Raw genomic sequence first — 57,671 nt, 5'->3', positions numbered from 1 at the left:
TTTTTTCGGGTGCTTACCAGGGCGATCTTCGTCTTCAATTGTTGTTCCAGATAATCAATATCAAGAGAAATCCCTTTGTAACGCATTCTGTCCGACATATTGATCACCAGAATTGCCGGAATTTCAAGATCTTTTATTTGGGTAAAGAGTAATAGGTTTCTTTTTAAATTTTCCACATCGCTTATCACCACAGCAACATCAGGAAAATCTTTATCATTTTTATTAAGAAGTAGCTCAATCACCACGTTTTCATCGAGCGATGAGGCATTCAAACTATAGGTTCCCGGTAAATCAAGAATGTGCGCTTTAACACCACGTGGGAGCTTACAGATCCCCTCTTTTTTTTCAACGGTAATACCCGGATAATTACCAACTTTTTGATTTAATCCCGTTAAGGCATTAAAAACAGAGGTTTTTCCGGTGTTCGGGTTTCCTATTAAAGCAACATTGATTTGTTTACCCATGCGACTCTTTTTCAATAATAATATGAATAGCAGTCTCTTTTCTAATGGCAAGGTATGATCCGTTAATATTCAGATACATAGGATCCTTGAACGGCGCCATCTGAACTAGCTCCACAGAGTTTCCCGGAAGACAGCCCATTTCTAACAATTTTAGAGGAATAAGAGCAGACGAAACATCAACAATTACTGCTGTTTCTCCTCGCTTAAGATATGCTAATTTGTCTCGCACGCTTATTTAGATTGATTTTAAAGAAGCAAAAGTAAGTTAAAAATTTAGGGTAAAAAAATCATTGCAATAAAACTACAGGATGTATTCTTTTTTCAGGTGTTTGATGTCTTCGATAAGTTGATCTACTTCCTCTGGATTTGTACCATCATAAAATCCCCGAATCTGTCTTTTTTTATCTACGAGAATAAAGTTTTCGGTATGGATCATATCATATTTTCCTGCAAACGGATTGTCCTTCACCGCAAGGTAACTTTTACGCGCCAGATCGTAGATCTCTTTTTTGTCACCTGTAACCAGATTCCATTTCGAATCGATCACACCTTTCTCTTCGGCGTAACGCTTTAATTGGGCAACCGAATCAATATCCGGCGTCACCGTATAAGATAATAACATGACTTGTGGGTCCTTCAAAATCGCTTTTTGAATGCGCACCATCTGATCGGTCATTTTAGGACAAATGCTGGGGCAGGTTGTAAAAAAGAAATCGGCCACATAGATTTTGTTCTTATAATCCTCCTGAGTGATGGTTATTCCGTTCTGATTAGTTAGTGAAAAATCGGCAATTTTATGGTATTTTTTTTGATATTGTTTGGTTGAATCCACGAGTTCGGCACTAACGTTTGAAGGCTGATATACCGGCAGGGGCTGGTAGGTGTTCAGGGTGCTGTAAATGATATACATGATAATGATGGATAGTATACCGAGAGCAATAAAAAACTTGATATATCCTTTAAAAAAAGATCGCATGGTACGTTTAGCATTTACAATTATGCAAAAATACAAGGAATAAGATACATTTTGCAGTTATAAGACGCTTAAATTCATGTTAAAACTACGACCAACTTTAGGGATGAGGTTTAAAGTTTGTTTAAAAAGCTTACTTTTGTGCGATTAAAAAATACCACGAAAATTATCTATGGATTTTGTTATAAAAATATCTCAATTTTTAATGAGCTTGTCCCTCCTGATCGTTTTACATGAACTAGGGCACTTTATACCGGCGAAATTATTTAAAACCCGCGTTGAAAAATTCTATTTGTTTTTTGATGTAAAATTCTCTTTGTTTAAAAAGAAAGTTGGTGAAACTGTATATGGAATTGGTTGGTTGCCTTTAGGCGGCTATGTGAAAATCTCGGGAATGATCGATGAGAGTATGGATACTGAGCAGATGCAGGCCGAGCCTCAGCCTTGGGAGTTTCGATCAAAACCGGCCTGGCAGCGTTTGATCATCATGCTGGGTGGGGTAACCGTAAACTTTATTCTATCGGTGCTCATTTATATTGGCATGAGCTACTACTACGGTGAGAAATACTTACCCATTGAAAATATTCCTGACGGCTTATTTATTGAAAACGTTACGGCCAACGAAGCAGGATTAAAAACCGGAGACCTTATTGTGGCGGTCGATGGCGAGAAGATAAACCGATATTCTGAGATCCCTGAAAAAGTACTCTTCGGTAAAAATATTACTATTAAGCGCCAGGGAAGAGATTCTATTATCAACATGCCTGAAGATTTTTTAGCCCAGATGATAGATGGGAATCAAAGAGGGTTTATTAATTTACGTCTACCCTTCGTTATTGCTAAAGTTCCGGATACCTCATTCAATAAAAACAGTGGCCTTCGAAAAGGTGATGTTATTGTTCGCTTAGGGAATATTGAAACGAAATACATCGATCAGGTTTTACCCGCATTAGACGTGCTGAAAGGACAGGAGGTTACTGCAAGCGTATTGCGAGAGGGTTCCAACATTTCCGTGCCATTAAAAATATCTGACGATGCAAAACTGGGTATCGTTTATGGCTCCATTACCGAAGATAATTTAGAACAGCTTGGATATTATCAATTTGAAACTAAGAAGTATGGTTTTTTTGAAGCGTTCCCGGTAGGCATCAAGAAAACAGGTGATCGCATTTCATCATATATCACGCAGTTCAAAGCTATTTTCACACCAAGTACTGGTGCGTATAAAGGTGTTGGAGGGTTTTATGCTATTTTCAATATTTTTCCGGCCACCTGGAGTTGGGAGGTGTTTTGGGGAATTACAGCCTTTTTATCCATTATGTTAGGAGTTTTAAATCTATTGCCAATTCCGGCATTAGATGGTGGTCATGTGATGTTTTTACTTTATGAAATGATATCGGGAAGAAAACCGGGTGATAAGTTTATGGAGTATGCTCAAATGGTAGGTTTCTTTATTTTGATTGCTTTGGTTTTATTCGCCAATGGCAATGATATTTACAAGGCTATTTTTGGCTAGGTTTTTTTTAAAAATTATATTTGTAGTAATTAAAAATATATATATATTTGCGCTCGCTTAAGCGAAAAATAACACTCCTCCTTAGCTCAGTTGGTTAGAGCATTTGACTGTTAATCAAAGGGTCCTTGGTTCGAGCCCAAGAGGGGGAGCAAAAAACAAAAGCCTTTACAGAAATGTAGAGGCTTTTTTGGTTAACTATTTGAACGTATTGAAAAATTAGCTATGCCACTTCAAAACGAGGTGCTATTTGCTTTAAGATTTATAATTTGACAGACTATATTTACAATTTTGCTTATATTTAGGAATCAAACATTAAATTATTTATTATGGCAAAATTTGAAATTTACAAAGACAACTCAGGAGAATTTAGATTTAGACTTAAAGCGAGTAATGGGCAAAACATCTTATCTAGTGAGGGATACGCTGCGAAAACGGGTTGTACAAATGGTATCGAATCTGTAAAGAAAAATGCCCCGGATGATTCTAGATATGAGCGTTTGGAATCTAAAAGTGGTAAACCCTACTTTAATTTGAAGGCAGGTAATAATCAGGTTATTGGAACCAGTCAAATGTACTCCTCTAATAGTGGATTGGAAAATGGTATTGAATCTGTAAAAACTAATGCGCCTTCAGCTTCCGTAGAAGATTTGACATAAAAATTATTTTAAAGCTTAACCGGGTTTAAAGAATTGTTTTTTTTGATTTAAAATAACCCCTTCTACCAAAAAGAGCTTAAAAACAATGACCCTTAAAATCAAAGATTGATGCAAACCTCATCAATTCTTCACTGAATTGGTTCGACAAAACGATATTAGAGGGAGCAAAAATTAAAAGCCTTTACAAAAATGTAGAGGCTTTTTTTGTCCTTTATGTCTATAGCTTTATTTATATTTTTTTAAAAGGTCTATAACAGATAAAATGTAATAATATTTAGATAATTATCTCTATTTCAAATTTTGTTTTTGAATAAGCTTTTTTAATAACGTTTTCTTATTCATTTATAGAACTTTCCTTTAAAATTGAATATTAATATATTTAGTTTGGAATTATTTCTCTAACGTATAAATAGCTTTTAAAAATTTAGTACATTAGTGATACATTACTATGAAATTTTTATAGTTTAATACTCCCCTAAGATTACTTAATTTTCTTTATTAAATATAAATTTCTGTTTTCACATGAATTTTCGGACCATTGCTATCAATTACATAATGAAAATAGGCAATGCCATAATTAGTCAATACGATGGGGGGCTTAATCGACCTGTCATTTTAGACGTAAAAAGAACTTTTCCTGAGCTCTCTATAGTAGAAGAAAACTTCTATTCTATTAAAGCCGAATATGAAAATGTTAATGAACATTTTGAAATCCCAGCTTACCATGAAGTGGAACAAAGAGTATACGCAATTTCTGGTAGCATTGAACAAAATTTAAAATGGAAGGTGTTTCTATTATATTATTCTGGAGAAACACCAGATCTTGCTAAAGAATTATGCCCCAAAACTTGTGCTTTGTTAGAGGGAATTCCTAATATCTATAAAGTTTTTTTCTCGGTGTTGGAGCCTGGAAAATCTATACCAGCACATCGTGGACCATATAGAGGTTATCTAAGATACCATTTAGGAATAAAAGTGCCAAAAGGATCACCTCCAAGCATTAGATTGAAGGATCAAATGTATCATTGGAAAGAGAAAGAAAGTTTATTGTTTGATGACACATGGGAACATGAAGTGATAAACAAGTCGAAGGAAGAAAGGGTGGTGTTAATTATCGACCTTTTACGTCCATTGCCTTTCCTGCCAAATCAGCTTAATAGGTTCATCGCTAATTTTCTATTAAAAACTGTACGTATAAAAAAAGTGCTTAAAGATGTCACAAAGCTAAATCGAAGTAGAAAAAAAACTAAGTGATATATTTGATTTTAGTGAATTTGAAAATAGGCTAATCAGTATGATTTTAGAGTGAAGTTAAATACCCATCTTTTAAATAATATGACGCTTAGATATAACTTCAGTGGCTTAATGCTTAACTTCTGTTTGTATTTTAGTGTAGGCTTATTAAAATACTCACTTATACTATAGTACTTATCAATACCCTTACCTTTTAAATATTGATAGCTTTGATAGCGTAAATAAGGCGCTAAGTTTTTACCCCTAAAATCTTCGAATGTGTAGGTGTTATGTACGTAGCCCTCAAAAGGTTTTAATTCAAATTTCCTACCTCGAATAGAAAAACTTTCATGTTTTATAAAAGAATAAACTGAAATTTTATCACCCTTCTTAATGCCTAAACAAGTATCTCCATTTTTGAGATCACTCATTAAATCTTTATGGGAAATTCCTATAACATTATTTTTGATATAGGTTATTTCCTCCTCTCCGAAAACAGATAATTTGTATTTGGATTCATCATCCCTAATTCGAGGGGGTTCTATATCGATGGAACCTATTTCCCAAAAATACGGCATAAAATCCAATCCAATTTTCGCCAATGTGTTACGTATTCCATGCCAAAAAAGCCCGTTCTTAATAATATTAGAAATCCAGGTAATTTTATAGAATATTGTTTTTTTACCTGCTTCCATTTAAAGTTAATTTTATTATTTCTAAAATTATTGCCAATGGGATGTGTTCCCGGGTGTATACACGTGTATCATAAGTATTTTTAAATTCAAACATATTCAATATTTACGGCAGGGATATTTGGCAGAAGCATTTAAAATCAAATATAAGGAAATAGCTTACATAAATGTTTGAGGGAATAGAAAAGCTCTAAAAAACCTGTCAATGTTCTCAAATAGTTGGACTTCAATAAGATAATTTCCTTGGTTCGAGTCCAAGATGGGGCAAAAAACAAAAGCCTTTACAGAAATGTAGAGGCTTATTTGTTTGAAAAAAATTAAATAATATCCCATTAATGATCAATAAAATTAGCCTTAAAATCGTAAAAGGATATTAGGATTTCCGTTAATCAAGAAAAAAACTCTCCATCCAAAATTTAGGATGGAGAGCTTATAATTAATCCCTCGGATAATTAATAGCGTAGCCAAAATAAATTAATAGCAATAACCTTCATTACGGGTTCCCATAATTATTTAGAAAATTAGGCTTGGAAATTAGAATATAGATGAATGAAGAAATTACCAGCCTTTTGGCTGTCCCTGGAAGGTCTGAAAAAAATTACTGTGTTAAACATTCCCTTTATATGCTAACAAATACAGACTAAATAAGTCCCATATCCTTTGTAATCGCAACTAAATGAATAACATTGTTAGCATTGAATTGAATTTTTAACCGATTAAGTCTTTTTTCAATAGTGCTTAAACTATTTGGTGACATTTTTTTTGATTTTAAGTAAGCACTAATATCCTCTTGCGATTTACCTTCGGAAAGATTTTGTAGAAGATAAATATCAAAATTATCAATATTTAAAATTGTTTTTTTACTTATTGCCGGGGTGACAGGTTCAGATAAATATAATTTGTTTTCAAATGTAATCTTTAACGCTTTTGAAAGATCTTCCAACCCTTTTCTCCCTTTACAAACGTAGCCATTAATCTTGTATTCATTTATAAGGGTCCTTACCTTTTGAACCCTATCTTCTATGGAATATACAATTATCTTTAAATTTATATTTTCCTTCCTCAATATTTTGATTAAATCTTCCCCGGAGGGATACTTTTGGGTTCTATAATCTTCTTTGAAGGACAAATCTGTAATTAACAAATCAAAAGGATCGCCGTCTAGAATTCCTTTTTTTATTTGAAGATATGCATCATCACAATAATTTACTTCATATAAATTTCTTAAACCTAAAGACCTCGCAACTGTCTTAATTCCAAGACTAATACTACCCAGGTCGTCGGCTACTAAGACTTTCTTGTACATACTTATAAGGTTATTTTTACTTTAAAACCTTCTCCAGGCTTAGACTCAAAATTAATTATTCCATTTACCGAATGAATACGGGTTTCCACATTTCGAAGACCACTACCAATATTTAAATTGCAACCAACACCATTGTCCGTATAGTAAATATTTATTCTTTTTTGTTTATATTCAAATGAAAATATAACAAGTGTTGCTCGACTATGCCTCTTCATATTAGTCATTAGCTCTTGAAAAACTCTATATAACGCAGCTTTTTTCAAATCAGAAATAGAAGTCCAAACAATTGAACTTAAATTTTTTGTAATAACCTGAATCTCTTTATTATCATAATTTTGAAACAGATTTACCAACACGGTCCCAAAATCCTCTTCAAAATTCACCGCTTCATTTTCTTTAGATATATCTCTAGTTTTATTGTAGATAATCTCTAAATCATCCAATAAGCCTTGTTGGTATTCATATTCACTTTGAAATTTAGACATAACCCTATAAACATCATTCGCCACCTCATCATGTATTTTTTTTGATATACGTTTTTCAGTGTCATATACTTGCAGGAGTCTATCCCTTCTGTTTTTAGCTTTTAAAAAGAAATACACAAATACGCTTACCATTAAAAGAAAAAACCCTAAAAAAAAGTAAAAGAACTTAAACTGCTTTTGTTTCTCAGTTTGAAGTTGACTTTCTTTCAACTTTCTTTCGCTCTCAGCAATATTATATTTTATTGCAGCAAATTTATTTTCTTTTAACCTTTGTTCCTTTTCTAAAAAATTAGTGAGGCTAACGAATTTATTAAACGCAGGATTATTTTCTAATGAAAGTTCCAGTTGTAAAGTCTCTCGCTGATAGACTTTACTATTTATCTTATTTGATATGCTTTTAGTCTTCTCAATGTAATTAGAAGCTAGTATTTTATCACCTTTTTTTAAATGATATAAAGCATGATGTCTGTAACTTGAAAACAACCCAGTTAAATCATTTAACTCTTCTCTAATACTTAATGCTAACTTCATGTTGCCTAAACCTTTCTTCTCATCTCCCGCATAGGTTTGGTAAAACCCAAGATTATCAATGTAGTTTGCTTTTATGTTAGAGTTTTCTAAAGTTAAAGCTTCTGAATAATAAGGATTTAAAATCTCTACAGCTTTATGAAAAAGATTCTGATCTGCATTTATATTAGCGATATTCGTGATAATAGCTATCTTGCTTTTTAGATCATCATCCTGTAAAGTCAAAGCTTTATTATAAAATAATAAAGAATTATTGTAATCATCTATCTTTCGATACAACAAGCCTAATTGATTATATAAACGCATTAATGGTTTTTTGACCTTTGAAGAATCTATTTCACTTAAAAAAGTAAGGGCTTTTATCGCAGAAGCTTCGCTGTCATTATATAGGCCTAATTTAAATTGCCCAAATGAAATTAACTCCAAATAATACGCTACTTGAATAGAATCATTTCTTGCCTGAGCCTTTCTAGATTGATTTTCAAAAAACTTGAAAGCATCTAATGTTTCAGAAACATTTTTTATTTCTTTTACTGAATTATAATAGAAAAGCGTACTGTCTGGTAGATTTTGGGATACTATTTTATTGTTTTCTAGGACAAGAATATTCACTAATAAACTACAAAAAAAAAGGAATGAAGTTCTTGATTTTTTCATTCCTCTAAAATAGTAACTATTTTTTATTATTAACCTCCTTAAGGAGGCAGTGGTATTGGACTTTCATCAACACAGCAAATTTGTTCCTAAAGGTTGTCACTCGGATTAGCAAAAAAATAAGTCTTTACAAAAATTTAGAGGCTTTTTTTGGTTATTTAAGCTATTATTACCAAATAATAATTTTTAATCAATAAGTAGTTCAACAAGATTAGGGTCGAATAAAAAGGCTTGATATTTATCGAATCCAATCAAAACCGAAACAGATTCAATTTCGAAGTAATATTTCTCTTTTATTGTAATTGTTACTTCGCCTTTTTCGTTTGACTTCCCGTAACTCAGGGTTCCTGATGCACAACCACCGTATCCGCCGCAACTTAATGGTCCATTTAACGCTACTCTCGCATCGTATATTGGTTCCCTGGTTTGTTTGTCTAAAACAATAAAAAATATTTCTATTGTGGGATTAGTTTCAGGTGGGTCAACCTTACTACAACTCGATACAAGTATTAATAATAGAATAAATAGAGATTTAGGAGCTCCGTTTAATTTTCGTATTATTTTCATTTTGAAATAAGTTTTATTAAAAATTGATATTTTCAAAGGAATAAAACTTAATTATTACCTGTGTCCGAGAAATTCCATGAGGTATAATATTGGATAAATTGGAGTGATGTAGTGGTGTTTTAAATTTACAGGGATATCTGGGTGTTCGTGTATTTTCTTTAATTGGGAAAAGCTTTGATGCCATTGAAATGAAAATTATAAAAGCCTTTACAGAAATGTAGAGGCTTTTTTTATCTCACGATTCAACATAATTGTTTAATTTAAAACATTATTTAATTCACCTTTATAAATTCCAATGGAATCCAAAATTAATCCGTATGAAAAAAATACTAACGCTATTTATATGCCTTACACTTTTTGGGGCATGTAAAAATGAGTCCAAATCAGGAGAGGCAATAAATAATAATAACAATTTGGCAATAGCGAATCAATTTATTGATGCTTTCTACTCATTTGATCAAGATTCCTTAAAATCAATTCTATCGCAAGCAAATAGATCACGTCAAGGGATTATATTTTATCAAAAATGGGCCGAATGTGGCAACTACGGCGTCTTGGACCGGGCGGATTGCATTGTAAAAAATGATACACTTGTGGTTTGCCCGGTAACAGTAAGAGATGATTTAATCCAAGCACTTCAGCTTGATCTTCATGTGACCGATACTTTTCATTTGGGAATTATCGATGGACATATAAAATCGGTAGAAACATCTTCTAATGATCCAGAACTCTTTTACGAAGCGAGGAAATGGGTAAGAGAAAATTTGGCAGAATTGGTAGAAGAGCCGTGCAATCGTGAAAAAGAAGATGGGCCTACTCCATGCGAATGTGTCAAAGCAACCGTTCAGGGGTTTGCTGAATTTATAGCAACAAAAAACTAGACAAAAGAGAAACTCTCTAATCCTCTAAGTCTTGTCTAAAAACAGATTTGGCTTGCTGAACTTTTTCAAATTTAAATTCAGAAATGATCTCTGCTTTGGGGTAATTCTGTGCTAGGCTTTCAACCTCTTCGGGAGTAATTTTTGTGTTTCTTACATAAACTCTTAAACTGCCGTTCGAAGAAAGTATATTCTGCACGGATTCATTCGTTATGCTTGTTTCGCTTAAATTGGCAGCCTCAAGATGTTCATGCTTGATTAAAAACGGAGTCAAACTTTCTGACAGCTTATTTTTATTAATATCTATCCGTGTTAGATGTTCCATGGGAGCAATGCTGTTAAGAAGTTCGTCTGAAAGGTTACAATCCGACAATTGCAATACCGTAATTTGATTGGAGGCCTTATTTAATAGTTCAATTTGTTCCTTATTGATTGAATCGTTTTTAAATGTCACATCCAATAAAAAGTTAGTCTCGCTTAAATAATTTACCCTGAATCCTGACTTACGGAGTTGGACCATAATCCCGTCATCTAAACTATCAACCTTTACCTTTTCATAATAAGGTTTTGGACTGAAATCTAACCCGTAATCACGATTGATAAGTGTTATTAACTCCTTATTCATTACCTCAGGGTTAAAGGTTGCTAAACTATCTGCTCCATTCTCAATCCAATGTTTTAGGATTTGGATATTGGTGTAACTTAATCCCAGCCCGCGTGGAGGCATTCTTTTTTCATGATTTGAGGGTAGGCTTACTCTTGTAAATAATTCACTATTGCTAATATTTCCTGCGGTTATTGGGTAGTTGTAATCAGCTTCATTAAACAAATCATTATAGCGCTCCAAAATTAAGCCCCCTTTGTAATTCTCTTTATTGTGACAAGCGATACAATTAGCTTTAAACAGTGGTTGTATTATGTGCGCATAAATTTGAACAGAATCCGAATTCATCTCATTGATGGTTTTTAATCCGATATAGTCTTCACTCTTCAGAAATTCAGGCCCATATTCCACCAAGTATGAAGAACCATGAGTAAGGGTTCCTCCTAAATGGCCTGTTAAACCAATTAAAAGTATGGTAATTGTAGAAAATAAAAATTTAAATTTAGCTTTAACTTCTGGTGCTTTAACCTGATAAATAATAACCACCAACATGATCCCCAGTGTAGCAATTCCTAAATACATGTGGTTGTTAAGGGGTTTTATACCATAATCATCGCTCAATGATAACAGCCATCCGGTTAAGGCAGCAATTAAACCAGCTCCAAGGCCTATACTATAAGTTAATATGATGAATTTCCGGGAATTAACAACATTGCGGTATCTCAGTTGAAATAATATTTCAAAAAAATAGCCTAAAATAAAAATGCCAATTGGTAAATGGACAATTAACGGATGGAAACGACCAACAAATAGCTCCCAATCCATTAGCTTAATATTCCTTTTACTAAATTCCCATGAACATCCGTTAATCGAAATCTACGGCCCTGATATTTATAGGTTAGTTTTTCGTGATTTAATCCCATAAGGTGCAATATTGTAGCATTAAGATCATGAACATGGACTTTGTTTTCAAGAATATGATACCCAAACTCATCAGTGGCTCCAAAAGTTAGACCTTTTTTCACTCCGGCTCCAGCCAGTAGCATGGTATAAGCATCGGGATGATGGTCTCTACCAAAATTATCTTTTGTTAATTGACCTTGGGAAAAGCTAGTTCTGCCAAACTCTCCACCCCATATAACCAAGGTATCTTCCAAAAGGCCACGCTGCTTTAGATCCATGATTAAAGCCGCTGAAGCTTGATCGACATCCTTACAGTTTTTTGGAATCTGTTTGGGCAAATTGCTGTGGTGATCCCAGCCACCATGGTATAATTGTACAAAACGTACACCACGTTCAGCCAATCGCCGTGCCAGTAAACAATTGCTGGCAAAAGTTCCGGGCTTTTTACTGTCTTCACCATATAGTTCGTAAATATGATCAGGTTCTCCCTCGGTATTCATGACTTCAGGAACGGAAGTCTGCATACGAAATGCCATTTCATATTGTGACATTTTTGCCTTAATACTTTCATCTTCCCAAGTTAAATAGTTTTGATCCTGCAATTTTTGGAGATGATCAAGTTGTTCTCGTCGTATGGATTCCGTAACACCTGGAGGGTTATTTAAAAACAATACAGGGCTTTTACCACTCCTAAACTGAACACCTTGATGTTCGGTCGGTAAAAAACCGCTTGAAAGTAATCTTGATGAACCCCCTTCATTGCCTTTAGTCATTAAAGCGATGTAATTTGGGAGGTTTTCATTTTCGGAACCGAGGCCATAACTAATCCAAGCCCCTATAGTCGGTCTTCCCGGAATTTCAGAACCTGTATGGGTAAACATTTGAGCTGGTTCGTGCTGTACCGATTCTGTATACATAGAGTTAATCATACATAACTCATCCGTAATTTGTGCCATATAAGGCATGAGGTCACTCATCCACATCCCGCTCTGCCCACGCTGTTTAAATTCATATAGAGGGCGAACGATAGGCTTGGTGGCTTGTGCGGCAACAGACGCTGTTACACGATCTCCCATAACACTATTTGGCAACTCTACACCATGCATTTTTGTTAGAATTGGTTTGTAATCAAAAAGATCCAATTGCGATGGTGCCCCTATCATATTTAGAAAAATAATTCGTTTCGCTTTAGGAGCAAAATGAGATCCTAAAGGCGAATTTAAAGAAGCTCCAAATGCACTTATAGGATTAATAAGAGAAGCCAAAGATATAGCGCCAAGGCCTAAAGTGGACTTACGGAGAAAATCCATCCGACTAATTGGATTGTGGTGATTATGGTCGTCCATATTTGTTATCGTTTCATATAAGTTTCGTCAAAATTGAATATTGTACTTACTACGAGAGCCATAGCAGCCGTTTTTTCTTTGGAAAGCACTTTATCGAAAGGCGTCTCTCCGACGGACAAAATGGAATCTGCCATGGTTGGTTCTTTTTTAAATTGCTCAAGAGACTGCTGGTATTGTTCATTAAGTACAATTAATTGGTCTTTATTAGGTTTAATACCTGTGGAACACCTAAATGCCAATTCAATTTGCTGATTTACATTTTCTGGAAATTGTTTTTGAACTTTTTCCGATAACACCCTGTATGCTTCAACAAACTGTGGATCGTTTAAAAGAGTAAGTGCTTGCAAAGGCGTACTTGTTGTGCTTCTTCTTATAGTACATATTTCTCTTGAAGTTGCATCAAAATTGATCATTGAAGGGTTTGGAGCAAACCGTCTGGAAAAGGTGTATAAACTCCGGCGGTATAAATTCTTTCCTTTGTCTGGTTCATATTTTCCAAGTTTCTTTGAAGCCATGCCTAATTCTTCCCATAGCCCTTCTGGTTGATATGGTTTAACACTAGGGCCTCCTACATCTTGAACAAGTAGGCCACTAGCTTTCAATGTATTATCCCGGATCATTTCAGCAGGCCAACGATACGAAGGGCTTCTCGCTAAATATTTATTTTCCGGATCCATTGCTCTTAAGTCTTCAGGACAATACGACGTTTGCCTGTAAGTATGCGACATAACCATTTGCTTAATGGTATGCCTTAAATCCCAGCCATGTTCCGTAAAATCAACAGCAAGCCAATCTAGTAAATCTGGATGGCTTGGTCGTTCACCCTGACTTCCAAAGTTTTCAGCTGTTTTGACCAATCCCTGACCAAATATCATTTGCCAATACCGGTTAACTGCTACTCGAGGAACAATAGGATTCTTTTCGTCGAAAAGCCATTTGGCAAGTCCCAATCTGTTTTTAGGCAAATCATTACTATATGGAAGTACTTTATTAATCCCACCAGGCTCGACAACCTCTCCATGTTGATTATAAAGACCTTTTTCCAAGACATAAGTCTTTCGGGGCACACTCATATCTTCCATGATCATCAGTTCGTTTGCACTGTCGAGAATCTTACTGATTTTCATTCTCGTTTCACGGATCTTATTTCTTTTTGAATCTAAACTTTTATCTTTTAAGAACCAGTACTCCTTCTTGATTTCTTCAGAATCCTTATTTATTTCGGCCTCTCCTAAAGCGGCTATTTCCCATTTAGATAATTGACGGTCATAGATTTTTATTTCATCAATAGCACCTTGAAACAATCCTAGATCCTCAGTCCATAATCTATTGCTTTTACCAACTACTAAAGGAAGGGAATCGCGCTTCATATCTAGAGTAATTGGAATAATCGACCTTTTTAATTGATCAAAATGGGTTTTTGTTTTTACTTTTTTTCCATTTACAAAAATAGAGATGCCTTTTGCAGATTTGCTACCGTCATAAGTTAATCCTATATGCTGCCATTGATTAGCAGAAATTGTCGTTAAAGAACTTACAGAAATAACCTCATCGGGCAAACGGTGGATAAATCGCACTTTAACATGGTTGGTAGAATCCAATGCCAGTTCCCAACCACGGTGGAATTGTAATATGGTGCCTGAGTTGCCAATAATGGTTTGTGACGACCCTACCGAATCTTTTTCGGTTTTTATCCAAGTGCTAACACTAAAGGGGTCGTAATGTTCAAACTCACCTATTTTGCGAAGTGATATGTTATCATATTCTTCATTAAAATATGCGGCCTTACCATATTTTCCATCGGTAAGTGTAATTTTTAAATTGGCTTCTGCTTCCTTGTTGTTGTCAAGCAATTGCAATTCCTTAAACTCTTTATTTTTTACCTCCTCCTTTTTTTCCTTGTCTTTATTTTTATCGTCCTTGTCTTCTTCCTTTTTCTTTTTCTTGATTTCTTTTTTGTAAAATTTTAGGGTATTGAACGGATAATATCCAATAGGATCTGAAACCGAAACTTTTGGCAGTGGCTTGTTATAACTTGAAGAAGCTATTTTTTCTAGATTTCCAAGTTCTTTTTCTTCAACCTCAAGCAATTCCATATAAGTGTTGATCTGGGATTTCTCTTTGTCACTTAGAAGAACAAGTGTCGGTGCTCGGTCAGAATCTACTGGTGCCAAACCATATTCCATGGTGTTGTTGAAAAAAGCGGACATTTGATAAAATTCCTTTTGCGTAATGGGATCAAATTTATGATCATGGCATTTAGCACATTCAACTGTGAGCCCAAGAAGTGCTGTTCCTGCAACTCCAGCTCTTTCGTTGACATATTCAACTCGGAACTCTTCCGGGATGGAACCCCCAGAACCTTCTAAAGGATTCATTCTTACAAAAGCAGTTGCTATTTTGGACTGTTCGTCAGCGTTAGGAATAAGATCACCAGCAAGCTGATGAGTAACAAACTTATCATATGGCATGTTATTTTTAAAGGCCTTAATCACCCAATCTCTAAATGGCCATGAAGTACGGTAGCCATCAAATGAAATACCATGTGAGTCGGAATAACGTGATACATCCATCCATTCTTGGGTCAGGCGTTCGGCACAGGCATCACTTTTCAATAAACGATCCACTACCTTTTCGTAAGCGTCTTCAGAATTATCATTTAAAAAGGTATCAATATCTTCAACGGTTGGTGGTAAACCGGTAAGGTCCATAGTCACTCTCCTAATAAGGTGCTCTTTATCTGTTTGGGGAGATGGTTTTAGACCGAGTTGCAATAAATTATTTTGAATGTAACTATCTATTTCATTGTAACGTGTCCATTCATTGTTAAGCTCAGGAACTTTAGGATTTAATAGGGCGAGAAATGACCAATGCTCTTTCCATTCAGCGTCTTGCTCTATCCATTTGGCAATCATGGCAATTTCACGGTCAGATAACTTGAGTTCTGAATCTGGTGGGGGCATCATGACATTAGGATCATTACTAAGCAGGCGATGTATGGCTTCGCTTTTACTCAAATTGTTCTTAACAAAAGCGCGATTTCCAGAAGCCAATTTTTTAAACGCCTCCTCTTCTATATCAAGTCTTAACCCCGCCTTTCTAGTATTGTCATCGGGACCGTGACATGTATAACACCGATCCGATAGAATAGGCTTGATATGAAAATTATAGTCTACAATTTCTGGCAAAGACTCATAAGCACTTGTAATTTCCTTGGGCAAAATACCGGAACACCCTAATGTTAATAATAGAATAAATAAGGGAAAAGATAACTTTGATCCTCGAGATTGAGAAAATAATTTGAAATCCAAATGTTTGATAGTTAGTTCTTTGAAAGATAGTTTTTTTTTTACAATTTTTAAATTAATCAGGATTTTAATTTAGTAGTAAGGTTTTTTGCCTTCATAAAATAGATCTATTAATCAAGGTAATATGGCCAGTAGACAATTATTAGTTTATTGATGATTGATTTTTATAATATTTGGTTCGAGCCTTTGAGAGGAGGCAAAAATTAAAAGCCTCTACAGAAATGTAGAGGCTTTTTGTATTGTTTTGCTTTTTACTGAATTCAAATAATGAATTCATCAAAATCATCCATTTAATTTAAAAGCAGTTTCTCAGAGAATATATTGCCCGTAGTGTCTTTCACCAAGATGAAATAAAGGCCTGTGTTATGATTTCTAAGATTTATTTCTGTTTCATTGGTATCCAAATTCCAGACACTCTGTATCAATTGACCAGTCGTATTATAAATTTTATAAGATGCCATAGAGGCTGATGATCTTAACCTAATATATCCAGTGGATGGATTAGGGAATAAGACGATTGTGGATGTTGAAACCTCATCTATTGATAATGAATTGGCATAGTAAATATCCAAGTTGCTATCTGCTGCGAGGCTAGCTTCAGGAACAGATGGTGTTGCGCTTTGATTATTATAATAAACCCCAACATCTGTTAAAGTAGTTTGATTGGCGTCTGTGTAATAATCTGCAACTCCCGAATTGGGCTGATACCAACAGTATCTTTCAACGTAATCCAGGGTTTCTAAATATGGCAAGGCCAACTGCATAAACGCATAATTAGTAGCTGTACTTCTATTAGGATTGGCATTAAATTCAGTGATCCAAATTGGTAAACCATATAAATCATAAACGCGTTGCAGATAATTTTTAAATCGATTAAATACATTTTCAGGATTTGCATTTGGTGAGCTTGCAGGGTTTGATCCCCAGTCATACCAGTGTACTCCAATAACGTCAATTCTTATGTCCTGTGCATTGGCTTTGTCGTGAAACTCTTTAAGCCAGCCAAAAGGAGCGTTTTCCGTGCAACTGGGCGATACCAGCCGTAAACCTGTTTTCATTAAATTTTTATAGGTGCTTACGGCTACATCTGTATCACAAAGGTTATTATATTGTCCGGACTGTTTATCGCATTGGTCTGATTCATTAAAGGCCAGTACATGAGTAACCTTATACTTTGATTTGTAATTAGTAATATCAGCGTCATCATTTGCACCGCCATATCCCCAGGACATTGGGGCGTATTCCCTTGGTAAATTTGAATTATTCCCATTGCCCCAATTGTAATACCAGCTATGGTCTATACCATCGTAAACGCCACCCACTCCTTTTTTGGTGACCCAATTCCAGGGCACAACTCTAATAAAAGAAATATCATTTGCGAGATACGAAGGCAGTTCATTAATAATAAGATCTTCTTCTGAGGCTATATAATTTTTACTCTTGCCTGTGCCGTCTTCCAGTATGGCGAAGGTAGCCATATAGCCCTTTTTCAAAACGAATGACTCTATATTATCATTCATATTGTTTGGAATTCCAGTTCCGTTATGTACGACATCCGTTGTTATACCAGACGAAGTTCCACCTAAAAAGGTGTTGTTATAAACTGAAAGGGCATTTGCTGTTAATTGGTTGCCTCGAATAATAGTGCCATTGGAATAATAATTATCTAACCTGAGATTGGATTGGTATACTGCGGCTGAACTATTAATAGCAAATTGACTAAGATGATCATTTAATATTTCTGAAGGCTTTTTACTCAATGTTCTGATCCAACCAACATCAGAAGTGAAGTTTACAGACACATTATTTTGAAGCGGACTAGTGTCACTTAGAGTCAAATAGGCGTCGCCGTTAATAACTAGACTGCCTGAGGAAATTGCATTGGCCTTTAAAGAGGAATTGGTTATAGAAAGGGTTCCTGTCCCTAAATTTATTACTCCGGTTGCAACGATCTCAGTAAGTCCGGCATCACTAATTTGTAAATTTATATTTATGGCTTGGTTCGGATCTATGGTTCCTGCAGAAGGTGGAAGATTCGTGCTAGAATTTTGCCAGTTTTCTTCATCAAAGAAATCACTGTTGGACGCATTTCCAGTCCATGCTAAATCCTGTGAATTAACACTTAAAGTGCTTACTAAAATCAGGAAGGTTAAAAGTTCATTTCTCATAAGAATGTTGATAAAGTTGGTTTTAAGGCTGGTGGTAAATGTAGAATATTATCCATTTTAATTAAGGGGATAATCCGCCCAAATACAGGTAATTAAGAAGTCATAGTATACCCAAGATTTGAAGTTATGGAAAAAGGGAAGAAGCTTTTTATGTTGCAAATTTTCTTTTAAATTTTCAATATATTTATAGATCAACTAAAAAATTCGTTGTGAAAGTATTTACCGCCATCTTGTTAATGATGACTCCCATCCTAAGTCTATCTCAAAATTCAGATTAAGAAATACACTCCTTCAAAGATGAGGGAACCAAAGCACCTAACACCTATTATATTTGTGAGGCATGGTTAAGTTCCTTGGTTCATGCAGATGGAGATAGAGATATTAATTACAACATTACAAAAGCAACTTTTAAAGCTAATTCTACTTTAGATTGGCATAAACACTACGCCTCAAGTTCTGATCGTTGTTGAAGGTAAGGGGTATTATCAGTAAAGAGGGAAGGAACCTATCATAATGAAAGCAGGGGATGTTATTACTTGTGATAAGGAAACAGAACATTGGCACGCATCGTTCAAAGAAAACGATGTGACTTACTTAGCATTATATGGAGGAACCGAACCAACAACCTGGACGGAAGTTCTCTCTTTGGAATGTTATGACAGCGTGGCTGAAAAGTTGAATGTAAAGTAAAAATTTGAATTTCAATTAAGTAAAACTTAAAACCAAGATTTTAACATATAGAAATGAATAGAATTAGGTAAAAAACATCTTTTTTATTTTAAAGATGATATCTACAGATTGTAGAATTTCTAAATAAGCGCCAAAAACATAAAAATAAATTACGTCAAAAGCTTAATTTGTTATCAATTCAATAAAAAATTGACAATAAAGATATTGAAAACCAAAAATTTTAACAATTAACACAGGTATTTGTCAAATATATTGTAACCTAAACATTTGTTAATAATTATTCTCTAAATTTAGTTTATTTTTACTTCTTCTCCCCTACGAATTTCTAATACTGTTGAAAAGATATACGCTTTTAAAAGCATAGTTCTTTTTAATTAATTTTTTAAACGAGGTACAGTCAAGTAATTGATTTTACCACCATTATTAATTAATCTATAACTCCCTCGTTATGAATAATAATTATGCTTTTACAAAGTGCGTTGTGCTTATACTGTTCGGTGTATGCTTTTCATTAAACACATTCGCCCAGAAGAGCAAGGATATAGAACCCGTTCTTTATTGTGTTAAAGATATAGGGAATGGCCTGTATCAGGCTACCTTCAGTTATGATAACCCTACAAATAAAGAGGTTGTTCTGGATGAATCATTAAGTATTATAAAAACTAACAACGGCAAAAAAGTTGCTAAAGGTCTCAATAAATTTAAGCCCGGAACAAACGAAAAAGTGTTCACCAAAGAATTTGGAGCTCACGACATAGTAGAATGGACCATTATCAGTAATGGGAACACCCATACTGTTTATGCGAATGCTAATTCCGCAAAGTGCAGCCCAGAAGATGGATTTATATTTCCGGTGGTTGGAAATAACGGTAAATCGTTTAATTTAATTGGTCAGGAATTATCGGCCTTGTGTGATAATGTTGCCGGCGATATACCTTCTTCAGTTATTTTTCAGGTTAATTCAGGAAAGGTTTTAATTGAAATCGTTCCCAAAGCGAATAAAATGCAAGAGGTTCTTAATCTATTGCGTGGTGCGCCTTTTAATATTCCTGATGCTGATTTTTTATTTGATATTACAAAATACGCCAATTTGGCGTCCATTGATGTGTATTTTAACACCTTTGATTTATGCGCTTTAAACAGTTACGATAACATTATAAATTTTGCCAGACCAGTTTATCCCGCATACAATAATGCTGGAGGCGTGATGACTCAGGGAGACGGCGCACAAAAGTCGGATGCCGTTCGAGAGTCATTTAGGTTAATTGATAGTGAAGGTAATATTCTCCCCGTAGACGGAACCGGTGTTAAAATAGGGGTGCTATCAGATAGTTACGATATGGCGCTTGGAGCACCGGCTTATGCGGCCATTGATGTTGCTAATGGCGAATTACCTGGTAATGTTGAGGTATTAAAGGATAATGAATACAAAGCAACCGATGAAGGCCGCGCTATGTTGCAACTCATCCATGATGTGGCGCCGGGTACCTCTCTGGCATTTCATTCGGCAACAGCTTCTCCCAGAGAATTTGAGCTGGGGTTTAAAGCCCTTGCACTTGCCGGTTGCGATATTATTGTTGATGATATAACATTTATTACCGAGCCCTTCTTTGGTGAAGGACGCATATCCGAAGAAATAAATACGTTTTCAGGTACGCCGGGAAATTTTCATTATACATCAGCAGGAAATATTGCCAATAAAGGATTTCAAGCTATTTTTAATTCATCTTCCACGACGCCTTTAACTAATTTTATTCCTTCAGGTAGCCCAACCAGAGCCCATGTTTTTGGAGTGAATGCTGATGGCAGTGAAGATTATTTTCAAAAAATAAGTGTTGTTCCGGGAACCTATTTAATTGCCTTGCAATGGAAGGAGGATGCTGCTTCTCAAGAAAATGAACTTGGAGCAAACAACGATCTGGATATTTATGTGGTTGATAACGCAGGCCGTTTACTGGTTGGAAACAATCGGGTTAATTTTAATGGAGATCCTACAGAGATCATTGTATTTAAATCTACTGGAACGGGAGATGCCAATATTATAATTACCAGTGCGAACGGAGCATCAAATATCCCTTTCAGATACATTGCCTTTAAAACCAATGCTGATGATGGTGCGCCTAACGGACTTCTATTTTCGGAGTATTTTGGTAATGGTGCTCCAACGGTAAGTGGGCATGCTATGACGAATGTATCGGTTACAGTTGGTGCCGTTGATTACCGTTATGCTGATAATCCTATAGCGGAGTCTTTCTCTAGTTATGGTGGCCTTTTGAAGGACGGTACTTTCCTCGATATTGATATGTATGCGCCAGATGGCGGAAACACAGCATCTACAACCGTGGGCCAATTAGCTACTTGTGATACTTGTGATAAAGATGATAAACTTAATTTTTATGGAACCTCAGCCGCTGCGCCTCATGCAGCAGCAGCCATGGCATTATTAAAACCGGCGTTACCCTATTGGTATCCTGATGGATCTGGTGGCTCAACGTTTACAACTCTTGAAGCACTCAATACATTCAAGAATTCTGGTACTACATTTACTACCAGAGATGGTTCCTTAGGTCAATTCCTAAATGCTTTAAATGCATTTAAGAGTCTGGCTGCACAAACTGCAAAAATAACCTCATTGACTGTTTTAAATGGAAACCCAGGTGCCGAACCCATAACACTTTCTATTATCGGAGATTATTTCCCAACCAAAGATACCGACCCATATCCCTCAAAACTTTATTTTGACGGACAGGAAATTATTGATTTTGAAGTGGTATCCGATTCTCAAATAATTGCAACTATTCCTGCGTTTACTGGAAATCCAGATCTGCAGATTTATACCGAAGCAAAGCCAGGAACCCAGGGTAATGGAGGATTTTCAGATCCGGTTAAAATATTACCTGATGGCACAATAGCCATCAATATAGTTCCAGATAATTCCGTTTACGAGTATGGGCAGGATATAAGCTTAACCTATCAGGTAGATGGGTTACCCCCGGAGGTTGTAGACCCCACGCTTTCCTATCCCGAAATAATGGCTTCTTTAGGTTTTCCAAGTGTAAAATTAAGTTCCGGGGCAGACGCAAAACTTGCTGAAGGCGGTTACCCTATTGTCTTTGATTATGTGATTAAACCGTCATTTGAAACCGAGTTATCGCAAGAACTTGCCAATACATATAAGGTCAACTTCATATCAGGATATATAAATCCTGATCCGGACATTGGAAAGGTAGGTTACTTGACAGTTACTAAAAAGGATCTGGACATCACTATCCCAACGGATTTGATCTATACTTATGGAGATCCTATTGATTTTTTATTTAATTATGATTTTGATGGTACCGGAATTTCAAATATCGATGCCTTCAAGAGTTTAATTCAACAAACGCACGCCAGTGATTTTAAAGATGGTATCCCAAATAAATTTGAAGCTCTCGTAAGTAAATTCGAGGCTCTCGTGAGTAACTACGATATGAGCTTTTTAAACGGAGGTAGCTGGACTGCTACGGGGCGTACTATTCAAAATAAATTTGAGGCTCTTGTCAGTGGTATGAATGTGATTAATTTGTATAATGAGAATTTTATAAATTACATTTCGGCACGAGAAGCATTTGATAATGGAACTACCAATAAATTTGAAGCTCTGGTAAGCAAATTTGAAGCGCTGGTAAGTGCCGAGGACCTGTTTGCCGGGGATGTATTAATTGGAATTGAAAATAAATTTGAAGCTCTTGTTAGTAAATTTGAAGCCTTGGTTAGTGCAGATAATACCGACAGACCATATGAGCAATATGCCCAGGTATTTTCTATAGTTGATGCAGAAGATGCTCCACCTGAAGATGGCTCTGATCCCGATCGATCTATATCTGAAATCTATGCCTTAAATATGATCACAGGAATTGATGTAACACATCCCGAAGAGGACAGCCATTATATATATCCCGGAGCCTTTCTGAACGAAATGTCGGCGAACTTCAATATAATTTATAGCGCCGGTCTGATGCGCATAAATCCAAGAGATTTAAATGTTAAAACCAGAAATTTAACAGTAGCCTATGGCGAACCTGTTACAGAGGCGATCTTGTTAGACCGAACTACTTTTGAGGGATGGGCATTTGAAGGGGATGCTCAGGAATCTGTGGAAACAGTCTTTCCTGATGGGGTTCCATTTTATTTTGTTAAGGATGGCATTGAATATGAATTGTCTGACTTAAAAGCATTAGGAGACTACACCATGAAGATCAGAGATCCTCATAACTATGCAATAAGCAGCACACATGATACGAATTATGGCACTTTAAGCATTACAAAGGCCACACTAAATCTGACTATTTCTCCGGATGACCTTATTGTAAGTCAGGGTACTATCCCGGAATTAATATTTGATTTTGAAGGTTTTGTATATGACGAAAATGAATCTACTGTATTCCCTGAAGGCATTCCATATTACTTAGTTGATGAATATGGTACAACATATAACAACACCAATGTCCCCGGAGCCTATTATGTGGAGTTGGATGACACAGAAAATTATATAATTGTTTATAATGAAACCCATTTATTTGTGAATCCTGCTGATGAAAATGCAAGAAGAGTGCGATCTTATTCCGATTGTGTACGCTATGATCCCTCTGCGACAAATGGCATGCCCTATACTTCGGTATTCAGGTATGAGAATGATAACGATTTTCCGGTATATGTGAATGTAGGCCCGGAAAATTTTTTAACAGGAACAGCTTTTAGTGGTCAATTGCCAACGGTATTCATGCCGGGAAGTGGGACCTTCGAAATTAAATTTGACGGAAACCAATTAATTTGGAGTTTAACCACGTTCGAAGGAACTCATAAAAGCTCTGTATCCTCCTCTTCAACCAGTGAAAGTGGTACCTGCGATGCCAAGCTTGATGGTGCTTATACCCTATATCCAAATCCGGTATTAACAACCTTGTATGTAAAACAGAATACACTGGAAACTGGTGCTCGTGTTCAGGTTTTCGATATGTATGGATATTTGAAAATTGATGCCGGAGGTTTTCCCTCACCATTAGCTACCGTAGAAATAGACATGATGCAAATGGCATCAGGATTTTATGTGGTTCGAATTACAAGTGATTCTGATATAAGAACCTACAGCATAATAAAAGAGTGATCGATTTATGAATTTCACCCTAAGACAATATTTTATTTTTATTCTGATATTCGTAAACGCCCAGTTAGGGTTTACTCAATCCCAATCGATTGATAGTTTAAAAGCGATTGCTTCAAAAGGGGTAAAGGATACGGTAACAGTAAATGCTCTTAATGCTTTGAGCAATTCCGTTTTAATAACTGAGGGTATTCCCAACTCGTTAATTTATGCTCAAAAAGCGTTTGATCTTGCCAAGGGTTTAAATTACAAAAAGGGAGAGGCCTATGCTTTAAAGAATATTGGTTTGGGAAATTATTACCAAAGCAATTATTTAAAAGTTCTCGATTTTTGGACAGAATCCTTACGCGTATTTGAGTCTATCAAGGATACTACCGGTATCGCTAACCTATCAAATAACCTTGGTGCGGTTTATTATAGTCAGGGTTTTAATGCTAAAGCATTAGGGTATTACTTAAGGGCCTTAAGCATAGCAGAAAAAAAAGAGGATTATCCTAATATTGCCCAAACAGTACTCAATATTGGGGGGGTTTACGCCGAAATGAATAATTTTGAAAAAGCTTTAGAATATTATAAAAAATTTGTAGAATTTAAATCAAGGGTAAATAACCCAAAATTAGAACTCGGTTATTTGTTAGGTGTTGGTGAAGTTTATTTTAAACAGGCTCAGTTTGATCAAGCATTGAATTATTACCAGGCAGCTCTGAATATTAATACCATTAAAACAGCCCGACCTGGAAACCTGATTAAACTAAGTAAGGTCTTTTTAAAGAAGGGGGAGAAACAGAAGGCTATAAAATATTTGAATGAGGCCTATGAGTTGGCCCGATTCAACGATCAAAAACTACTTGAGGTTCAAGCACTCGAGGGTCTGGGCGAAATTTATAAGAACAGTAACTTTAGTGCCTCAATAAATGCATTTAAAGAAGCTGAAGAATTAGCCAAGGAGATTGAAGCTAATGACGAATTAGTAAATATATATAACGGGATGTCCTCGGCATATGCCTTGCAGAAGGACTTTAAAAATGCTTTCAGCTATAAACAACTTTACACTTCCAAAAAAGATTCCCTTTTCAATTCAAAAACCGTTGATAAAATACGCGGATTACAATTTGATTATGATCTGGAAAAAAAAGAGAACAAAATCCAACTTTTAGAAAAGGAGTCACAAATTCAATCTTTAACGGAAAAGAAGCAACAGTACATTATCTATGCTTCAGGCTTTGCTATTTTCCTGATTATTATTCTGGCAATTGGCTTGTATAGACGCTATTACTATGTGCGAAAGACTAATTACATTATTGAAGAACAAAAGAATATTTCTGATAGTTTATTACACAATATTTTACCTGAAGAAACAGCTACAGAGCTAAAACAAAATGGAAAGGTTCAAGCCAAAAAATTTGATTCTGTTACTGTGATGTTTACTGATTTTATAGGGTTTACAAAATATTCTGCCCAATTAACTCCGGAAGAACTTGTAAACAGTGTAGGGTATTATTTTTCAGAATTCGACCAGATTATGCAAAAGTACGGTCTTGAAAAGATCAAAACTATTGGGGATGCCTATATGTGTGCCGGTGGGCTTCCTTTTCCGAATAACGACCATCCTTTTAAAATGATTTTGGCAGCTTTTGAAATCACTAAATTTATAGAGGATTCTTTCCAAAATAAAGAGCTCACAGGCTTTGATATCCGTATAGGTATTAATACGGGTCCCATAGTTGCCGGAGTGGTGGGGATTCATAAGTTTGCCTATGATATTTGGGGCGATACGGTTAATGTCGCTTCTCGGATGGAAACACAATCGGCTGCAAGACAGATAAATATTTCCGAAAACACCTATCAATTAGTTAAAGATGTTTTTTACTGTAAATACAGGGGAGAAATTGAAGTTAAAAACAGAGGTATGATGAAAATGTATTTTGTTGAAGGCATTAAGGATCAAACTTTTTTAGATCAACTGGAATATGTCAATAAGCTCTAAATTTTTTTATCGTACATTTATGTTAAATAAATCTTAAAGGATGGAAGAAAAGAATGAATCCAATGAGCTTATAAATGATCCAAATAATTATTGGGAACAATTGGAACGTTTAGAAAAATTGATTAGAGCTTCCGAAATAAAAGCTGGTATTATTTTTTCTTTCCATAGTTTAGTTTTGGGTCTTATCTTTGATCGTTTCGATCGTTTTGAGCCCATTTTAACCTCTAGTTACATAGCTATTATTCTTTCTGTTTTATGGTTCATTAGCGTTTTAATTTCAATCTTTTACTGCTTTATATGCTTTAAACCCCAAATTGAGATGAAATATGATAAGAACGTTTTCTTTTTTGGAGATGCGGCAAATGCCTTTGGAGGTATTAAAGAATACACTAAAAAATTAATAGATGTTTGTACTGATGAGAAAAAATTATTTCAACAATTAGCAGAACAAATTCATGTTGAATGCGTTATTATTGACGCCAAATTCAGGTCGATCCGAAAGTCCATGAATTATTTTGGTTTAAGCATTATTTTTTTCATTTCCGTCATGATCTACTGGGTAATAAAACCAATTTAAGCTAAGCACTCAATACAAATTATTAAGATGAATAGATATATAAGACTTCGGCAAAAAGCATTGGAAATTCTCAACACAGAATTACCTGAAGAACTGTATTACCATGATATCGGACATATTTTAGATGTTCTTTACGTTGTAAACCGGTATATCCGCAGACATGAAATAGATAAAATTAATGGAAATTTGCTACGTATAGGTGCATTGCTTCACGATATTGGCTTTACGCGTACAAAAATTGAGCATGAAGCTAAAGGTGCGGAAATAGCCAAGGAATTAATGCCTCAGTTTGGCTATACTGAAGAAGAGATCAAAATTGTTCAGGACTTAATAATGGCCACCAAAATTCCGCAATCTCCTAAAACGGAAATGGAGCGAATTATTTGTGATGCTGATCTGGATTATCTTGGCAGGCGAGACTTTTATGATATTGGCGAAAAACTGTACAAAGAATTAAAGTTCGCGGGAGTAGTTGATAATCAAGACGACTGGAATAAACTGCAAATAAAATTTTTAACCTCGCACTCATATCACACTGAGTTTGCTAAAACAAATAGGCAGCCAAATAAAGAGAAGCGAATCGAGGAGTTAAAGGCTTTATTCGAAGACTAAACTTCTAGTTTTAATTTTAGAATTAAATACTCTTAAATCCATTTTAAAACCCTCATTCTGATTTGTTTGATTTTTCCTTAAGATACGCATCGATGAGTTCTTTTGTGTTCTGGATAGGACCCATAACAAACTTTAGGTCGAATAGGTTAAAGTATTTCGTCTCTTTTGAAATGTCTAGTAAAAGCTGGAAATCAGGGTCGGTTTTTAAAGCTTCAAAATCCTTGGGATAATAGTATCTTTCAGGTGAAATTAAATCTCCTATATCATCACTTATTTTAATGGCTTTGAAATAGGTCATGAGCTTTGGTTTCAAATGCTCATAAGTTGCATTTTTGGTTGTTTTTTCGCGTTCCTTTAAAAAACTATAATGCATTTCATAGAGGTTGGTTATGGTCTTTCTAATCGAATCTTCAGCCAGTATTTGAAAACCCAGATTTGATAGGTTTTTATAACCACTAAACTTTAAGGTGTATGTGGTATTAAATGCGAGTTGACCAAATTTTAATGCCAGAGAATCTGTTATGAGTTGGTTAGAAGCTAAGGCCCGTTTTATCCTTTCTATACTTTTAAGCCCTTCTTGATTTAAGTTGACATCATTTTGAAGCGAGCGCATATCGTCAGCAAGATCCTCAGAAATTTCGTTTAGGACCCGAGTTTCTAATTCCGAAATTTTTCTTTTTTCATTCCAATTATTAATGTTTAAGGCGATTAAAATTCCAATAACTACTAGAATTATTTCACCTATCGCATATAGTAAATACTTGCTAAAGCGGTTTTCAGTTAGAAGTTTTCTACGAATGGTATTAAATAGTTTTGCCATGGTTGTGTAACAAATATAGGAAAGTTCTTGTTACATGAGAGGGCGGTAACCTGATACTACTTTGTTTCTTTCAAATGTTATTGTCTTTTGTTGAAAGCAGCCACTTAACACGATCATAGGAGATTATGTAATGAAGTATAAGAACACCGCCAAAAGCAAAGCCAAACTTCGTATAATCGAGGTTAAAGAGTGCCCAAACAGCAAGTCCAAACAAACACAATTCTATTAATAAACGGAGGTATCCAGGAACAATAACCGGAGCTTTACCAGATCTGCTCGGATCGTTAGGAACATTAAATATTCCCCAAATCAAAGAAAAGGTTACCGGAAGTCCTCCGGCTAAAAAATATTGATACCTTTCTGAGCCGTAGTCCCAACCCCATAATCCAAGAGCAACCAAGGCTATTATTTCCAGCATGAAGCGAAGGGCTAAGTTAAGCGGATGTGCTCCCATAATATTTCCCTAGTATTTTTATTCCTCAAAACCATAGTCTCTTTCTACTTTGGCAATTCGCAATTTATATTTGCTGTACCAAATGGCTTTTCCTTTTTTTTGAGCAATCACATGTTCTGTATGCTGTTTCCAGCTTCTTATGGATTCCAGATCTTTCCAGTAAGACACGGTAATACCCATTTGGGTTCTTGCACTTTCTATACCTAAATAGCCTTTTTGTTTTTGGGCCAATTCCTCCATGAGCGCCGCCATGTCAGAATATCCACGATCACCCTCGGTACGGATGGTGCTAAAAATCACGGCGTAATAGGGTGGTTCCGGGGTATGAGCAATCATGGGATTTAATATTTTGAATTAAATCAGGTTTTTTCGGTGTTATAAAGATAGCCTAATTTCTAAATTTTTTAAGGTTCCCTTTTTGCTTATTTTAACCCTTAATTGATAAACTGTCAACAGTGTTTTCTAAAATTCTTATTTACATAAAAACGGTTACTTTGGTATAGAATCCATGGCAGGAGGTAATTCCATAGGTGTAGTTGGGGTGGGGGCGTCCCAAACAATTTTCCAATCGTCATTGATGCGTTCCCATACGGCCACGTAATTACCTTTATCATCCATAGCAGGTATAAGAGATTTTTGGTTAGGACTAAATGTTAGAATATAGGAGCCATACTCTACAGCAAGATCACCACTGGCTTTTACATCGTTGGTTTTTAAATCAAAGTTCCAGGTTCCCATTTGAGTATTTTCTTTCCAGACTTTTTTAAAATTTTCAACACCCATAATTGGTGGCTGGTGTGGAGGCATTTGAATACAATCGTCTGCAAAATGGGCGGCTACCGAATCAATCATACCCTGGGCATACCAGGTTTGTAATTTGGAATTTTTGGTTTCAATGATTTCTTTGATCGTATTGGAATATTCTGTTCCGGATTCAATTTTAGTCTCCTGACAACTCCACAAAGAGATAAAGATCACAGTTAAAAACAGTTTTGGTAAATGATGTTTTTTCATTGGTAATTTTAATTTTAAAAATTAGCTGTATTGTTATAACGTTGATTTACAATATAGTATAAAAATAAAAAAAATTCAATGGAAACAAATAATCGTATATTCTTATTTACCTAATTAATGAAATTTTTGGTTTAGTAGTCTGAAAATATATTCAATCACCAGAATTAGTCTTTGGCACCGGAATTCAAACCTTCCAACCAATCTACAAGACGATCGGTCCAGGTCTGCAAATACCCATTCTTTAAAGCCAAACCAAAACCATGACCACCTTCAGGATAAATATGTATTTCAGCAGATACACCGTTTTTTTGTAAAGCTTCATAAAATAGAATACTGTTGATTACGGGAACACTTGAATCATTTGAGGCATGAACAAGAAAAGTGGGTGGGGTGTTGGCGTCTATCTTAGTTTCATTGGAATAAAAATCAATTAATTCCGGAGTGGGTGTATTTCCCAATAAATTACGTCGTGAGCCTTTGTGGGCATGAGGATCTTTCATGGTGATCACTGCATAAGCTAAAGCCAAAAAATCGGGGCGGGCACTAATGGAATCCATGGCGCTCGCAGCCTTGTACACTTCACGATCGTAATGAGTTCCCAGAGTAGACGCTAAATGGCCTCCGGCAGAAAAACCCATGATTCCAATTTTATTCGGATTTATATCATATTTATTCGCATTAAAGCGAATGTATCTAATAGCACGCTGAGCATCCTGAAGCGGTGCCTGATGCCGTATAACAAGTGATTTTGAATCGGGTAAACGGTACTTCAGCACGAAAGTAGCAATACCTTTTGAATTTAAAAATTTAGCAAAGTCCGTACCCTCGAAGTGGTAACTTAAATTGCGATATCCGCCTCCTGGACAAATAATCATAGCCATGCCGTTACGCATTCCTTTTGATGGTAAATACACCTCGAGCGTTGGATCCTGAACATTAAAAATGCGTAGTTTATCTGTTACTTCATCTAACTGTACCTCTTCTGATTCTCTTTGATTTGGGATGTTTTCCGTCCAAAGTTTTATGATGTTTTGGCCATAATTGAATTGAACAGCGAAAAGGAAACTTAGATAAATAAAAAAGAATTTCATGTTATTTTTTGCCACAAGTTACATTATAAAAGTGAAAATAAAACGCCCTGAAATCAAAAACGGAGATCACAGGACGTTAAAACTAAACTCGGTACTAAAAGTTTTATCACCTTTTTGTCTAGGTGATGGTTTATGTATTTTTAGAAATTTTCAGCTCTTTTTCTTTTCAAAGTCAGACTTATTAATCCAACCGGCTTTTACATCTTCCCCATTCATATATTTCTCATAAAAATGGGCATTTCGGTCTGGTGGATAATTGTCGAATATGAAGCCATTCCCAAACATTCTAGGGTCATTTTGGGCTTTTAATTCTGATTCTAATAAGCTTTTTAATTGCGCTTTGATGCTTTGAAATTCTTCATTTTCTGCCAAATTGATCAAACAATTTTCGTCTTTACTAATTTGAAATAATTCTTCTTTTGGATGTTTTCCAAAATTTAAATCCCAATACCCCGTGTTTGTACCACTTCGGTTAAGTTCCAGGATTTCAGTTTTGGTTGGGCTCCCATCGGTATTTGTATAACCTGTTTCTGGATTTCCGGCCGGCCATCGATCATTCTCGTAATTTAATAGATACATAAATCCTTCTTTCACAATGCCTCTAACAGGATAGCCTACGTCATTGGGTCTTCCCACATCATGTCTTTCCTGTCCAAGAAGGACATAATCTTGCTCCGGTTGAATAAGATCTTCCTTATCAGAATCAAAAAATTGTTTTAAACTTTTTCCCTGAACAGGGTGCATGCCAATTTCTTTTGCATCATATCCCGCCAAATCTATGAATGTGGCTGCAAAATCGGCAAAAGTCACATAATCTTCAATTTTTCTCCCGGGGTTTTTAATACCATTTTTCCACATAATGGCAAGCGGTAAATGATTAGAATGCTCATAACTTAATCCTTTTACTCGTGGAAAAGGCATACCGTTATCGGATGTCACAACGATAATAGTGTTGTCCAATTCTCCTCTCTCTTTTAAAACCGTGAGCATGGCATTCAACTGTTTGTCAAAATATTCGAGCTCAAAAGCATAATCTAAAACATCGTTTTTCACCACCTCTGATTGTGGCCAATACGGGAAAACGGAATCTAATTGAGATAATTTTTTATTACCAACACTTACGCCTGTACCATACTCGTAACTTCTGTGAGGTTCATGCCCGCCATACCAGAAGCAGAATGGTTCATTAGGATTTTTTTGATCCAAGAAACTCCTGAAGTTTTCAACGTAGTCAACGTTAGAGATTCCTTTGGTTGGTGGTTCCGTTTTTAATTTATTATAGGCTTTTACAAGGAGTTCCCTTTTGCTGCCATCCTCATTCAAAGAGGTTCCGGGAGCCCAACCTTTACCTGTATAACCTACATGGTATCCTTTTTCAGAAAGAGCTTCAGGATACGTTTTGAATTTGGTTGGGAAATAAGCTAGATGGTTAGCAGCTTCTTCAAGTTGCCAGGTATTTCTTCCGGTTAAAATAATGGATCTGGAAGGGCCGCATTTTGCATTTGGGGTATAGGCATTATTAAAGAGTAAACCTTGACCCGCAATGCTATCGAAGGCAGGTGTATTAATCCAATCTGTACCGTAAGCACTCATATGTTTCCAGGTGGCGTCATCGGCTAGGCAAAATAGAATATTTGGCTTTTTTACGGGTTCTGTTTCTTTTGACTGACAGGCGAATAAAATACTACTACCTAATGCTAAAGAAAGCACAGTAAAATAAAATTTTAAGTTCTTCATAAAATAGAAAATGATTTAATTTCTACTGTTCCACTTAGTTCTCGAAAACCAAGTTTGTATTGTTGTTTTTTAATAGAATTTCATATTCATCAGAAAGGTCCTTTAGATTTCTAATGAATTTGTTTCCTGTTATAACAGTATTTACTGTGCACTCAATAGACAAGGCCCTTTTGTTATAAAGGAAGGTGTTATTTGTGATTTTAATATTTTCTAATCCTTGCCAGTCTGCAGTTGCAACACCACTCCATTTTCCTTTCGCCTCGGGGTTTTTTAATTTTGTAACTCTTAAACGCACCGCTGCGGCATTATAGTCTTTAAAATAAGTATCGTCATAGCCACAGTTATCAAAGATATTTTGATTAATGGTAATATTATGAGACACGAAACCTTCACCCCAATCAACCCCATTGTTCATAGAAATAGCACATTGGCTGAGGTTTTTAAATAAATTACGCTCAATGATACCATAGGAACTCTGTAATAAAATACCATATCGCCGTGCATTTCTGAAGGTATTGTTTCTAATAACGAAAGATTCGTTTGATTCCGTATCAATATAGGCAATATCATGCTTTTTTGTATCGCCTACCTGCAAGGTTTCTTCCAAGGGTTTATCTAGCGTTATTTGCACCATACCTTTATCCAGAGGGCTTCTATCGACAATTTTAAATGTACCTAAAAGTTTACCTTCCCTTGGGTTATAAATCCTAATGATATCGCCTTTGGCCACGTTGAATTTTACAACCAATTCAGTAGGAGATATTTGCTTTAATATATTCCTCTTTGAAGATTTTAAATTAATAGCATCATCACTGTAACCTTCAAAAAGGCAATTTTGAATCCAGGGCCCAAATTTACCTCCGTTAACATGAACACAATCAGCGTTGGCACTATGAATTCTACCGGGCTTTAATAATATCTGAGCTCCTATAATATTCCATTCCTCCATATTAAAGGCATTGTAACTCCCCGCCGGGCTGGAGTAATTGGTGTTTTCTAAATAGGTGATATTTTTACTATTCCCAGATTTAAAAACACTCAAGCCATTGGTTCTGGCCAGATGCACATATAAGTCACCAACTTCCATAGATTTTAGAAGATTGATAGCTTTTAAATTTACCTTAAAAAGCCCGGGCGACAATTGTTCAAATTCTTTAGTTGCAAAAAGATTTGGCGCCCCATCTTTTAATTTCCCTGGCATCTTGGGATCCATGAGCATACCCCAAACACGCGATGCTACCTGAAACATGTTTTCATTTAAACTAGGAAAACCTTCATCAATTTTAAGTTCAAAATATCTTTCTTTTAAATCGACCTTGGTAATTTTTCCTTGCGTAAAAGGAAGAGGATCGTAATCAATAAAAAAGTTTTTTACGATAATATTCTCACTTTTAAATACTGAGAAAAAACCTTTTAAAGGATCATGAACAATAATCTCTGCACCATTACCATCAATGGTCAGGTTTTTAGCATCAGCGAGATAAATAATATGTGTTTTTTTAGGGTTATCATCGCCATAAAGGTCATAAGTTCCTTTTTCGAATACTAACCTAATCCCGGTCGCTCCTGTTCGAGTGATCTTTTTGCAAAAGTTTAAAGCCTTCATGATGCCGGGAACGTCATCTTCCCCATCATTTGGAATAGCCCCAAAATCTCTCAAATTAACATTCATTGAAATTGGCATATCAATAAGGGGCAGGTTTCTTTGCGTTCTAAAATGGTCAGGTAAATTAAACTGATACTGTGCTTGAGCAAAAAAACCAAAAATTAATAATACTATTAGAGTTGAAAATAATTTTTTCATTTTTTATAAATTTTTTCAGTTTGAATATTGTTTAGTTGAAGGATGTACATTCCGGAGGGTAGATCAGATAAATTTAGTTCTGTAAGGTTAGAATACTTTACTTCAGTAAATATTTGACCGAGAAGATTGCATATTTTCACCGAGGTAACAGGCTTACTAAAATAAATAGTGTTGGATACCATGGTTGGATAAACAACAATTTTATTGGTCTTATTATTGAGTTCAAATTCAGTTGAAAGGGTATTCTGCCTATCGTTATAAATACGTTCTACTTCACCACTACATAATTTATAATCAAAGTATCTTATATCGCTAGCCAATCCGTTAAATCTCGGAAAGAAATCAATACTGTTACTAGCCGTATTAAGTAATACATCAACGCCGATATACGTTTCCGAGGAGGGCACTCCATTTTTATAGAGTTGAATACTAGAAAAGGAATTATTCTCCGGAACCGAAATCACAACATGGTTCCATTGCCCAATATCAATCGGCAAATCATCCATCCTAACAATATTTTGGTTATTGTCGGTTACTCTTAAAACACCATTCGATTGCATTTGAACAACAAAAACTTCGCCATCAGTTGGACCGCCACTGTAAAGTAGGGTTTGAAAAACAGATGTTTCCGGTTTGAACCAAAAAGCATATGTTCTTGCGGCTCCTCCTACCGGTCCAGGAAAAGGCGAGCCATCTGCTGTATTTTCAAAACGAAGGCGGCCATTGTTTGCTGTATTTATTTTAAAGGCATAGCCAATTTCCTCATCCGAAAAACCTTGAATGATTTCCCCTCCTTGATTAATAATTTCTAAACCAACACTGGTATCGGTTCCAGAATTTACCAATTCCAGGGCACCGGGATCTTCATTAAGCAAAAAGTGGATATTTGGTTCTGGTAAAGTGTATTGGTAATCTGCAACACTAACGTTACTAGAATTTAGGATGGTTTGAGCCACTGGCGTTTCATTATTCCCCAAAGTAATATCTTCATCTCTATGACAGATAAAGTTATTTTGGAGTGATAAACCATCAATATTTTTAAGATACAACCCTTTGTTATTGTAAAGTATGGTATTGTCAATAATTCGAATATTACTATGTGCCTTCCAACTGGTGGTTTGCGTACCACACCAGGTATCGTTTACAGAGCATGGGCTTCCAAGTTTTAAAAAATCAATTTTGATGGCTGCTGAATTCTCATCCGAGATATAGGATGTATCAAAACCACAATTGTCAAAAGTATTGTTTCTTATTTCTATTTCTGTAGCCCTAAAGCCTTCACCCCAATCCACACCATTTTCAATGGTAATACCGGAGCTACTTAAATTTTGAAAAAGATTGTTCTCGATTAAGGCATATTTACTTTGTATTAAAATACCATACCTTCGTGAGTTTCTGATGATATTATTACGAAATATGAAGGAATCGTTCGATCTGCTTTCTACATAAGCCTTATCTGCCAGTTGATGATCGGGATCTGTTATCGTGGTTATATTCACCGCATTTGATAAGGTGAGCTTAAATAGATTGCTCCCGAGGTTTTCTACATTTTCAACGGTAGCACTGCCAAGAAAAACGCCATCTCTGGGGTTGTAGAATTCCATGTTTTCACCGACACTTACACTGAATTGTACCGTGATCTGAGTCGCATTATGAACCTCTTTAATGACTCTTTTAGTGTATTTTAGGTTTACGCAATCATCTGAAAAACCTTCAAAAGTGCAGTTTTCAACCCAAGGCGCAATTTTTCCACCATTAATATGCAAACAGTCAGCATTTATGGAATGTACTCGTCCTGCTTTAAGTTTAATATGAGAATCTAAAACATGCCAGGCTTCACAATCCCGGGCATTAAATCCCCCGGCAGGACTGGCATAAGCTGTTACATTCATGTAAGTAACATTTTTTCCAAGATTGTTTAAAATGATTGTTGAACCATTATTTCGTGCTATTTGAACAAAGTAATCGCCTACTTCTATCCCAGTCATATATGGGCTTGACTGAAAGGTTCTGAATGTATTCGGACCAACTGCGGAGAAACCTGTAAAAGGGATCAAGTTTGCTGTGCCCTCTTTTATCCCGCCTTTAATATTTTTGATCATTCCCCAAGCTTGAGAAGCGTTAGAAAAATAATTTTCTGTGGGTAATGGGAAATTAGCATCTACCTCAAAATCAAAAAAGCCATTATTGAAATCAATATTGGTTATTTTTCCCTGGGTAAAGGGCAGGGTGGCGTAATCAACTGAAATGTCTTTTATGATGGTATTTGTGCATCGCAACAAACGTAAAAAACCAATGGCTGGATCGTGAATTAAAAATTCAGCACCTTGTCCATCCCATAACACACTTTCGGCATCAGTCATACTTAGCGCATGGGAACCGCTGGGTGGCATTAAATCGTAAGTGCCATTTTCAAAAACTAGTCTAACAGGGCTTGCCTCCGTAGCCAGGTTTACAGCGGCCTGTATGGCCGCTGTTATTCCTGAAATGTCATTAGTGCCATCATTAACTACAGCACCGTAATCTGAAACCAGTATGGTTTGAGTGGTGTTCAAATCAACTAGAGGAGCCTCTCTTGGAATTCTAAAGAAAGATGGAGCAGGTTGAAGCTGAGAATAACTATCCCAGTTCACCAAAAACAGCAAAAGAAAAACTAATAATAACCTCTTGGGAGTCATCAAAAACTAATATTATTGTTTAACGAACTTTTGAACATTCTGCTTATCGAAAACAATAAAATAAAGCCCCGGTGATAAATTGTCCACCGTAATCTCTAATTGGTTTTCAATTTTTTTGCTTAGCAAAACACTACCATTTAAACTTATAATTTGCACGTCTTTTTGAGGTGTTCTAAAATACAATTTGTCTGTGGCCAATGTAGGATAAGCAATTGGCTTACTAAGTTCGGAGTCAAAATCATCTACAGATAATGAGCTTTCATTAACCAAATAACCATTATTATCTAAAGCTAAAGGAGCACCGCCATTATCTGCTGAAATTTGTGCTAACTGGTCTGTGGTTAATCCTGTATTGCTAGTTCCAAAACGAATGACACCTTCTGTATAATTTGTAATATTAACAGTTCCCGTACTCCAATCTGACGCTGAATTATCGGCGAATGTTAGGTCTGAAACGCCAGCTCCTACAACAATATTAAGCGTTCCACCACCTTGAAAAATGATAGAACTCATGTTATTTTGATTGGCGTTAGCGGTTAGCGTAAAAGTATTCGTGCCTCCAACTGTGATACCGCTCGCAAAAACATTAGCCCCATTTAATTCAATGGATGAGTTACCATTAACTTGAATTTTAGGCCCTTCATAAAAAATAGTATTATCTGCAGTATTAACGGTTGCTGAAGAATTTGCTAAAAAAACTATTTGTCCGGTGTATCCTGAGTTTGAAGAAGTACTACCAAAAGTAGCGGAAGTATTTGCACCAAAACGTAGGTTGCCGTTACCTGCTAACGTTCCGTTAAAAATAAAACCGGCATTGTTAGAACCTTGATCGGTACTTAAATTGGTGGTTAAGGTTAGGGTTGAACCCGATGCGAACTCTATAGAATTTGATGCGCCATTGGCGTTTTCTATGTAAGTAAAACCAGCTGGATTATTAACCTCAACGAAACCTTTAAATGAAAGTTTAATGTCGTTATTGGAAACATTTGTGATACCAAATTCATTTGCCACTCCCGGGTTAACCGTTAAGGTATTTGCCCCAGCCACTGAAACATCCCCTGCGAGCGCAAAGGTGGTTTGGATCTTCTTTATGGTTACGTCTAGATCAACTAAAGACTCTACGAGTAATGGCAACCGAACTTGACCGGTATTTGAAGTTGTTGGCACTTCCAAAAGAGACCAATTAGCAGTGTTAGACCACAAAAGGTCACCTCCGCCATTGTTGAAATCATTATTCTGTGCAATCAGAAAAATAGAATTAAGAATTAATAGTAATGAGAAGTAAAAATTTTTCATAGTTTAAATGTTTAATTAGTAAATAATCGGGACTTGTATGTCAGTTTATTTTGGTTGAAATAAATACATTGCCGCTTCTATTTTCAAATGTACATGTCATTTGATTTTTTCATGCTTTGTTCCGTAACAATGACGTAACAAAATGTAACATGTGCATGATTTTTGGAGAAATACATGTATTTGATTCTTTAAAATTTAATAGTTTAGTTACAAATTGGACGTTTAGACCTAGCCTCAATTTGTGGCTTGGGTTATTATTAGATTTTAATAGACTTAAGAAAAAACTATAAACACAACTAAAGATGAGAAACAGCATCATACTATTCATCACCCTAATAGCAATGTACTGTAATTCTTCACATAAAAAAGAAGATTCAGAGACACCTATCGCCGCAACAAAACCAAATGTCATTGTTATTTATTTGGATGACCTCGGATATGGCGATCTAAGCTCATACGATGCAACCGAGTTGGAAACACCTAATATCGATGCCCTAGCAAATGGCGGCATAAAGTTCACCAATGCTTACGCGTCTTCTGCAACATGTACACCAAGTAGATATGCATTACTCACCGGGGTTTATCCATGGCGAAATAAAAAGGCAAAAATTTTACCGGGAACAGCGCCTCTTTTAATTGATACGCTTCAAATAACCTTACCCAAATTATTTAAAAAAGAGGGCTATGATACGGCCATCATCGGAAAATGGCATTTAGGTTTAGGAACAGGAATTATAGATTGGAATGAGCATATTTCTCCCGGGCCTAATGAAGTTGGATTTGATGAATCCTATATTCTTGCTGCAACGCAGGACCGTGTTCCGACTGTTTATATCCAAAATGGGAATGTGGTTGGACTGGACAAAAATGATCCCATTGAAGTCGATTATTTTAAAAATTTTGAAAATGAACCTACGGCCATAAGTCACCCGGAAATGCTGACCATGAAATGGCACCATGGTCACAATAATAGTATCGTAAACGGGATTCCGCGAATAGGTTTTATGAAAGGAGGAGATTCTGCAAAATGGAGTGATGTTGATATGGCAGATCACTTTTTAGAAAAGGCTCAAGCCTATGTGAAAGCGCATAAAGACAATCCTTTTTTCTTGTATTATGCGATGCAACAACCACATGTTCCCAGGACACCACACCCGAGATTTGAAGGTAAATCCGGAATGGGTCCCAGAGGGGATGTTATTTTAGAAGCCGACTGGTGCATTGGAGAGTTTGTTAAGACTTTGGAAACAGAAGGACTATTGGAAAACACATTGATTATTTTCTCAAGTGATAATGGTCCGGTACTAAATGATGGTTATTATGATGATGCGGTTGAGAAGTTGGGTAATCACGATCCCGCCGGAGGTTTAAGAGGTGGTAAATACAGTATTTTTGAGGCTGGAACTAGAGTTCCATTTATAACCTATTGGAAAGGTACAATCGAGCCTGCGGTCTCCGATGCTATTGTATGCCAGATGGATCTGCTTGCATCTTTAGCAAGCTTATTGAATACTGAAGTTAAAAACACAGACAGTAAAGATCTATTAGATCCGCTTCTAGGGAATTCTGAAAAAGGTAGAGATCATTTAATTTTAGAAGCAACCGGAAAAACTGCGTTACGAAGTGGCGATTGGATATATATCCCTGTCTATGAAGGAAGAAATTTTAGGGAAGCCGTTGGTATTGAAGTTGGAAATTTACCTGATGAACAATTGTATAATGTTGTTGATGATGCCGGTCAAAAAGAGAACTTAGCACAGTCTAATCCAGAAAAACTTCAAGAAATGAAACAGCTTTTTGAAACCTTAAGAGGTAAAGATTATAATAATGGTGTTAAAGAAGTTATATTTCAATAGGTTTATAATTCTTAAACATTAGGGTTGTATTTTAAATCGTATCACTTAATCAGAAATTATCAGTATATGAGTTTTGTTTAATTGGTAATAAATGTTCTGCGAAAAATAATTATCTTCTACATTAGAAACTTAAAACCGACCTTATGATGGGTTATCTCAAAAAAGCAAAACCAGTTATATGTCTAGTTTTTTTAATTATAGGTTATATAATCTTAAACCCATTATATGCTCAGGATCTCTATTTTAAAAATTTAACGGTTGAGGATGGTTTATCCCAAAATGATGTCAACTCCATTATTCAAGATAGTTATGGATTCATTTGGATTGGCACTTATGATGGTCTTAATCGTTTCGATGGAAGAAATCTAGAGACGTTTCGGAGAGAAACGGCAAATCTTGCCAGCCTTCCGGATAATCGGATTAGTTCACTTTTCGAGGACAATAACAAAAGATTATGGATAGGGACGGAATCCGGGCGTTTTTCCTATTATTCACTTTTAAAAGACCAGTTTATTCGCGTTAGATCTCCCGAGGATACCGGGATTATTTTTAATTTTCTTCAAGCCAGTGATAATACCTTATTTGCCATAACATCAACAGGCATTCTTAGATTGGTTGAAGATGAGGTTGAACCGGTATTTGAGTTTATTTCCAGTGTTCAAAATAATCATTTTAGAGATGCCATTCAGTTACCTTCCGGAGATATCTATTTTGCAGGTAACAATGGAATTTTTCATTTGAAGGATGAAAAATTCACAAAACTCCCAATTCCGGAAAATCTTACATTCACAAGTTTGATATACACTGATAAGGCCATTCTTGCTGGTGGTATTTCGGGACTTTTTACAGTAGACAAACTTGAAGGAATAAAAGAATTTAATAGCCTTAAAATCCCTGATTTATCTATCATTTCCATGACAAAGGACATGGAGGGAAATATCTGGATTGGCACCCAGAACAGTGGCCTTCTGAAGTTGGATAAGGCTTTGAATTTTATCAACCAAATTAAAAGTTCTATAGCCAATCCCAGGGGTTTACTTAGTAATACCGTTCTAAAATTATATCACGACAGATTTAATAATCTTTGGGTAGGCAACAGACACGGACTTTGCTATACCAATCTTCATAACACAGGATTTAGTTCCATTGATCTACAAAGTCTTAATGGCCCGAATGTGAGGGCCATGTTGGTTACGGGCTCAAATCTTATTCTTGGGATTAGTAATGAAGGACTCTTCAATTATGATTTGAAGACTGATCTTTTAAAAGAAATAACGGATCTTAATATCAATTATGTCAATCAAATTGTTAATATTGATGAGACCATTTATGTGTGTTCCAATAGAGGTCTACAGATACTTAAGGAGGATAACACCCTTGAGCAAGTTATTAAAAACTCAAATAACCCTACCAATATAAGGTGTGTAGAGAAAGATGATTTTGATCGTCTTTTTATTGGAACTACAAGAGGGATACTCATCAAAGAGCATAATGAAGTAAAGTGGCTTTGGGAAGATTTTACACACCTTCAAGATTTAAGTCAATACCACATATTTAGAATGTTGTTTGACCCTAATTATAATCAAATATTTATTGGGACCATTTCTAAAGGTTTAATAGTACTTAATATTGAAGATGATGGTAGACTCACCCGAAATGATAAAGAGATTCTAAGGGATTCAAAGGGACATCCTATTGCGAATACGTCTGTTTGGTGTTTCCACAGGTCAAAAAATAATACCATATGGGTTGGTACAGATGTTGGTCTTTTTAAAAGAGAAGCAAACACTGAATTCTTTGAACAAGTTCAAGTAGAGGGTGTTATAGATAAAAAGATCATGAATATTACCGAAGATCCAAACAATAATCTTTGGCTTAGCAATTCTCATGGTCTGATTCACTTCAACCCTAAAACAAGTAAAGTAAAAATATTGACATCCGATGATGGCCTTCGTTCTTCAAGCATGACCGAAGCATCTGCGTATTACGGAGACCATGTGTACTTCGGTACAACTAATGGTGTGAATTATATAAATCCACTCGAGATCTCACCTGATCCTAATCATCCTAAACTACTTTTATCGAATCTCAAGATAAATAACGAATTGGTTAATCCGGGTGTGGAATTATTTGGATCAGTAATTCTAACTGAGAATATCAACGCTACGAAACACTTGAAATTAAACCACCGGCAGAATAATTTATCGATTGCGTTTAATGGAACGAACTATTCAAAAATTGCAAGAAATAATCTCCGGTATCGCCTTGAAGGCTATGATAGCAATTGGATTTATACGTCCTCAAATCCTGTAATATCATATTCAAACCTGGATCCCGGTAGTTATTCATTGCAAGTACAGGTTGAGGATAACGAAGGAAACTGGGCCAACAACAGTATTACGCTACCAATCTCTATTATTCCCTCACCATGGAAAACGACTCATGCTTATTTGATCTATGCGATTATAATTTGCTTTATTATTCTAGGCTTCATTTACTTTTGGTTCCACAAACAGAAACTGGACCATCAAATTGAATTAGATCAAATTAAGATTAACCAGGACAAGCAACTAAGGGAAAGGCAACTTCGATTTTTTGTTGATGTTGGACATGAGTTTAAAACACCGCTTTCACTGATACTTGCTCCATTTAATGATCTTATGAACCAAACCTTGAGTAAGGAACAAAAAAACATGTGTCTGGAGATCGTTTCCCGAAATATTCAGCGCATGAACTTTCTGGTAAATCAATTATTGGATTTTGGAAAAATATCGGAAGGAGAAAACCTTGTTCGGGTAACCAAAACAGACCTTAGGAAGTCGATCATTGATTACACAAAAGCCTTTCAATGGGTCGTACAACATGAGCACATCGACCTGAGGTTAAATCTTGATAAATGTGAGGGATATTTTGATCGAAATGTGCTGGAAAAGGGATTTTATAATATTTTGTCGAATGCTTTTAAATATACACCCACAGGTGGGGTTATCGATATTTCATTGAAAGTTGAAAAAGAAAATGATCTTAAATATGCCATCATAACGGTAAGTGATAGTGGTCCGGGCGTTCCTGATGATAAAAAAGAACTGATATTTGAGCGTTTTTATCACGGCAAAGATCGTGCATCATCAGGAATAGGATTGCATTTAGCACAAAGTCTAATTAAGGCTCATGGTGGGGAAATTTCTGTAGAGGATAGTGATTTAGGAGGTACGAGATTTAAGATCACGCTGCCAATTTCACGGAATTATTACTCTGAAGGAGCAGTAGAAAGTAATCAAGAAAAAGTTTTTGATAATACAGATCGGGAAGATACTGTTTTTGATGAAGAAGTCGTTGAAAAAGGGGAGACCATACTTATTGTAGAAGATGATCATGAACTTAGAAATTATCTCAAGATCAGCCTGCAAAATGAGTATACTATCGTAGAGGCCAGTAATGGGGAACAAGGCTTGCATATGACTCAAGAAAATCTTCCAGATATTATAATAAGTGACATCATGATGCCTATAATGGATGGTATTGATATGTGTAAAAATTTAAAAGCAAATAAGGATACGTCTCATATTCCACTAATTTTCCTAACGGCAAAAACAGAATTAGAATTCCAAAAAAAGGGACTGGAAGCTGGAGCGTGGGATTTCATTACCAAACCTTTCGACTCTGAAGTTTTGCGTACAAAGGTGAATAATATCCTCGAGACCAGAAACAAATTCAAAACCTATTTGTTGGACCAAAACATTAACCTGGATGTCAAATCCCATTATACTTCCTACGATCAAAAGCTAATCAAAAACATAAATCAGGTTATCGAAAGCAATCTTGATAATCCTAATTTTACGGTTAGTGATTTGGCATCAGAAGTTGGACTTAGTAGAATGCATTTACATCGTAAATTGAAAACTCTGGTAGGTGAAACCGGAAAAAGTATCATTACCAGAATTAAAATAAGATATGCCGTAGACATGTTTGATAATGGCTGTAACCGTGTACAAGAGGCCATGAATGCGGTGGGCATTAACAACTATGTTAATTTTAATAACAACTTTAAAAAGATCATGAATGTTACCGCTACAGAATATTTGGCTAATTTGAAAGAAAAAAGCAATTCTATTTAGGGCTTATTGATCTTCGTATTCCCTATTTAAAACCCTTGTTGTCCTTTGCTGACAAAGTTAATTTGCTTTTTTCATCGGCTTTGATGGCTGTTTCACAATTTCCCTCATAACTGTTCCCTCTTATCACTATATTTTGACAATTGGTCAAATCGATAAGAGGTGTATTTGGATAAAGCTCTTCCGCTTCAAATGTTTTGATGATCGTGTTGTTTTTGATGATCAAACCATCAACCCTATCTGCGCTTACAATTCTGTTTCCAAAGGTATGGATGGTATTGTTTTCAAAACGAATATTACGGTCGTATAGGGCGGAGGCGTCAAACGTTTTGCCGAGTCGCGGTGTAATATTAAGCACAGAATGTTCTGATCCACTGTAAGCGCAGTATTCGAAGGTGTTATTTCGAATAATGACATCATTTACTGCTCCGGATTCAAACCAGAAAAACGTTTCACCACGGAAAAATATGGATGACATCATGGATGAAAAGTGATTCCCCTCAATCACAGTTTTCAACGGTGTTTTAAGAACAACATTTCTGGCTCGGTGGTTTCTAATAGTACAACCTCGCATCGTGAATTCAGGATTCCACGTCTTGTTTTCTAAAATATCCCCGGGTTTTAGATCTTCCGGAAGATGAGATTCAAAACTAATTTCAATAAATGTATCATTTATGAATTTTACTTTACTAACCACCGCTGTTTCCCTGCGCTCCGGCGATGGTTGTTTTATGAACCAGATCTCGTCCCCCGGAGCTGCAAATTCAAATCCACGCTGTTCAAAATGCATAAGTTTTGTGCGAAGGGTTTTATTGTCTATCACGTCATCGACCTCCACATAAGTACCATGAACATTGGTGCCATCGTCTAGCATATTCTCGAATCTACAGTTTTCTATCAGAATAGACCCTTTGCAATTACAAAAATGGGTCGCATCAGCTGTTGACGAAATAACACGGTTTGTACCTTCGCGCAGATAAATTCCACAATCGACCAATTTAATATTTTCAGAACGTTCAAAAAGGAACCCCATGCCCAAAGCATGATGTATTATAATACCATTGAGAGTTATATTTGATGAGGTTTTAAAATCGAATGCTGGGGCATAACGATCGTGCTCTCGATCGCCTTTGGAACTCAGTAAAGAACCAACAGGCGGATAATGCCTGAGGGGTTCATGAAATCTTAAATTACCATTTTGTAGTTTTTCCACCCATCGAGGTTTACTATGAATATCCCAAGCGCCATGCACCGGGCGTTTCTCCACGGGATCAAATGCCAATGTACTACCCGGATAAACATAATTGAAGTCATCAATATTGGGAAATTCCAATTGTCCTTGTCTGAGCCTCCAGGAAAAACCATCTTTAAAAGGTTTAATGTCGCGCCAACCTTCTTTTTCATTGACAGCTATAACTTCTCCTAGAAAAGTAAAAGGGATGTCCCAATCGATTACCAGATTACTGACGTTAATACTTTCACAGCCTTCAAAGAGAAAAGGCATGGCCAGACCATGAAAAATAAATTCTGCCCCGTTACCTTCAATGGTTACTGTTCGAAATTTATTAAAGTTAAAAATAATGCGTTTATACCCATTTCCATGATTCGTAATTTCGAGGTATTTTCCCGCGGCATAATCCGGCATGAACCTGTAAACGCCTTTTTCAAATATCAGGTGGATGTCCTTCGTTTCGGTCTCCTCCAGTATTTGATGAATTTTGGGCGTCATATCTCCATCAATGGGTTTTATAATGACCGGATCAGATGTTTTTGCCATACTCAAATTGGCTGACATGGCTATGATTAAAAGAGGTATGAATATTTTTGTCATATTATAGGACGTTTCTTTTCTCTCAGCTTGTGTCCTTAATTTAAATGAATGAATTATTTCCATAAATGTTGGAATGTGGCACATAAAAAAATTAGTAAAATTTGATTTCATTTTGTCTGATTTTTTAAATTCGAAAATCATGTTTCTAATTGAGACCTTGTTAATAGGTTCCCGGGTTTAGTTTTTCACTAGAAAAAGTGCATCCAGATAAGGCACTTTAACTGAGGTATTGTTGTTAATTTTCAAGTCTTTTTTACCTTCTTTAGAAGTGTCTAGTTTTCGGTAGTTTGTCTCTTTTGAAGTCACTTGTTTAAGATCTATATTGATCGATTCAAATGAAGGATTAACAACCACGAGACCGTTCTCAAATTCTCTTGAAATAAGACAAGGTGAATTAAATACCTGCAAGTTTCGAATTGCAAAAGCACCTTGCTCTTCTATTTCTAAAATCATTTTTAGATCGGCCCCACCAACATTTCTGAAATAGAACATAAGTGGTGTGTATCCATTTACACCCATAAATCCTGCTAGGTTATTATACAATAGATGACCTCTCATGGGTTCCTCCGGGTACTGCGGAAGTCCTTTCATTTTAATGTTGATCTTTCGTGGAACCAGGCTACCATTGCCAAGATCTACAAAACCGTCAATATCTTTAGCTTCAAACAAAATGAGAAGATCACCGGAAGCAACCTTAAGATCCGGTCCCGGAATGATCATGTCCTTGCGTCGGTTCTCTGAAGCTCCTTTAATGATCAACTGGTTATTTTGAATCTGGTGTATCTTGTCTTTCAGATCAAACTTTTTTACCAGATCGACGTCCATAGTTAATCCTTTACCTAAAAAGATTTCTTCCTGGTCACCCAATACATATTGCATGGCTCCTAGGGGTTGTCCCAACCAATTAGGTTGGTTCAGGCTACCCCCAATAATTTCTGGTATTTCCAGTGTTGGTGATGGAGAATAAGCCACCCCAAGACAACTGGATAAACCTAATCCCATACGCCTCAACTGGTCAGCAATTTTTTCGTCTGCCGGATTTCTGAGCTTTGCAGTAATGTAGCTAAATTTATATTTGGCAGTATTGTGTAGATTCCAGTAGGTGTGCTGATTGATGGTTCTTGATATTTGTCTGAATCCATCATTCCATCTGCACAAGCCTTCTGTTTCCATGCCATTTAAAATGCCCACGGCCTTTTGCATATTATCATTCCATCCATCAGCCGTAATAATAAATTCCGGACCAAATGTGTCTCGAATATTCTGTAAAAAGGCGATATCACCTTCCCGCCAAATATTCTTGCCATCTATGTAACCATTATCAATTTGACCATCGTTATTACAATCCCATGTTTTATGTTTTACATTGAAATAATTGACGTCGAATCCAATGCCATCAAGATTTTCTAATACGCCACCTTTTCCAAACCAATCTTTCATTTCGCTCACAAAAACATCCGCAGCGGTATGACCATTTTGGTCTCGGGGGCAGGAAGAGGATAAATTATAGTAATACATCAGATTTCCACCCCAAATATCAGCTGCAATTGGCGCGATATACGTATCATGCTGATTAAAATTCCGAGGTTTGCTTCCGTATTGTCCTCTCTTTATTTCAATTTCATTGGTCTCCTGATCGATATTAATAATGGAAGCAAATTCATATTCATCCCAGATTCGATCTCCGTTTTCATCTAATTTCACTAACAAGATATCATGAGGCTTAAAATCAACGCCTATATCCTTGCCATGAACCGTATAGGCTTTTAAAGAAAAAGGCGTTGCATCATTTAAAATAATTTTATTCTGATTCTTGTTGATATCATGAGCCGGTGTACTACCTTTCTCATAAACCCAGTGCCCCGGAAAATATAATTTGAAAGTAGCCTTATCGTTAACCGACTTGCCTTCGCCATTTAAATGGACAAGCATTAATTTTTCAGGATGTTTTTTCGCGTAGGTATTAGCTCGCTGGGCGGCGACTACAGGCATATTTACCTCCTCTTGTAGATACTTTTTTGTGATACCATCATATTGAATATGCCTTTTATCCCAGGTATCATATGGTGCCGTTAAGAGCCATTTATCACTTCGAAACGAAAGGGTTTTTGGAAAATCTGCCTCAAATACTTGTTTTTCTTCCAGAGAACTTCGCTCAGTAGATTCTTGGCCAACGGCAACTTTAAGGTTTAGCACCGCGAAAATCAATGTAAGGAAAGCAATTAATCTTTTCATTTTTAAATAGTTAATTTACAAGTAAGCATTTCTCATTAATCATAAACCGGAACTGCTTTTTGTTCCCATTTATTCAGCCTTCTTTTCAATTTTTTTTCGATGGTAAAACCTTTTCCTATCAAGTTCTTCTTCTCAGAAATATCATCAACCACATTGAATAATTCATACTTACCGCTTCTGTATTTAATAAGCTTCCAATCGCCGGACATGATGGCTGCATATTGGTCTTCATAACTTCGGTAAAAAAACAGGTCTCGAGGTTTTAGTTTTTCACCCCGCATTTCGGGTAAAAGGCTTTTGCCCTGGATCTTGCGAGACTTATAAGTTTTGTTGGAGGCAATTTCCGCGAGGGTAGGGAAAACATCTATGGTTTGAATCGGCGTGTTAGATTCTGATCCGGGTGTTGTTACACCGGGATAATAAACCAAAAACGGTACTCTGGCACCTCCTTCACCCAGAGTATTCCCACCAATTTTACCACCGGAAAGGGGAGCATTACTATAAAAGCCACCCTGGTCGGAAATGAGTAATACAACAGTGTTTTTATCGATTCCTTTAGACTTCAAAGCGGCTCTGACGCTTCCAACAGATTCATCCATACTTGCAACCATAGCAGCATAAATAGCTTCTTTTTCTTCATAGCCTTTTTTTAGGAACTTATCTACCAGATCTTTTCTTCCAACATGCGGGGAATGAACATTATAGTACCAAAGCGTCATCATAAAAGGCTCAGGGCGATCGTAGCTATCAATAAAATTAACAGCCTTATCAGTCAAAACATCTGTGAGGTATTCATCGGTATAATCTTCCAGTAAATCATCCTTAAAAAAGTCGGGGTAATAACTTTTTGGGTGTCCCCAATTACCTGTTCCGAACATGTCGTCAAAACCTTGATAAATGGGGTAATAAGGTTCGTGACCTAAATGCCATTTTCCAATAAAATTATTAAAGTAGCCCTGATCTTTCAATACCTCAGCATAAGTGATTTCATGAAGTGGAAGCCAATTTATGGACGGCATGTTCGCAGGATCATTTTTCCAATAATTGTACTTCTCATCATTGGTTCCATCTTTATTTTTATGTTCTATATGACGCGGCATTTCTAAGCGAATGGCTTCTTTGCCAGTAAGCAAACTTGCCCTACTAGGACTACAGGTGGGTGTAGGGATATAAGCCCTGACAAACTCCATACCATCGCTTTTTAATTGATCGATGTTGGGCGTATAAAATCTATCGTTTCTGTAACCAACATCTGACCAACCCCAATCGTCTACAAAGAGAATGACGACATTAGGTTTTGACTGCGCCGAAAGGTGTGGTAGCAATAAGAAATTAAATAGAATAATATGAATTACTAGAAACTTCTTCATTTTGATTTTATAAAAATATTTAAAAGAGCTACGTCCGACTTGATACTCAAATCCAACATAGCCCTTTTTGACTAATTAATAACTAATTATTGATTTAGTATCCAGGGTTTTGCACAAGATTTTCATTTAAATCGATTTGCTGTAATGGTATTGGAAACCATACCTTTTCTGATCTCCAGTTTTGTTGCAATAAGGTTACATCGTCATTGTAAAACCCATTATTTGGATCTAGTGAATTTATCGTTTCATCATATATGTTGAATCGGGCCAGATCTATTCTACGCCAGACCTCAAAACAAAGTTCTCTAGAGCGCTCTTCCTGTAACTCTTTAACAAAATCTGAATTGAAATAGGCTGTGTTCAAATCATCTACAGTCCCGGGAGCAATTACAGAACGTTGGCGTAACTCCGTTAAAATTTCTCTTGCTCCTGGTTCATCTCCTGTAAAATAGAGAGCCTCCGCACGAAGTAATAGAATATCACCATAGCGTAACAGCGCGAAGGAGAGACCAGTAGCCCAGGGGGCAAATGATTTTTGAGCAGGGTCTACCATTCGGTACTTACCAACACTCATAGTTCCTGAATTTGGACCACCAAGAGCTCTTGGTTGATAATATCTGACACCATCAATTTCTAAAACATCAAGAACAGACGGGTTTCCTCCTAAATTCCCGGATACATTATGACTGAATCGAAAATCATTGGCATCATACAGGTTATACAATTCTCCCGTAGGACGCGTCCAACCTGAACCACCGCCAACTGTGTTAGCATTTCCCTGAGGAATAAAGTTGTTTACAACGATTGTAATTACCTGTTGTGAGGCATCTGATGACCCTTCTGCTGATAGCATAACTTCTTCAGCTTGTGCCGATTTTGTCGATGCTCTGAAAAGTCGATCATAGTTTGCGGTTAGCGAATAACCACTGTTATTTACTATATCTTCCGAAATGGTTACAGCACTGCTGTAACTGGCGTTGGCATCAACCCAATCAAAATTATTAGGAGCATAGCCAAAATCACTTAACCCGTTGGTTTTCATACTGGCAAGGTAAGTATGAACCTTTACCAAAAGTCCGGCAGCAGTCCATTTATTAGCACTAGCAGCCAAAGGGCCTCTATCGACGCAATTTTGGTATGCGAATTCAAAATCAGAAATGATCTGAGTGTATACTTCCTGAACAGATTGTCTTCCCTTTAATGGGTCTTCATCAGTTCTGGTGTAGATTGGGATGGCGCCATGCATCATGGAGAGCATCATATGAAAATAGCCTCTCAAAAGTCTGGCTTCTCCCTCAATTTGTGCTTTTCTGGTACCACCAAAACCGTCATCCGGTATTTTTGGTAAGTTTTCAAGTAGACTGTTCGCACGACCTATACCCGCGTATAGAAAAAACCAGGCATTATTGATCTCAGGGTCCTGACTGGTGAAAGCGCCGGTACCAAAGTTTGCGCCTCTTCTATTGGCGAATCTTGAGGGTACAACACCCTCACCTGTTCCGCCAACTAACATCTCGAACAGATCTCTTCTAAATGAGGAAGCATTACCCGCTCCTTGAATACTACCTGCGGTGAGTGTGTTATAAATACCCACCAAGGCTATTTCTGCATCTTGTGCAGTTTTATAAAAATTTTCAGGCGCCGTAAAAGAATACGGCGTTGGCTCCAGTGTATCATCACAAGACAAGGTTGCCAGTAACAACACTAGAATTGATATATGTTTAATATAATTTTTCATAATTCTTATTATTAAAATGTTGCTTTAAGACTTAAGGTGAAATTCTTTGCTCTCGGATAGGCAATTCTGTCGAACCCAGAAAGTAATGGGTTGTTAAAATTAACTTCAGGATCCCATCCGGTATATTTCGTCCAGGTTGCTAAATTATTTCCAATAAGATTGAATTGCATCGAATTTATGCCCAATTTATCAGTGATACTTTTAGGAAGTCTATATCCTAAAGATACGGTTCTTAGTCTTAGGTAAGACCCATCCTCTACATAATAAGAGGACGCAATTTGTTGGTCGATTGATCCGTAAGCAGGGTATTGATTGCTTGGGTTCTCCGGAGTCCAGTGATTAATAAAATAATCCTCAGTAATATTCATCCACGGTTGTACCCCATTAAGTCTAACTTTGGAAGCGTTATAAAGTTCGTTACCATAAGACCATTGGAAGAATACTGACAAATCCCAGTTCTTATACTTAAAAGTATTGTTTATCCCACCAAAATGCACTGGGTTACTGTTTCCGATAACTTTTCGGTCTTCATCATTAATAAATCCGTCACCATTAACATCTTCATACTTCATTCTTCCCGGAAGCGCAGTTCCCGAATAAACAGGAAGATCATCCTTTAAGACATAAGTTCTATCCTCGTGTGGGATATTTGGGTCACTATTGTTATTCCAGGTAAAATCGTCAATTTGATAGATTCCATCAAAGGAATATCCATACATGGTTCCTATGGGCTGACCAACGATAACCCGTCCAACAGTGGACTGCCAACCTCCGCCGGTTGTAACAGGAATAAATTCAGCACCTCCAAGATCTTTTACTTCATTTCGGTTGAAAGAGATATTAAAATCAGTTCTCCACGAGAAGTCTTTTCGGTCGATATTATACGACGTGATTTGTATTTCAAGACCTTCGTTGTCAATTCGCCCTATGTTTTGCCATTGTGAATTAAAGCCACTTTGGGCCGGAATAGGAGCATTTAACAATAAGTCTGTCGTTATTTTTTTATAAACATCTGCACTTATGGTTAATCTACCATCAATAAGTCCCAGGTCGATACCTGCATTGAACTGATTTGTTACCTCCCATTTCAAGTTAGGGTTTGGTAGTGACGACGGTGCCAGACCAAAGATAAGGTTATTGTTACTGGCATAGAACGTAGGATCTAGCTGCGCTAGGTAAGTATATGGAGGAATACGCTCATTACCCGTAGCACCATAACTTAATCTAAGTTTTAGATTAGAAATAGCATCTATGTTTTTCATAAATTCTTCATCAGATACTTTCCAACCTAAGGCTGCCGATGGGAAATAACCCCAGCGGTTTCCTGCACCAAATTTATCAGAACCATCTGCTCTTATACTCGCTGTTAAAAGATATCGATCTAAAAGCGAGTAATTAACCCTTCCTAAATAGGATAGTCTATTCGTGCTCCATCTTTGAGTGCTATATTCACTAACGGATGTTCCAACACTGATATTATTTACACCGGTAGTCTGATTTTCAAAACCTATAACTTCATTTAAGAAATCTTCGAAATTGTAATGAAAAATCTCAAAAGCAGCCATGGCATCAATTTTATGTGCCGAGCCAAACGTTTGGTTAAAGTGTAGCTGAGAAGAGTGGTTGATGGAGTAGGTATTCACTTCCTTCACTCTTGCACGACCATTCTGTAATCGTCCCCATCCAGTTTCTGAACTATAAAATTCTTTTACTTTGGAGTGGCTAATGTTACCTCCAGTAACAGCAGTGTATTTAAAAGCATCTGAAATCTTATAGTCTATATTCATGTTGGCGAATAATCTGGATATACTTGTTGATTTATCAGATTCTTCAATTAATTGGATTGGGCTTATAAAAGCATCATCTGTAAGATCAACATCTTCGGTTTGAATATTCCATGGGTTTCCTAAAAGAAGTTGTTGTGTAACGCCTGTAAAACTTGTGGGTCCACCACTGTTAGCGATACCTTCTAATACAGAGTAAGATGCATTGGAATTAAAACCAATCGACAATCGATCACTAACATCACTTTTAATTCTCAATCTTAAATTGTATTGGTCGTAATTATTATTAATTACAAGACCTTCCTGGTTTAGGTAACCCAAACCAGCAGCATAATTGGTTTGTTTATTACCACCTCTAACCGATATTTGGTGCTGCTGTGTTATAGCTGTTCTTAAACCTTCATCCTGCCAATCGTAAGAACGTAATTCATCAAAATTTCTAGGAGTCTCAAAAACACCGTCATTATTGGTATCCTGATTCAGAAATTGACCATTTCCTCTTTCTGTTTGATAGATCAGATAATCCTGTGCTGATAAAACAGGCATTTTTTTAATGGCATTGGAAACACCTATATTATACGTATAATCGGCATTTAAACGTCCGTCTGAACCTGTTCTAGTAGTTACAATTACAACACCGTTGGCACCCCTTGATCCATAAATAGCCGTAGCAGAAGCATCTTTCAATACTTCAATGGATTCTATATCGGCCGGATTGATACCTGTTAAAGGATTGATCCTAGCCTGTGAAGAACCTGTAGTTGCTACTTCATCATAATTGACATCAATTTGAACACCGTCAATTACAAAAAGTGGAGATGAGGTTCCGTTTATAGAAGTCTGCCCTCTAATCACCAAATTTGTTCCTGCACCCGGCTGACCCGAGTCGGAAGAAATTTGAACCCCGGCCATTCTACCTTGCATGGCTGCAAAAACATCAGTGCTTTGAGATTCCATAAGAGTCTCTGATTTCACACCGGCCAAAGAACCGGTTAAATCACTTCTCCTTTGTGTACCATAACCTATGATAACCACTTCGTCCAACTTTCCAATATCAACTTTTAAATTGATCTGTAAATTGGCTCCAGCTTTAACTTCTGTGGTTTGATAACCCGTATATGAAATAACGAGTATAACATCCTGACTTGCCACAGACAGTTGAAAGGATCCATCAAAACCGGTAATAGTTCCATTACTGGTTCCTTTAACGAGAACAGTTGCCCCTAATAATGGTTCGTTTGTTTCACTGTCCCGTACAACGCCACTTACATCTACCTGAGCCAAGACGAGGCTTGCCCCGGAGAAGGTAAAAAGCACGAAAAATAATAATAGTTTAATTTTCATAATTTGTGTTTAGTTTAAATTAATTTAGTTGAGTTAGTTTTTTAGTCTGCATTGGTATCTAACGAAAGGTCTGCAAACTCTCCCGTTAGTAATTTATAGGTATTGTCTTTTATAGTTACGTTTTTACAATGATGAACGGTAAGGTTAGGTTCATTTGGGAAGATAGGTTTGTAAGCGTCCGTTTGTATGATTCTATTGGACTCGAAGGTCAATCCGTCAACAGATTCGGCTACTAAAATAGGGGCATCAAAAGCGTAAAAATCATTGTTTCTAATGATGATATCTTTGTGGTAATAACTATTGTCATCGGAACCACTTTCATTTAATTCTTGTTCCGGATCGATAAGTAAAACGGCTTGTTTATTTCCGCCGTGTAAATTATTCACGAATTGGTTGTTCTCGATAATGAGGCTGTCGCAAGGTCCAGATTCGTTCCATAATTTGAGATCTCCAGACATGCGCATGGCTGCCATTTGAGAAGAGATATAATTATTACGAACTTCAACTTTTCGAGAGGTTGAAATAAGAAATCCTCTTGCCCGGTTATTTTTTACAGTATTGTTTTCAATTTTTGCGGAAGCATGCCAGGAAATATTATCAATCCCATCAAATTCATTGGCCACACCCTTTATAGATTTATTAAAGGTTAGTAGCGACACCTTTTCATTAATACGCTTAACGTTTTCAACAATTAAAATCTCTGATTTGGTCAAAAGTGTATTTTCATCAACAATGCGAACACTATCTCCTATAGCTGCAAAGAAATAATCCTTTTGGTGAGGATGATAAGTTTCATATGCGATTTGCTTTTCTCCCATAATTTTTTTAATTCTGGCATACGTTCCATGTACGTTGGTAGCATCATCCAACATGTTTTCGAATGTGCAATTTTTGATGGTTATAAGTCCTTTGCAATTGCAAAAATGTGTAGCGTCAGCAATAGTGGTTATTAGGCGGTTACTACCTTCTCTCAAAACAACATTGAAACGATCAAGGGTAATATCGCTGGACCTTTCTGCTATTAAGCCCATGGCTCCCGCGTGATACACATTGATATCTTTGAACAATAGGTTTTCAGATTTAAATATGCGAATTCCCGGATTTTCCCGGTTATTAAGATACTCGCCTTTTGAAATGAAAACGGATCCAACAGGAGGGACCTCTCTATATTTTGTGCTAAGTCGCACAACGCTATCATTTAAAGTTTCAGCAGGAAAGAAAAAACTGTTATCAAAACCACTATATAAACCATGCTTGTAAATGGGCGCTTTTGTTGTTCTGTTCCAAATAATATTCTGACCAAGTCTTTGATGATACTTTTCTTGTTTTGCGTATCGGTGACCAAAGTGTTGTTCATAAGGCGAATCTTCTCTTTCGATGGTTAAATAAATACGGTTATCCTCGACTAAATAAGGTGTTTCCATTTGTACATCAAAAGTCATGGCGCTAGGATTGTTCCCAACTATGGTACCCTGAGCAAAAAAGGGAATCTCCCAGTCAATACTCAAATCTGAAACTGTTATATTGGTACTTTCCTCAATTATAAATGGTAACATTTTACCGTGAAATATGAATTCCGAACCTCCTCCGTCGATATGAAAATTGTTGAAATTGAAGATTGGAAAAGGGGTTCGTTTCAAACCATTATCATTATTTGTTATGGCTGTGTAAAAATCCGGCGCATAGGTGGGATAAAAGTGAAATGTACCTTTAGGAAAACGGATACCTTTATACCCTTTTTCCTTGCATTTTTCCAGAGCCTCAACTACAATAGGGGTAGCGTCTTTAGCATCTTCTATCCCCGAGTTGCTCAAGTCATAATAGGTTGAAGATAGATCTTGTAGACTTTCGATTGAAGAAGATTTATTCCCCAAGAGAAACATAGATGCTACTGCGATTATTAGTGCGGATACAATTAGTTTTAGCTTCATATAAGATTTTTAAGCCAGAATGGAACTGACAGTTTAGTTGATTCGTTTAAAGTTAAGATTTTGTTAAATCCGAAGGCATAACTACTGTAACATTACAATTAACATTTGTAACAAATCGGTAAAAATGTCCATAGTGTTACAAATGTTTATTGAAATGTTACAAAATTGATAGAGTTGTGTATAAATAAAATGAGAATAGGTACAGGTTTAAAACAGATAAGTATTAAAAATCGGCGTTTATTAGTCAGAATATTTTATTAATAATGGTTTTAACTCGAAACAGATTCACAGGGTTCTTTACTAATTGGTGCTCTTCAAGCCATGGTTAAATCCTAATTATGAAAAATCTAATCCTTGTTTTCGTGGCTAGTGAAATATTCTTATGTAGACTTAAGGGCAAAAAATTATTGAAAAAAAGGCGGTGACTTGATTTTTTGAAATTCTTAACTCGAATGTAAATTTTAGATATAAAACGAAATTTTAACCCTATTAAATCATATGAAAATAATTACAAAACAATATTTTATTTCCTATCGAAAACTTTTTCATTTACACAAACGAAATGAAAATATTGGACAAATAATTATATAATTCACAGTAAATCACTATATTCGCTCCACCCAAATCTATTGCTTCGAAATTTCGAAGACATACTTTATATGAAAATATAGGGTATGATAACTTAAGTATGTTATGAAAAAATCCCTCTCTCTGCCGCTATGGCTATGCCTGTCATTTATGATTTTGGATGCCAGCGCTCAAGTTGGTATTGGAACCCCTTTGCCAAACTCCTCCGCTCAACTCGATGTTGTAGCAAACAATAAAGGTCTTTTAATTCCCAGAGTGGCATTACAAGCACCTAATGTTACTAATCCTATTTCAAATCCCGCAACAAGTTTACTTGTTTACAATACCTCTGCTACTGCCGACTTAGTTCCAGGGTTTTACTATTGGAATGGAACAATGTGGATTCCGATTGGTGAGGATGACACCGATACTAACACCACCAACGTGAGTTTATCACAGGATGGTACCAATTTAATGTTAACGGACTCTGATGGTAATACAGTAAGTGTTGCCTTAACGGATATTGATACTAACACCACCAACGTGAGTTTATCACAGGACGGTACCAATTTAATGTTAACGGACTCTGATGGTAATACAGTAAGTGTTGCCTTAACGGATATTGATACTAACACCACCAACGTGAGTTTATCACAGGATGGTACCAATTTAATGTTAACGGACTCTGATGGTAATACAGTAAGTGTTGCCTTAAC

Annotated in this window: 37 protein-coding genes, 1 tRNA gene and 1 pseudogene (1 of these 39 running past the window's edge); 13 read left to right on the top strand and 26 right to left on the bottom strand. The window is 36.2% G+C overall.

The annotated features are described in order from the left end of the window. The 3 genes from feoB to V8G61_RS15060 form a co-directional block, all read right to left on the bottom strand. On the bottom strand, window positions 1-464 hold the beginning of the coding sequence (feoB, locus tag V8G61_RS15070; RefSeq protein WP_394876723.1) for a ferrous iron transport protein B. 1,636 nt of this gene lie to the left of the window's left edge; 464 of the gene's 2,100 nt are visible here — the first part of the coding sequence; the start codon lies at window positions 462-464; its stop codon lies off the left edge, out of view. Then, complete coding sequence (locus V8G61_RS15065; protein WP_394876722.1) at window positions 457-693, bottom strand: ferrous iron transport protein A; 237 nt, start codon at window positions 691-693, stop codon at window positions 457-459. The genes feoB and V8G61_RS15065 overlap by 8 nt, the downstream gene beginning before the upstream one ends. Before the next feature lie 72 nt (window positions 694-765). Further along, a complete protein-coding gene (locus V8G61_RS15060) occupies window positions 766-1,440 on the bottom strand; it encodes an SCO family protein (RefSeq protein WP_394876721.1) in 675 nt (224 codons plus the stop codon). A gap of 169 nt (window positions 1,441-1,609) precedes the next feature. Here V8G61_RS15060 and rseP point away from each other — a divergent pair, with 169 nt between their 5' ends. From rseP to V8G61_RS15040, 4 genes are all read left to right on the top strand, one after another. Continuing rightward, window positions 1,610-2,953 carry an RIP metalloprotease RseP gene (rseP, locus tag V8G61_RS15055; protein ID WP_394876720.1) on the top strand — a complete coding sequence of 448 codons (1,344 nt, stop codon included), beginning with the start codon at window positions 1,610-1,612 and terminating at the stop codon, window positions 2,951-2,953. A 75-nt stretch (window positions 2,954-3,028) separates the two neighbouring features. After that, a tRNA-Asn gene (locus tag V8G61_RS15050) sits at window positions 3,029-3,102 on the top strand. Window positions 3,103-3,279: 177 nt separating this feature from the next. Continuing rightward, window positions 3,280-3,609, top strand: coding sequence for a YegP family protein (locus V8G61_RS15045; RefSeq protein WP_394876719.1), 330 nt, complete (start codon window positions 3,280-3,282; stop codon window positions 3,607-3,609). A gap of 555 nt (window positions 3,610-4,164) precedes the next feature. Continuing rightward, the gene (locus V8G61_RS15040; protein ID WP_394876718.1) at window positions 4,165-4,863 is read left to right on the top strand and encodes an aspartyl/asparaginyl beta-hydroxylase domain-containing protein; all 699 of its coding nucleotides are present in this window, start codon (window positions 4,165-4,167) and stop codon (window positions 4,861-4,863) included. 35 nt (window positions 4,864-4,898) lie between these two features. Here the strand turns inward: V8G61_RS15040 and V8G61_RS15035 are convergent, their stop codons facing one another. The 4 genes from V8G61_RS15035 to V8G61_RS15020 all read right to left on the bottom strand — a co-directional run bounded on the left by V8G61_RS15035 (window position 4,899) and on the right by V8G61_RS15020 (window position 9,074). After that, window positions 4,899-5,537 carry a hypothetical protein gene (locus tag V8G61_RS15035; protein ID WP_394876717.1) on the bottom strand — a complete coding sequence of 213 codons (639 nt, stop codon included), beginning with the start codon at window positions 5,535-5,537 and terminating at the stop codon, window positions 4,899-4,901. A gap of 637 nt (window positions 5,538-6,174) precedes the next feature. Next, a complete protein-coding gene (locus V8G61_RS15030) occupies window positions 6,175-6,840 on the bottom strand; it encodes a response regulator (RefSeq protein WP_394876716.1) in 666 nt (221 codons plus the stop codon). 2 nt (window positions 6,841-6,842) lie between these two features. Continuing rightward, complete coding sequence (locus tag V8G61_RS15025) at window positions 6,843-8,510, bottom strand: sensor histidine kinase (RefSeq protein ID WP_394876715.1); 1,668 nt, start codon at window positions 8,508-8,510, stop codon at window positions 6,843-6,845. A 183-nt stretch (window positions 8,511-8,693) separates the two neighbouring features. Further along, entirely contained in the window at window positions 8,694-9,074 is a 381-nt protein-coding gene (locus V8G61_RS15020; RefSeq protein WP_394876714.1) for a hypothetical protein, read from the bottom strand. A gap of 317 nt (window positions 9,075-9,391) precedes the next feature. Between V8G61_RS15020 and V8G61_RS15015 the strand changes: the two genes are divergently transcribed. Further along, entirely contained in the window at window positions 9,392-9,955 is a 564-nt protein-coding gene (locus tag V8G61_RS15015) for a hypothetical protein (RefSeq protein ID WP_394876713.1), read from the top strand. Window positions 9,956-9,971: 16 nt separating this feature from the next. Here V8G61_RS15015 and V8G61_RS15010 read toward each other — a convergent pair whose 3' ends face one another. The 4 genes from V8G61_RS15010 to V8G61_RS14995 all read right to left on the bottom strand — a co-directional run bounded on the left by V8G61_RS15010 (window position 9,972) and on the right by V8G61_RS14995 (window position 18,281). Next, entirely contained in the window at window positions 9,972-11,381 is a 1,410-nt protein-coding gene (locus V8G61_RS15010) for a DUF2231 domain-containing protein (protein ID WP_394876712.1), read from the bottom strand. Then, window positions 11,381-12,805, bottom strand: a complete 1,425-nt coding sequence (locus V8G61_RS15005; protein ID WP_394876711.1) for a DUF1501 domain-containing protein — start codon at window positions 12,803-12,805, stop codon at window positions 11,381-11,383. The genes V8G61_RS15010 and V8G61_RS15005 overlap by 1 nt, the downstream gene beginning before the upstream one ends. A 5-nt stretch (window positions 12,806-12,810) precedes the next feature. Beyond that, window positions 12,811-16,116 carry a DUF1553 domain-containing protein gene (locus V8G61_RS15000; RefSeq protein ID WP_394876710.1) on the bottom strand — a complete coding sequence of 1,102 codons (3,306 nt, stop codon included), beginning with the start codon at window positions 16,114-16,116 and terminating at the stop codon, window positions 12,811-12,813. 287 nt (window positions 16,117-16,403) lie between these two features. Next, the gene (locus tag V8G61_RS14995) at window positions 16,404-18,281 is read right to left on the bottom strand and encodes a glycosyl hydrolase (protein ID WP_394876709.1); all 1,878 of its coding nucleotides are present in this window, start codon (window positions 18,279-18,281) and stop codon (window positions 16,404-16,406) included. 513 nt (window positions 18,282-18,794) lie between these two features. Here V8G61_RS14995 and V8G61_RS14990 point away from each other — a divergent pair. The 5 genes from V8G61_RS14990 to V8G61_RS14970 all read left to right on the top strand — a co-directional run bounded on the left by V8G61_RS14990 (window position 18,795) and on the right by V8G61_RS14970 (window position 27,290). Continuing rightward, a complete protein-coding gene (locus V8G61_RS14990) occupies window positions 18,795-18,971 on the top strand; it encodes a hypothetical protein (RefSeq protein ID WP_394876708.1) in 177 nt (58 codons plus the stop codon). Window positions 18,972-19,419: 448 nt separating this feature from the next. Further along, window positions 19,420-24,117: a S8 family peptidase gene (locus V8G61_RS14985; RefSeq protein WP_394876707.1), complete on the top strand. Its 4,698-nt coding sequence runs from the start codon at window positions 19,420-19,422 to the stop codon at window positions 24,115-24,117. 7 nt (window positions 24,118-24,124) lie between these two features. Then, window positions 24,125-26,101: an adenylate/guanylate cyclase domain-containing protein gene (locus V8G61_RS14980; RefSeq protein WP_394876706.1), complete on the top strand. Its 1,977-nt coding sequence runs from the start codon at window positions 24,125-24,127 to the stop codon at window positions 26,099-26,101. A gap of 40 nt (window positions 26,102-26,141) precedes the next feature. After that, a complete protein-coding gene (locus tag V8G61_RS14975) occupies window positions 26,142-26,678 on the top strand; it encodes a Pycsar system effector family protein (protein WP_394876705.1) in 537 nt (178 codons plus the stop codon). Between the two features lie 27 nt (window positions 26,679-26,705). Then, window positions 26,706-27,290: an HD domain-containing protein gene (locus tag V8G61_RS14970; protein WP_394876704.1), complete on the top strand. Its 585-nt coding sequence runs from the start codon at window positions 26,706-26,708 to the stop codon at window positions 27,288-27,290. Window positions 27,291-27,342: 52 nt separating this feature from the next. Here the strand turns inward: V8G61_RS14970 and V8G61_RS14965 are convergent, their stop codons facing one another. From V8G61_RS14965 to V8G61_RS14925, 9 genes are all read right to left on the bottom strand, one after another. Next, entirely contained in the window at window positions 27,343-28,110 is a 768-nt protein-coding gene (locus V8G61_RS14965) for a DUF6090 family protein (RefSeq protein WP_394876703.1), read from the bottom strand. Between the two features lie 70 nt (window positions 28,111-28,180). Continuing rightward, window positions 28,181-28,564 (bottom strand): YrdB family protein, encoded by a 384-nt coding sequence (locus V8G61_RS14960; RefSeq protein WP_394876702.1) that lies wholly within the window; start codon window positions 28,562-28,564, stop codon window positions 28,181-28,183. Window positions 28,565-28,582: 18 nt separating this feature from the next. Next, window positions 28,583-28,900: an antibiotic biosynthesis monooxygenase family protein gene (locus V8G61_RS14955; protein ID WP_394876701.1), complete on the bottom strand. Its 318-nt coding sequence runs from the start codon at window positions 28,898-28,900 to the stop codon at window positions 28,583-28,585. Window positions 28,901-29,053: 153 nt separating this feature from the next. Next, window positions 29,054-29,578 (bottom strand): YybH family protein, encoded by a 525-nt coding sequence (locus V8G61_RS14950; protein WP_394876700.1) that lies wholly within the window; start codon window positions 29,576-29,578, stop codon window positions 29,054-29,056. 164 nt (window positions 29,579-29,742) lie between these two features. Continuing rightward, window positions 29,743-30,669, bottom strand: a complete 927-nt coding sequence (locus tag V8G61_RS14945; RefSeq protein WP_394876699.1) for an alpha/beta hydrolase — start codon at window positions 30,667-30,669, stop codon at window positions 29,743-29,745. A 150-nt stretch (window positions 30,670-30,819) separates the two neighbouring features. Beyond that, window positions 30,820-32,406 carry a sulfatase gene (locus tag V8G61_RS14940; RefSeq protein WP_394876698.1) on the bottom strand — a complete coding sequence of 529 codons (1,587 nt, stop codon included), beginning with the start codon at window positions 32,404-32,406 and terminating at the stop codon, window positions 30,820-30,822. A gap of 34 nt (window positions 32,407-32,440) precedes the next feature. Then, window positions 32,441-34,210 (bottom strand): right-handed parallel beta-helix repeat-containing protein, encoded by a 1,770-nt coding sequence (locus V8G61_RS14935; RefSeq protein ID WP_394876697.1) that lies wholly within the window; start codon window positions 34,208-34,210, stop codon window positions 32,441-32,443. After that, window positions 34,207-36,888 carry a LamG-like jellyroll fold domain-containing protein gene (locus V8G61_RS14930; protein WP_394876696.1) on the bottom strand — a complete coding sequence of 894 codons (2,682 nt, stop codon included), beginning with the start codon at window positions 36,886-36,888 and terminating at the stop codon, window positions 34,207-34,209. The genes V8G61_RS14935 and V8G61_RS14930 overlap by 4 nt, the downstream gene beginning before the upstream one ends. A 12-nt stretch (window positions 36,889-36,900) precedes the next feature. Next, window positions 36,901-38,184 carry a T9SS type A sorting domain-containing protein gene (locus V8G61_RS14925; protein ID WP_394876695.1) on the bottom strand — a complete coding sequence of 428 codons (1,284 nt, stop codon included), beginning with the start codon at window positions 38,182-38,184 and terminating at the stop codon, window positions 36,901-36,903. A gap of 341 nt (window positions 38,185-38,525) precedes the next feature. Here V8G61_RS14925 and V8G61_RS14920 point away from each other — a divergent pair, with 341 nt between their 5' ends. Continuing rightward, window positions 38,526-40,040, top strand: coding sequence for an arylsulfatase (locus V8G61_RS14920; protein ID WP_394876737.1), 1,515 nt, complete (start codon window positions 38,526-38,528; stop codon window positions 40,038-40,040). Between the two features lie 143 nt (window positions 40,041-40,183). Then, the gene (locus V8G61_RS14915; protein ID WP_394876694.1) at window positions 40,184-44,158 is read left to right on the top strand and encodes a two-component regulator propeller domain-containing protein; all 3,975 of its coding nucleotides are present in this window, start codon (window positions 40,184-40,186) and stop codon (window positions 44,156-44,158) included. 22 nt (window positions 44,159-44,180) lie between these two features. Here the strand turns inward: V8G61_RS14915 and V8G61_RS14910 are convergent, their stop codons facing one another. The 6 genes from V8G61_RS14910 to V8G61_RS14885 all read right to left on the bottom strand — a co-directional run bounded on the left by V8G61_RS14910 (window position 44,181) and on the right by V8G61_RS14885 (window position 56,388). Then, entirely contained in the window at window positions 44,181-45,986 is a 1,806-nt protein-coding gene (locus V8G61_RS14910) for a right-handed parallel beta-helix repeat-containing protein (RefSeq protein WP_394876693.1), read from the bottom strand. A gap of 177 nt (window positions 45,987-46,163) precedes the next feature. Further along, entirely contained in the window at window positions 46,164-48,221 is a 2,058-nt protein-coding gene (locus V8G61_RS14905) for a hypothetical protein (RefSeq protein ID WP_394876692.1), read from the bottom strand. A gap of 35 nt (window positions 48,222-48,256) precedes the next feature. Next, window positions 48,257-49,591: a sulfatase gene (locus V8G61_RS14900; protein WP_394876691.1), complete on the bottom strand. Its 1,335-nt coding sequence runs from the start codon at window positions 49,589-49,591 to the stop codon at window positions 48,257-48,259. 94 nt (window positions 49,592-49,685) lie between these two features. Then, entirely contained in the window at window positions 49,686-51,329 is a 1,644-nt protein-coding gene (locus V8G61_RS14895; RefSeq protein ID WP_394876690.1) for a RagB/SusD family nutrient uptake outer membrane protein, read from the bottom strand. Between the two features lie 11 nt (window positions 51,330-51,340). After that, a complete protein-coding gene (locus tag V8G61_RS14890) occupies window positions 51,341-54,457 on the bottom strand; it encodes a SusC/RagA family TonB-linked outer membrane protein (RefSeq protein ID WP_394876689.1) in 3,117 nt (1,038 codons plus the stop codon). A gap of 41 nt (window positions 54,458-54,498) precedes the next feature. Continuing rightward, a complete protein-coding gene (locus tag V8G61_RS14885) occupies window positions 54,499-56,388 on the bottom strand; it encodes a right-handed parallel beta-helix repeat-containing protein (RefSeq protein ID WP_394876688.1) in 1,890 nt (629 codons plus the stop codon). Between the two features lie 693 nt (window positions 56,389-57,081). Between V8G61_RS14885 and V8G61_RS14880 the strand changes: the two are divergent. Beyond that, window positions 57,082-57,671: pseudogene (locus V8G61_RS14880) on the top strand (hypothetical protein); the annotation flags it as partial.

This window comes from Gaetbulibacter sp. M240 (genome assembly GCF_043876815.1).
GTDB lineage: Bacteria > Bacteroidota > Bacteroidia > Flavobacteriales > Flavobacteriaceae > Gaetbulibacter_A.
This window is presented reverse-complemented; position numbering and strand designations above follow the sequence as displayed.

Excerpts from the sequence above, each read along its gene's own strand:
- V8G61_RS15060 (WP_394876721.1), bottom strand. The coding sequence starts at position 1,440 with ATGCGATCTTTTTTTAAAGGATATATCAAGTTTTTTATTGCTCTCGGT.
- V8G61_RS14980 (WP_394876706.1), top strand. The coding sequence starts at position 24,125 with ATGAATTTCACCCTAAGACAATATTTTATTTTTATTCTGATATTCGTA.
- V8G61_RS14970 (WP_394876704.1), top strand. The coding sequence starts at position 26,706 with ATGAATAGATATATAAGACTTCGGCAAAAAGCATTGGAAATTCTCAAC.
- V8G61_RS14925 (WP_394876695.1), bottom strand. The coding sequence starts at position 38,184 with ATGAAAAATTTTTACTTCTCATTACTATTAATTCTTAATTCTATTTTT.
- V8G61_RS15010 (WP_394876712.1), bottom strand. The coding sequence starts at position 11,381 with ATGGATTGGGAGCTATTTGTTGGTCGTTTCCATCCGTTAATTGTCCAT.
- V8G61_RS14900 (WP_394876691.1), bottom strand. The coding sequence starts at position 49,591 with ATGAAGAAGTTTCTAGTAATTCATATTATTCTATTTAATTTCTTATTG.
- V8G61_RS15030 (WP_394876716.1), bottom strand. The coding sequence starts at position 6,840 with ATGTACAAGAAAGTCTTAGTAGCCGACGACCTGGGTAGTATTAGTCTT.
- rseP (WP_394876720.1), top strand. The coding sequence starts at position 1,610 with ATGGATTTTGTTATAAAAATATCTCAATTTTTAATGAGCTTGTCCCTC.
- V8G61_RS14920 (WP_394876737.1), top strand. The coding sequence starts at position 38,526 with ATGTACTGTAATTCTTCACATAAAAAAGAAGATTCAGAGACACCTATC.
- V8G61_RS15005 (WP_394876711.1), bottom strand. The coding sequence starts at position 12,805 with ATGGACGACCATAATCACCACAATCCAATTAGTCGGATGGATTTTCTC.
- V8G61_RS14945 (WP_394876699.1), bottom strand. The coding sequence starts at position 30,669 with ATGAAATTCTTTTTTATTTATCTAAGTTTCCTTTTCGCTGTTCAATTC.
- V8G61_RS14975 (WP_394876705.1), top strand. The coding sequence starts at position 26,142 with ATGGAAGAAAAGAATGAATCCAATGAGCTTATAAATGATCCAAATAAT.
- V8G61_RS14950 (WP_394876700.1), bottom strand. The coding sequence starts at position 29,578 with ATGAAAAAACATCATTTACCAAAACTGTTTTTAACTGTGATCTTTATC.
- V8G61_RS14910 (WP_394876693.1), bottom strand. The coding sequence starts at position 45,986 with ATGACAAAAATATTCATACCTCTTTTAATCATAGCCATGTCAGCCAAT.
- V8G61_RS14885 (WP_394876688.1), bottom strand. The coding sequence starts at position 56,388 with ATGAAGCTAAAACTAATTGTATCCGCACTAATAATCGCAGTAGCATCT.
- V8G61_RS15015 (WP_394876713.1), top strand. The coding sequence starts at position 9,392 with ATGAAAAAAATACTAACGCTATTTATATGCCTTACACTTTTTGGGGCA.
- V8G61_RS15020 (WP_394876714.1), bottom strand. The coding sequence starts at position 9,074 with ATGAAAATAATACGAAAATTAAACGGAGCTCCTAAATCTCTATTTATT.
- V8G61_RS14935 (WP_394876697.1), bottom strand. The coding sequence starts at position 34,210 with ATGAAAAAATTATTTTCAACTCTAATAGTATTATTAATTTTTGGTTTT.
- V8G61_RS14985 (WP_394876707.1), top strand. The coding sequence starts at position 19,420 with ATGAATAATAATTATGCTTTTACAAAGTGCGTTGTGCTTATACTGTTC.
- V8G61_RS14915 (WP_394876694.1), top strand. The coding sequence starts at position 40,184 with ATGATGGGTTATCTCAAAAAAGCAAAACCAGTTATATGTCTAGTTTTT.
- V8G61_RS14955 (WP_394876701.1), bottom strand. The coding sequence starts at position 28,900 with ATGATTGCTCATACCCCGGAACCACCCTATTACGCCGTGATTTTTAGC.
- V8G61_RS14905 (WP_394876692.1), bottom strand. The coding sequence starts at position 48,221 with ATGAAAAGATTAATTGCTTTCCTTACATTGATTTTCGCGGTGCTAAAC.
- V8G61_RS14990 (WP_394876708.1), top strand. The coding sequence starts at position 18,795 with ATGAAAGCAGGGGATGTTATTACTTGTGATAAGGAAACAGAACATTGG.
- V8G61_RS14995 (WP_394876709.1), bottom strand. The coding sequence starts at position 18,281 with ATGAGAAATGAACTTTTAACCTTCCTGATTTTAGTAAGCACTTTAAGT.
- V8G61_RS15040 (WP_394876718.1), top strand. The coding sequence starts at position 4,165 with ATGAAAATAGGCAATGCCATAATTAGTCAATACGATGGGGGGCTTAAT.
- V8G61_RS15035 (WP_394876717.1), bottom strand. The coding sequence starts at position 5,537 with ATGGAAGCAGGTAAAAAAACAATATTCTATAAAATTACCTGGATTTCT.
- V8G61_RS14890 (WP_394876689.1), bottom strand. The coding sequence starts at position 54,457 with ATGAAAATTAAACTATTATTATTTTTCGTGCTTTTTACCTTCTCCGGG.
- V8G61_RS15025 (WP_394876715.1), bottom strand. The coding sequence starts at position 8,510 with ATGAAAAAATCAAGAACTTCATTCCTTTTTTTTTGTAGTTTATTAGTG.
- V8G61_RS14965 (WP_394876703.1), bottom strand. The coding sequence starts at position 28,110 with ATGGCAAAACTATTTAATACCATTCGTAGAAAACTTCTAACTGAAAAC.
- V8G61_RS14960 (WP_394876702.1), bottom strand. The coding sequence starts at position 28,564 with ATGGGAGCACATCCGCTTAACTTAGCCCTTCGCTTCATGCTGGAAATA.
- V8G61_RS15045 (WP_394876719.1), top strand. The coding sequence starts at position 3,280 with ATGGCAAAATTTGAAATTTACAAAGACAACTCAGGAGAATTTAGATTT.
- V8G61_RS14930 (WP_394876696.1), bottom strand. The coding sequence starts at position 36,888 with ATGACTCCCAAGAGGTTATTATTAGTTTTTCTTTTGCTGTTTTTGGTG.
- V8G61_RS14940 (WP_394876698.1), bottom strand. The coding sequence starts at position 32,406 with ATGAAGAACTTAAAATTTTATTTTACTGTGCTTTCTTTAGCATTAGGT.
- V8G61_RS14895 (WP_394876690.1), bottom strand. The coding sequence starts at position 51,329 with ATGAAAAATTATATTAAACATATATCAATTCTAGTGTTGTTACTGGCA.